Source organism: Rhizobium sp. AN80A, from assembly GCF_030053015.1.
Classification (GTDB): Bacteria; Pseudomonadota; Alphaproteobacteria; order Rhizobiales; family Rhizobiaceae; genus Rhizobium; species Rhizobium metallidurans.
Map to the genome: position 1 here is coordinate 171,447 of NZ_JASJPX010000002.1, position 56,535 is coordinate 227,981.

A 56,535-nucleotide genomic window follows, 5' to 3' on the forward strand; every position below is an offset into this window, starting at 1 on the left:
CATCGAGGTCATGCTGAACCCCGACGGCAAGCTATTCATCGAGCGTCAGGACGGGTCGATCAATACACTCGGCGACATGGTGGTTTCGGCGGCCGAAACGGTGATTGGCTGCGTGGCGCATGTCCTCGGCGTGGAGATCGGTACGAGTAGGCCAATCATCTCCGGCGAATTGCCAATCGGAGGCCATCGTTTCGAGGGATTGCTGCCTCCCGTCGTTACGGCACCGATTTTCTCGATCCGAAGACGAGCATCGCGTCTGGTTACCCTCGATGAGTACGTAAGATCGCGCAACATCACCCCGTGGCAAGCGGATATTATCCGCGAGGCGGTCGCGCGGAGAGCGAACATCGTCGTCGCGGGCGGTACCGGATCGGGAAAGACAACGCTTGCAAACGCCATACTCGCCGAGACGGTCGCCTGCTCACCCAAAGATCGCCTGATCATTCTCGAAGACACCGCCGAGATCCGCTGCGCGGGCGACAACGTCGTTAGCCTGCATACCAGTGAGACCGTGGACATGTCGCGGCTCCTGAAGAGCACGATGCGGCTTCGTCCCGACCGCATCATCGTTGGCGAAGTGCGCGATGGCGCGGCGCTGACCCTTCTGAAAGCCTGGAACACCGGCCATCCAGGCGGCATCGCCACCGTGCACGCAAACTCGGCCCGCATGGCGCTGCGGCGCCTTGAGCAACTGGCCGCGGAAGCAAGCCCGCAACCGATGCAGGCGGTCATCGGTGACGCGGTTGATCTCATCATCGCCATCCAGCGAACACCGACAGGGCGACGGGTCAGCGAAATTCTGAGCGTCGCCGGTTTCAGCGATGGGCACTATCACATCGAGGCTCGCGAAAATGAGACCCGTCATGCTGCTTAGATCAAGGCTTTGTATCCTCGCGGCAGTTTTGTTTGTGGCATCGCCCGCTTTCGCAAGCTCAGGCGGGTCGCTTCCTTGGGAAGGGCCGCTGGAGCAAATCCAACAGTCCATCACCGGACCAGTCGCCGGCTATATCGCGCTCGCCGCGGTCGCGATCGCCGGCGGTATGCTGATCTTCGGCGGAGAGCTCAACGATTTCGCGCGGCGATTGGTGTATGTGGTGCTGGTCGCGGGGATCCTGCTTGGCGCGACGACGATCGTCGGTCTCTTCGGCTCGACCGGTGCTTCGATCGGCGGCTCTTTCGTCGCCGACCAGACCGCGGTCCCAAGCACAAATCGCGTCGGGGGAGGGGAGGGGCGTCATGGCTGACACTGGCGCCGGGCTTCATCGTAACCGGATCCATCGCGCCTTGTCCCGGCCGAACCTCTTGATGGGAGCGGACCGAGAGCTTGTGCTTCTGACCGGGCTCGCGGCGGTCATCCTCATCTTCGTTGTTCTGACCCTCTATTCGGCCATGTTCGGCGTCGCGATCTGGATCGTGGTGGTTGGCGCGCTCCGCATAATGGCGAAATCCGATCCCATGATGCGTAAAGTTTACGCCCGCCACATGCGCTATCGGGCGCATTACCTTCCGACCTCGGCGCTCTGGCGCCGTTACTGAGGACCTCGCGATGGTCGCTTTACGTACATTTCGATCGACAGGTCCATCATTCGCGGACCTCGTTCCCTATGCGGGTCTTGTCGATAACGGCATCCTTCTGCTGAAGGACGGCAGTCTGATGGCCGGTTGGTATTTCGCTGGTCCTGACAGCGAAAGCGCGACCGACACAGAGCGCAACGAGCTTTCCCGTCAGATCAACGCGATCCTCTCGCGGCTCGGTACAGGCTGGATGATCCAGGTCGAGGCCGTGCGCGTGCCGACGACGGAGTACCCGTCCGCTCAACGAAGCTACTTTCCGGACGCTGTCACGCGGCTGATTGATGACGAGCGCCGACGGCATTTTGGACAGGAACGCGGGCATTTCGAAAGCCGGCACGCGCTTGTCTTGACCTATCGGCCGCCGGAGCGGCGCCGATCGGGCCTGACCCGCTACATTTACTCGGACAACGAAAGCCGCTCAGCAAAATATGCCGATACTGTCCTTGATACTTTCCGCCGCTCGATCCGGGAGATTGAGCAATATCTCGGCAATGTTCTCTCGGTGCAGCGCATGCAGACCCGAGAGGTTCCCGAACAGGATGGTGCTCGCGTCGCGCGCTACGACGAGCTCTTCCAGTTCATTCGGTTTGCCATCACCGGCGAGAACCATCCCGTCAGGCTGCCAGAAATTCCCATGTATCTAGACTGGTTGGCGACGGCAGAGCTGGAACATGGACTGACGCCGCGGGTCGAGGGCCGGTTTCTTGGCGTGATCGCGATCGATGGTCTTCCGGCCGAGAGTTGGCCGGGGATCTTGAACAGCTTGAACCTGATGCCGCTGACGTATCGCTGGTCGTCGCGTTTCATCTTCCTCGATGCGGAGGAGGCAAAGCAGCGCCTGGAGCGTACCCGTAAGAAGTGGCAGCAGAAGGTCAGGCCATTTTTCGATCAACTATTCCAGACGCAATCCCGATCGATTGATCAGGATGCGATGGCCATGGTTGCCGAGACGGAGGATGCGATCGCCGAAGCCTCGTCGCAGTTGGTGGCTTACGGCTACTACACTCCCGTCATCATCCTCTTCGACGAAAGCCGGTCGGCGCTGCAAGAGAAGGCGGAGGCGGTTCGTCGCCTCATCCAGGCGGAAGGTTTCGGAGCGCGCATCGAGACGTTGAATGCGACCGACGCCTTTCTCGGCAGCCTGCCCGGCAACTGGTACTGCAACATCCGCGAACCTCTTATCAACACGCGCAATCTGGCGGATCTCGTTCCGCTGAACTCTGTCTGGTCAGGTCAGCCGTCCGCGCCATGCCCGTTCTACCCACCCGATGCGCCATCGCTCATGCAGGTCGCATCGGGCTCCACCCCGTTCCGATTGAACCTGCATGTCGACGATGTCGGGCACACGTTGATTTTCGGCCCAACCGGGTCCGGCAAATCGACCCTTCTCGCGCTGATCGCCGCGCAATTCCGCAGGTACGAGAGGGCGCAAGTCTTCGCCTTCGACAAGGGAAATTCGATGCTGCCGCTGACGCTCGGCGTTGGCGGCGACCACTATGAGATCGGTGGCGAAAGCGGGGAGGGGGCCAGTCTTGCCTTCTGCCCATTGTCGGACCTTGAGACCGAGGGCGATCGGGCCTGGGCCTCAGAGTGGATCGAGACCCTTGTTTCGCTTCAAGGCGTGACGATCGCGCCTGACCATCGAAACGCGATTTCGCGGCAGATTGGATTGATGGCATCGGCGCCTGGCCGCTCGATCTCTGACTTCGTTAGTGGCGTCCAGATGCGCGAGATCAAGGATGCCCTCCATCATTACACCGTCGACGGCCCGATGGGTCAGCTCCTCGATGCGGAAGAGGATGGCCTGACGCTCGGGCGCTTCCAGTGCTTCGAGATCGAGCAGCTGATGAATATGGGCGAGCGCAATCTCGTTCCCGTCCTGACCTATCTGTTTCGACGGATCGAGAGGCGGCTCGACGGCTCGCCGAGCCTCATCGTTCTGGACGAGGCGTGGCTGATGCTCGGCCATCCTGTGTTCCGCGACAAGATCCGGGAGTGGCTGAAGGTGCTGCGCAAGGCGAACTGCGCCGTCATCCTCGCAACGCAATCAATCTCCGATGCTGAGCGCTCGGGCATCATCGACGTGCTGAAGGAATCTTGCCCGACCAAGATCTGCCTTCCGAATGGCGCCGCCCGGGAAACCGGTACCCGCGAATTCTACGAGCGGATCGGCTTCAACGAGCGGCAGATTGAGATCGTCGCGAACGCCATCCCGAAACGCGAATACTACGTGACGTCGCCCGACGGCCGCAGGCTTTTCGATATGGCGCTTGGCCCAGTCACGCTTTCCTTTGTCGGCGCCTCCGGGAAGGCCGATCTAGCCCGCATCCGGACGCTCTTTTCGACCCATGGCCACGAGTGGCCGGGTCAGTGGCTCATCGAAAGGGGTATCAACCGCTATGAGTGAAGCAATTCAGTTCTTGAAACTCGGCAAATCGTTGGTGACCGGGTTGGTCGCCGCCGGTCTGTCGGCCACGCCCACCCTCTCCTACGCAGGAGGCGCGGTCACCGGCGCGACCGAGATGACGCAGATGCTCAACAATGGTGAACTCATCCATCTTGTCGGTCAGTCGACTGAGCAGATCAACAATCAGATTAAGCAGATTACCCAGCTTGCCGAGCAGATCCAGAACCAGCTCAATATCTACCAGAACATGCTGCAAAACACTGCCCGGCTTCCGAACCACATCTGGGGCCAGGTCGAAGGCGATCTGAAGCAGCTGCGCGATGTTGTCAATCAGGGTCAGGGCATCGCCTTCTCCATGGGCAATGCGGATGATCTCCTAAAGCAGCGCTTCAAGAGCTATTCGGACCTGAGGATGAACCTGCTTAACGCCGAGAGCTTTTCGTCGACCTATAAGACATGGTCGAACACGAACCGCGACACGATTTCCAGCACGCTCAAGGCCGCGAGCCTCACCGCCGATCAGTTTGATAGCGAAGAGGATACGATGAGCCAGCTACGATCGATGTCGGAATCTGCAGATGGCCAGATGAAAGCGTTGCAGGTCGGCCACCAGATCGCGGCTCAGCAGGTGGCACAGATGCAGAAGCTCCGCGGCATCGTCTCCCAGCAGACGACGATGATGGGGACCTGGCTACAGAGCGAGCAGACGGACAAGGACCTCGCACAGGCGCGTCGGGAGAAGTTCTTCAATGCCGACATCCAATCCATTCCTTCCGGACAGAAAATGGAGCCCCGCTGGTGACCCGCCCCGTATTGATCCCCTTCGTATTCAACGCGATCGCGGTAATTGCCGCGATCACCACAGTCGTTTTGATGCGGGGAGAGTGCGCCGCAAGTCCGCCGGTGAGTGACGAACGGCAAGCGCCCCATGAGACGTCATTCGCCTTGGGAGGAGACGCCGTCACCAATCGAAAAGGGTCGGGAAATTTGACCGAGATGGTGAAGCGCGGTGGCGGAAGCACAATCCTGGCTACCGGTATCGCCTTCATCGCTCTGGCGGCGCCGGCCTTCGCTCAACACGGTCAAGTCCTGACGGAGTTGGAAAACCAGGTCTCGACGGCCGCCAAGGGGTGGGAAACCACCGTCATGGATGCGGCGAAATCGCTGTTCTGGATCCTCGCGGGCATCGAGGTCGGGATTGCAGCCGTGTGGCTTGCGATCCAAGCAGCATCGCTGGACAGTTGGTTTGCCGAGCTCGTCCGGCGCATCATGTTTATCGGTTTCTTTGCCTTCGTGCTTACGCAGGGTCCGACATTCGCGAAAGCGGTCGTCGATAGTCTGTTTCAGATCGGTTCCGGCGGAGGCTCAGCGTCGCCAGCAGACATTTTCGACGCCGGTATTCGCGTTGCGTCCCAGATGTCGCAACAGGCGAAGTTTGGTGTTTTTGAAGACAATGCCCTGGCTATCGCCGCGACGTTGGCGATGGGCATCGTTGTCGTCTGTTTCTCACTCGTTGCGGCAATCTTCGTTTCGGTTATGGTCGAGATGTATGTCGGTCTGCTGGCCGGCATGATCATGCTGGGGCTCGGCGGCTCGTCCTTCACCAAGGATTTCGCGGTGCGATACCTCGTCTACGCCTTTGGTGTCGGGATGAAGCTGATGGCTTTGGTCATGATCGCCAAGATCGGATCGAACGTCTTGCTTGGCCTTGCACAGGCGCCGACAGCCGAAAGCGACCAGTTCATAACGACGCTTGCGATCGCGGGTATTTCCGTCGTCGTCTTCATCATCGCGATGTATGTCCCGAACATCATTCAGGGCGTCGTGCAGGGAGCTTCCGTCTCCGGCGGCATGGAGTCAATCCGCCATGGCGGACAGGCGGCCTCGTTCGCAGCGGGTGGCGCGTTTCTTGGCGCCGGAGCGGTTGGCGCTGGTTTTGCCGCCGCGCAGGCAGCGCGTGCCGGTGGCTCATCGGCTGCAGGTTCGGTGCTTCGAGGCATGGGCGCGAGTTTCAGCTCCGGTGCCATGGCTGCCGGATCCGCTGCCAAGGAAAAGGCGATCGGGTCGCCCGGTGCCTATGCCGGCTCTCTTCTTGGTTTGGCCAACGCGAAACTTGATCAGGCAAGGGGCAGTCCTTCAGCTCCGCTACCTCCTCCGGAAAGACCGGACAAACCATAGTTCACGGACAGGATCACACACATGGCAGGGCAATCAGCACCTGAGAACCCGTATCTTGCCGCAAGGCAGGAATGGTCTGAACGTTATGGCTCCTACGTCAAGGCGGCCTCCGCCTGGCGGGCCGTTGGCATCTCGAGCCTGGGATTGGCCGTTATCGGCGTCAGCTACGCGCTTTATCTCAGCACTCAGGTCAAGCTCGTTCCTTATATCGTCGAGGTCGACAAACTTGGGAACACGGTTTCTGGCGGCTTCCCGCAGCAGATCGAATATGCCGACACCAGGGTCGTCCGAGCAACGCTCGGCAATTTCGTGACCAGCTTCCGTTCGATCACGCCGGATGCGGTTGTCCAGAAGCAATATATCGACCGCACCTATGCGCTGCTGAGGACGAGTGACGCTTCGACGCAAAAGGTCAACGCCTGGTTTCGCGGCAACTCGCCGTTCGAAAAGGCGGTCAACGCGACAGTGGCGATCGAAGTGAACAACATCGTCGCCCTTTCGAACCAGACCTATCAGATCGACTGGACCGAGTACGAACGCGATCGGAAAGGTAAGGAGGTCGCGACCCGGCGCTTCCGAGGGATCGCCACCGTCTCTATCACCTCACCACAAGACGAAGCAACAATCCGGCTCAATCCGATCGGCGTCTATGTGACCGATTTCGACTGGACCGCGCAACTTTGAGGGCAGGATCAGCAATGAGGAAAAAACGTAAACGCGTGGCGCTTGTCTGCATGCTGGTGCTCGCCGTATCGGCCGAAGTCTCATCCACCGCGATCGCGCAAAGCTTGACGGGCAACGAGGCAAAGGGGACGAACCTCTCCGGCAAATGGCGAGGGCAGGCCGGGCTGGTGACACGAGGGCCTGATGGTAAGGTGATTTTCCTCTTCGGTGAGACGCAGCCGTCTGTCGTCTGCTCACCCCTTCAGGTCTGCGATATTGAGCTGCAGGGCGGCGAAATCGTCCGCGACGTGCTGGTCGGCGATACCGTTCGGTGGAAAGTCGAACCGGCAACGTCTGGCGCCGCCGGTGGTCAGGCCATCCACCTGATTGTCAAGCCTGCAGAGCCGGGGCTTGTCACGTCCATGGTGGTGACCACTTCGCGCCGAACCTACCATATCCAGCTGAAGTCACATCCCATGCAATACATGGCCCGTGTCGGGTTCGAATATCCCGAGGATGCCGCCACGAAACTATCCGACATCAACGCCCGCCTCCAGGCCATGACTGGACCGGAGGGCGGTGTCGCCCCCGAACAGCTGGCCTTCTCCTATGCCCTGAGCGGAAGCGCTCCATGGCGCCCCAAGCGGGTCTATTCCGATGGGCAGAAGACCTACATTCAGTTTCCCCGCGCAATCTCAGGTCAGGACGCCCCGGTGCTGTTCGTCGTCTCGGGTGGCCAGAACCGTATCGTCAATTACCGGATGAAGAACGACATGATGATCGTCGACTACAATATCGACAAGGCGATCCTGATATCAGGGGTCGGCTGGAAACAGCAGAAGATCACGATCCGGCGGGGAGGGTGAACCATGCAGCTCCATCGCCTCATTCCGCTTGTCCTCGCGCTCGGCCTAACTGGATGCCAGACGGCAACCAACGGGCTCTCCACAAATGCTGCACCCCCTGACGTCAGCGGGCCCGCAGCAGGCGCTATCGCCGGCGACATGGCGGGTCGGTTCGCCGAGCAAGCCGGATCGACGACCACTCCCATCAAACTGCACAAGGACACGTCTGAATACTCCGTCGCGCTCGAGGCTGCTTTGGAGGGTTGGGGCTTTGCCATCGTCACCGATGACAAAAATTCAAGCGCGAAAGATGCAACCAAGCCGGTAGAGCTTGCCTACTCGATTGCTTCGGTAGACGGGCAGGTGCTCGCGCGTCTGTCGACGGACACCATGTCGCTCGGCCGGGCCTATTCAGTCAGTAATGGTGTTGCGACGCCGGCAAGCCCCCTTTCCCTCATGAAGCGAAACTGACAGGCGGAGACGATCATGGTCCAATCGCTGCAACTGGGAACGTCAAATCAATCGGCTGGCGACAAAGGGATGAAGCGCCTCAACCGCGTGCCCGTGTTCATTGGCATCGCGATCCTGGTTCTGTTCCTAGCCGTTCTCGTTTACGGCCTTTCCTCGCGTGGGCTGAGGTTTGGTCAGCGCGATCCAAACGATGGCGGATCCGGCACGCCGGCTTCGACCTTCGCCGATCAGCTTAAGCGGGGTGTCAAAGATGGCATTATCGGTGACCGGGAGGAACAGCAGCCAGTGTTTCAGCCAACCCCTGTTCCGCAGCAGCAGGAAGCCGCTCATCCAGTAGAGGTCGAACCGAAGGCCGAGCCGCGGCAGCCCGGTAGGTCCCGCATGGAATCGGACGAGGAGTGGAATGCAAGGATGCTTCGCGAACAGCGGGAACAGATCTTCCGCGAACAGCAGCGTCAGCGCATGGCAAGCCTGCAGGCGAGGGGGGCGGCCCTCGACTCGCCGCTGAAGGTCGACATCTCAGATGTCTCGGCACAATCGCCGGTCGCTCAATCTGCTGGAGCACGTCAATCGAACACCGCGTCGAGCGGCGCGCAAGATCTCTATGCCGCAGCGTTGAGAGCGGGCGCGGCGGGTCAGGTCGATCAGAACGGACAAACGTCCAAGGAAGATTTCTTCAACGCTGATATCAAGGATCTCGGCTATTTGCCCAATCAGGTCGTACCACAGCAATCACCCTACGAGCTCAAACGTGGATCGGTGATACCTGCCACGCTAATCACGGGCATCAATTCCGACTTGCCAGGCCGCATTACAGCCCAGATCAGCCAGAACGTTTATGACAGCGCGACTGGCCACTACACACTCGTGCCTCAAGGCACGAAGCTTCTTGGCCGATACGACAGCAAGGTGTCATTCGGGCAGAACCGCGTTCTCGTCGTCTGGACCGACATCATCTTCCCGAATGGTTCGACGCTTCAGATCGGCGGCATGGCCGGGACCGACGCTGAAGGCTATGGCGGTTTCAACGACAAGGTCGATAACCACTATGTCAGGACCTTCGGTTCGGCCGCGCTGGTCGCGCTGATCGGGACGGGGATCGACATGTCGATCCCCGAGAGCTCGACCCTTTCCACGCGGGACACGGCCTCGGACGCGGCGCGTCGGAACTTTGCCGAAACGTTTGGACTTGTCGCCGAGCAGACAATCTCGAAAAATCTGAACGTCCAGCCGACCATCAAGATCAGGCCCGGTTACCGGTTCAATGTGCTCGTCGATCAGGACATTATTTTCCCAGGCAATTATCGGGGTTAGGGGCGACACCGGTGGAGCGCATGGCACCAACGGCTGATGGTCGAAAGCCCGAGCGAAAGACTTTTGACGTTCGCGAAAGTGAGTCAAAACTCGTTGGTTGGCATTCCCATCCACCCTGCGGCAATCTCCATTCCGTCACTGCGTCGGCAGTGAGCGCGGTCGCGGAAGGCCTTCGCTGACGTCCGCAGCGCGGTGCGCCGTCAATCAAGCTTGGCGCGATCGCAAGCGACTCAAGCATCGCCGCAGGGCAATAAGCACAGGAGACGACGTTCGGCACTCCACGACATGGCGATCGCACGGGTGATGTCGTCAATACCAACGAAATCGTCCTGCGTCCGACCGCTGAGGAATTCTGATCGATCAGATCGGCGCTCTCGCGCCTCTCAAAGTGCGCTGGTGACCGCGTGCCGCGTACCTACGACGACACCCCCGGACCTAAGTCCGACATGCGGAACAAATACCGCGCGATCGCCTTTTCCATGCACCAAATGAGAGAAGGAGAATGGAAATGAAACGCATTATTCTTGCGGCAGCAATGAGCTGCGTCGCTGCTTCGGCCTACGCCGATGGCGCGGTCACCGGAGCCGTTGGCGGCGCCGCCACGGGTGCCATCGTTGGTGGTCCCGTTGGGGCCGGTGTCGGCGCGATCGTCGGTGGCGTTGCTGGAGCCGCGATTGATCCTCCGCCGGCCGAAGTCGTTACCTACGTACAGCAGGCGCCGGTGCCGGAACAGCCGGTGGTGGTTCAGGAGCGGGTCAAGGTCGGCGTGGCGCTGCCCTCTGATGTTGTCGTGACGCCGGTTCCCGAAAATCCGAAGTATGGTTACGTCATCATGGGTCAGGAGCGCGTCATCGTCGAACCGCGGACCCGCAAAGTAGTCCAGGTCATTCAGTAGTGGCATTCGGCGCGGAGGCATTGCCTCTAGCCGAATGATCGCGGGCGCCGGCTCACCCCGGCGCCTGTTGCCTTTTGAAGGACCACCGTCCAATGCCTCTGCATTCCGGTGTGCTTGTTGTTGATTGCTCTCATTGGGGAGAGATTGGCCGCCAGGCGTAGGAGCACCCCTCACGGTCGCCGGCAGCGCTTGGGCGACGACTATCTTTTCCTTGACCCGAGCGGGCGGTCGATGCTCGGGCTCAACATAAGTGATGACCTTGCTCGGCGCCGGATCATCGCCGGTCCAGCGACCGACACCACCAACGGCCCCATGATGGCCGCCGCTCACCGTGGGACCTGAGCCTGGGTAACGTCCGATTTTAGAGCCGATTGCCTGGCCGTTAACCGTATCTCCGTCGGAAAGCGGTCGGACCAAGGTCCGGGATCGGGAACAGCGGGCCTTTCGTGTCCGTTTCATCCATAGCCAACGACAAGGAGTTTCGCCATGAGCAAGAGCCCAGGGACGTCCACCATTCCCTTCACGGTGAATGTATCGGTCATTGCCCTCGTCGTATTCCTCTGCGGTGTTCTCTATTTTTTCGGCCAAGCGATGTCGGGCGGCACTCCAGAGATCAGTAAAAGCGTCGCGGGCGCCCAGGTCATCGACTCCAGGGACGTTGCAAACTGATGGTGGGCGATTGACGTGTCAGTTGTCGCGGGTTCCTGAGTTTTCGCGAGTAATTCCAATTTTCGTCGATGTCCGTCCGCCGACTAGCACCTACATCTGGTTTCCTATCGGGACAGCCGCTCTCGCGGAAACCGAGAGAGGGTCGACCCACAGATGTGCGACTGGAAGCGAGTATCGAAGGCCATCACTCTGTCCCTGTTCAACAAGGGAGAGTGACGACATGGAAGTCATAGATATTCGCGTGCCGCGGACATCCGCCGAAGAGGCACTGCTTGACGAAATGCACCGGTTGCGGGCGAAGGTTTTCCAAGGGCGACTTGGCTGGGATGTCGAGTGTCAGCATGGCCGCGAGTTCGATCAGTTCGACGACTGCGGGCCGACCTATATCCTTGTCCTTGATGACCGGGCAGGGGTGGTTGGATCGGTTCGCCTGCTTCCGACGAGTGGTCCGAACATGTTGATGGGGGTGTTTCGGCAATTGCTGGAGGACGGGCACCTCGCCACCAGTCCGACGACGATCGAAAGCTCGCGCTTCTGCGTGGACACGACCACGCAATCTAGCCAGCGTGGAGCAACGCACGAGGCCACATTTTGCCTGCTTGCCGGGATTATCGAGTGGTGTCTCCAAAACGGTTGGACAGACCTTGTGACGGCCACCGATCTTCGCATGGAGCGTCTGCTGAGGCAGCGCGGTTGGCCGATCACAAGACTGGGAAAACCCCGCTTGATAAACGAGACAAATAGCATAGCCGGTCGCCTTGTGATCAATACCGATACGTTCGACCTGTTGCGACCGGTGTCTTATCGTTCACGGCTTTCACCAACCAGCCGCCAAGCCGCCTAGCCTAGACCGATGGTTCGCCCACGTTGCGGCGAACCATCAAGACGTGCGAGAACACTGCGTATGATCAGATCAGACGCATTGCTATTGCGACGCAGAGTGCCTCCTGCAGGTTCCTGACTCCCAGTTTTGCCCTGACGTTATCGAGGTCAAACCTGACAGTGTGGAATGAGTACCCAGTTATCGCGGAGATTTCATGCATTGGCATTCCAGTCGACGCCCATCGCGCACAAAGTGCTTCGCGATCCGTAAGGCCGGGTTTGCGCATCATTGTTGGGTTCGAGGAATTCCTAAAGCGCTGGTGCAGGAAGGCCACCGCCGTCGCGGCCAGGGCAATGTCGGAGGCCACGACATCATGTGGCGGTCCTTTCGACGACGTCGCGAATGTCAGCATGGCGACCTGGCCGTATCCCGTTGTGATCGGGATTGTCAGACCGTTTCGGATCCCAAAGTCGGATGCCTGGTCCCAAAAACCCCGCTGATCGGCGTTGGCGAGTTTGCGCTCGGCGTCGACAGACCATCTAAAAATCCGCATCAAGCGCTTTCCCATCGTGATGATGGGATCAACGATCATGTAGGAGCGATCGAAATAGAGCGACTGCCACTCGGCCGCGTAGTTCGAGATCGCGAAATTTTGCGCGGTCGCCGCGCGCAGGCTGAGATAGGCAAAACTGTCATACCCATTGCGCTTGGCGACACGCCCAATGGCCTTTTGAAGCGCGGGTTCGGACCCGATCGAGAAGGCACAGTCGATGACACCTGCAAGTAAGGCCCTTGAACTCATCCATCTCTCCCAAGTTAGGACGCTGTGACCGGACACCGTCGAGCGAGCTGGAAAAATATCGCCAGCCGGCACGTTCGACCGTGCCATTGATAGCTTCTCCGGCTAAATGTATCCATTTTGATATGAATATCGTCGGCTAGCTTGAGCTTCAACACGTGCGCGAAGCCGCAACAAAACTTAACAAATCCAGGGCGAGGCGTTGCGTTAGTCCGATGTGACGTCGACGACCAGTATGTATCCTCCAAGTCGGACCGTCTTGAGCAGTGTCGGACTGTTACTTCGCGGTTCGAGCTTTTGCCTCAGCCGGCTGACATGCACGTCGATCGTGCGTGTGACCGGCCCCGCGAGCCCGGTGTGTGTGAGCGAAAGCAGCTCCTCCCGCGTCATGACGCGTCCAGGGTTTCGACAGAAGGTCAACATCAGCTCGAACTCCGTCGAGGTGAGATCGATGGTTGTTCCCTTCAGGTCCCTCAGGACCCGCTCTCGAGGATGAAGGATGAACTCGCCAAAACGAATGACCGTGGGGTCGGCTCGATGACCGAGAGCATAGGCGGCGCGCCGCAAAAGCGCCCTGATCCGCGCCTGACATTGCGACATGGCGAGAGAGGCGGAAAAACAGTCGTCGACCCCGATATCGAATGCCATCTCGATCATATCTTCCCGGTTTCCCGGAAGAATGATGATCAATGGAATGTCGCTCGTCGCGCGAACTTGCCCGCACAGTCGGATACCAGCCTCGGCGTCGCCTGACGCAACGATGATCACCAGATCAACGCGAGTCGAGATCAGCAGGCGTCTGAGCTTGAGGATCGAGGACACGTGAAAAGCATCGAGCGACATGGCTCGAATGGCTGAGACCAGATTGTCATCTGGTGCTGAGTGTTCCAAGGATAGCATGGCGACACCGGCCCGCGGGCCGGCGCTTGAGGAGGCGTCATCCAATGTGGCTTCCAGTCGGTGCATACGCCGGTCCCGGCGACCGGCGCTGTACCTATAGTTGCACTCGCGGCGGCTGGCGCCAACTCTCAGATTTGATGGTAATGGTGCGGTACTCCCGGGTTATCCGTGACGCGCGCCGCCCTCGCGTTCCTCGAGCGCCAGTATCTTGGCCTGCCGGCTCCCAGGGCAGCCTAACCTCGACAGGCGGCATTCGGCACATGAAGAGGGTTTGGACCTTCCTTTCCCGGTGCCCGGGACATCGTGCGGGAAGAGGCGTTCGGTCGGGTCTGGGCTTTTGCACATCGTTGATCTCTCCGTGATCTGGTCCGCGAACGATCGTGCACTGAGCAATGTTCAAACACCAATCAAGATAGGCGTGTATTCATCCAGGCGCGCTATCAGTCTGACGGCCACTCATTCGAGTTGCCAAGGATGAAAAGAGAGGGGATCAGACGCGCCCCACCGCTCATTACCTGGGCACCGCCTTCCACCACGCCTGGACGCGGTTGGTCCGACAACGACGGACAAGTTAATCGCGGAACCTTCTTGATTGTCGCTGGTTGGCGAATGGACGCCTGTGCTATCTGGAGGTCCAGCCGACAACCGGCGTCGGGGAAAAGCTTCCTTACCTCCCACGGAGGCTTTTTAGCGCGAGCCCAGCCGATGAGAAAAGCAGGCGATTAGATCCCGGATCCCGGATCCCGACCAATGCACCGCATTCAAGAGTGGGGCAACACGCGGGAAAGAGCCTCTTCGATCCGACCCCCTTTCGTGACACCGATACATTTCTTAATCCCCCGGTTGCAAAGAGCGATTGAACCACGTTCGACCTCGTGAGATCTTTGGTCATCAGTTCAACATTTGAGCAAATACCACCATGCGACCGATAATAGTTATCGGATCGCGGGAGCCTGGCGTATTTTCAGCAGTCGTCCAGGTCCTTGAGCGATCGGGTTTGAACACGGTCTTTCGTCGAACCGCGCGAGAAACCGTGGCCGCCGTGAGGCGGCTTGATGTCGACGGCGTGCTGATTGACGCCCGCCTACCTGCCTCGCTTACGGCCTGCCGGGAAATTCGTGACAGCCGGACCTCAAGTCGCCTTCAGTTGGTTGTCGTGGTTGCTCGGCTGGGTGGTAGCCAGCGTCGAACCTATCGAAACGCCGGTGCCAACCGCGTGTTCACCGCGTCCAGCGCCGCACGCCAGATCGCGTTTGCCTTGGCGCCGCAACGAAGACAGGTGCGACTTTCACATGGCGGAATCTCGCTCGATCCAGCTCTTTGGCGGGTTTGGCATGACGGCGCGGTGGTTGAGCTTCCTCGCATCGAGTTCATGATCCTGGACCTCTTCCTGCGTCATCCGGGGCGCGTGTTCTCTAGGCGCGAAATCATTGCCAGATGCTGGCCAAGCAATGTCTTCGTGGACCCACGAACCGTCAATGTTCACATCGCCACGTTGCGCAGGCTGCTCGGACCGGGGTTTCATGGCAATCCGATCCGCTTGGTGCGTGGTCTCGGTTACGGGCTGGCCGGTATCCCAGATGGAGGTGAAGCATCATGATCAAGCAAGGGCTGGACACGATGATCGTCAACGGACGTATCGTCACGGGCGACGGTGTAACCGAGATTGAGACTGGAAACGTTCTGATCGCCGGCCAAGCGATCGTGGACGTTATCGCGGGCGTCATCGATTATCCCACGAGCGCGCGGGTCATCGACGCCACTGGTTGCACGATCCTGCCGGGTATCATCAACGGCCATGCTCATGGATGCACGTTGGGACCCACCATGCCTAGTGGATCGAGCCCTTTCGCGCCAAGTGATATCGAATACCATCTCAACCGACATCTCCTCTCGGGCACGACCACGCTTCTCAATGTGTGCGGGCTTCCACTGACCGATGAGATCGCGACGGCGCCATTTGATCATCCCCTGGAGGTGGCGGTCTCGACAGCTCATACGCCCGCCAATCTCGCGGCCGCGATCGCCATCGATGGCGCGGGCCTGGGTGAACGCCACCACAAGATGACGATTGAAGCCATGATCAAGGCCGGTGCGAAGGCCTTGGGCGAGGCGGGCGGTGGCCAGACGCTCGGCGGTGGCGCCCAGGATTACCGGTTCATTCCCGACGCTATTCACGAAGCGACGGCCATACGCATTCATCCAAATCTTGCACGCGCGCTAAAAGAGGCGGTGGTTGGCCGTAAACTCGACCAAACCGTCACCGATCTCAAGGCCTTGGACGATCTATTGCTTGGTTCGATGCTTCACCCCGTGATCGATGCTTCAGCGCTCGCTGAACTCATCCGCGCCACGGTCATGCCGCCTGTCTCGGCTTCCTTGCGGGGTCTCGCGGAGATCGCCGAAGCCTCCGGTCGCCTCGGGTTCCCGGCGATATTCCACAATGCGACGCCGACGGCGGAAACGCTGATAGGCCTAGCTGTCGCTCATCCCAAGGCGCGAATGATCGCGGCTCACAGCAATCATCCGTCATTCGAGCCCGACGAATGTGTCTCCACGGTGAGACGTCTTCGCTCAACTGGGGTAACCATCGATGTGTCGACGCTCGATTGCGTCTCCACGCGCTGGCGCAATCAGCCGACGAATCTCGATCGTCTCGTCTCGGAAGGACTTGTCGATACCTTGTCGACGGATTTTGCCGGTGGCGACTGGGATCCTATCCTTGATGCGGTGAATCGAATGGTCCGGCTCGGCCATTCGAGCGTTGCGCGTGCCGTCGCCCTGGCCACCGGGAACGTTTCCCGCGCCCTTCCAGAACTTGCCTCCGATAGAGGATTGATTGTGCCTGGACGGCTCGCCGATATCGCGATCGTTGAAGGGCACAATCTCTCAAGGGTAAGACATGTGATCAAGAAAGGCAGAATTGTCGTTCGCAACGGCGTCATCCTCGGCCGCCATGAACGGCGACAGCAGCCTCAATCGATCTGAACATGCGATGGTAGGCTAGCCTGAAACTTCCGTCGAGCATTCCGTCAACGATCTGAGCCGACTTCCATCTTCGATGGTTCTCTTCCTCGAGTTACCGTCAGGATACCGCGCCCTCCGTGGATCCGCTTGGGAGGGCGCGCACCCTTGAGCCTGACTTAGTCCCTTATGGGCTCGCCCAGCGTATGCATCAGTCTATTCGCCCAGCCGAAGATCGCCGACGACAGGACCAGGTCCAGGGATTCAAGCTCGGACAGGCCGACGTCGGCCAGATCCTGCGCATCGGCTTGCGTCGCCTTTGGCGGCGTCGTCGACAGATGCGCCGAGAAGTCGAAGATCGCCTGCAGGTGCTCGTCGAGTTCGGCGTCGAGTTCGTCGGCGAAGATGGTGTCGATGACGTCGGTGCGCTTGGTGTAATTTATGAAGCGCGACGCGTGGACGGCGGCGCAGTAGACGCAGCGGTTGACGACGGATGCGGCGGTGGCGCCCAGTTCGCGCTCGCCGAGCGAAAGCCCGTCCTTGCCGTACATGATCAGATTGAACAAGGGCGAGCGAACGGCAAGCGATTCAGGATCGTGCGCGAGCGTCAACACATAGGTCGATATGCCCTTGTTCGAAGGCGTGACCTGCATGGCCTCGCGCTGCTCCTCGGTCGCGGTCTCAAGATCAACAGGAACGACGTAGGGCTGCCAGCGAGGAATCGTTGTGGTGAAGCTGTGGACCGTCTCGCTCATTTTCTTGCTCCAATCAGTGTCAGGCCCGCGATGACGCGCACTTGATAATTCACGAAGGCGGCAAGCTCCGACAGGCGGACGATGTCGGCGTCGGTAATGCCCGCGCTTCGCAATGCTTCGATATGGCCGCGCGTGGCCTCGCGCGGTGCCACGGTCAGGCGGTCGGCGTGGCGGACGATCTCGGCGGTACGGGGATCGCCGACATTGGTGCCGGGCTGCGCGAGCAATACGGTTTCGTTTTCCGCGGCGCGTTTCACCAGTTCATCATAGTGGTCGGCAAGCGCTTCGTTGCCGTTGTGCCGCGCCATGCGCGCGGCAAGTGCCGCACGCAAGCCATGCGACAGTCCGCCGGGATCACGTGGCAGAAGGACGGCATCGTGCGCGGCCTCGCTGAGACGCAGGATCTCCGCGCGCTTCTCCATTGCCTCGGCGAGCGCCGAGCCAGGTTTTACGTCGGCAAGCGTTTCTATGAGTGTCAAAAGAGGCTCCTTTGCAATCCGCTGGAGAGCGCCAGTTAGATCGGGCTGCCAGTCATGTCAAATTAGCATGAGCCCCTTGAAGTCATGCAAAATAATTATCTATTCTCGGGTGCATTTATAGAAAACTCATGCTTTTAATGCATGACAGATAGTGGTTGATGTTAAGTATGCATAGCAACTCAATTGACATTCGCCAGCTTGAAGCCTTTGCGGCCGTGATGTCCGCAGGCTCCGTGACCGGAGCGGCGCGTCTGCTCGGGCGGTCGCAGCCAGCCGTCAGCCGGCTGATCCAGGATCTGGAGGCCGAGCTCGGCTACGCGCTGCTGCATCGAAGCAGCGGGCGCATCCAGCCGACGGCGCGCGGCCTGCGCTTTCACGCCGAGGTCGAACGTCATCTTGCCAGCCTCATCCATATACGCGAGCGCGCCGAGGCTATCGGCCGTGACGAGCCGGCGACGCTGACCGTGGCGGCAACGCCGTCGCTTGCGGCAGGCATCCTTCCACAGGCGCTGGCCGCCCTGCCCGCCGACCTCATCCCCCGTCATTTGCACGTCCAGTCGCTCGCGGCCGAAAATGTGGTTCAGGCCGTGATCGCTCGCTCGGCCGATCTCGGCATATCGAGCCTTCCGCTCGAGCATCCCGGCCTCGAGATACACTGGATCGCTGAAGCGCCCTGTGTCGTTGCCATCGGCGCCGACGATCCGCTTGCGAGCGGCGACATCGTTCGCCTGTCTGATATCGCCGATCGTCGGCTGATCACGCTTGCCAACCCATACCGCCTGCGCCACCGCGTCGACGAAGCGCTTGAGCGCGCCGGCGTCGCGCCCGAGCGGATCATCGACGTCAATGCGTCGCTGACGGCGCTGTCGCTTGTGCGCGCCGGATTGGGCGTCGCGATCGTGGAGCCGGCAACTGTCTGCGGCATGCCGCTGGATGGCGTCGTCATGCGCCGGCTCGATCAGCACATTCCGTTCCTGTTCGGTGCGATCTCCGCCGCGGCGCTGCCGCTGACGCCGACGGTCTCCGCCGTCATCGATGCGGCGCGGGTGCAGTCGCTTGCAATGCCCGGCTGCCGTCTTTTGGAGGCGAACGGCACCGACGCGCTGGCCGACAGTGTCTACGGCCAAACTATTATTTCAGAGGGAACGCCCGTATGAGCGACCTTTCCGCACATCCCGACAATATCACAGCTTTAGAGGAGCGCCTGCGTCAGGATCTCTCATGGCTCGAATTGCCGGCGAAATCCTGGGTTCCCACGCGCGACGTCAATGGTCGGCCAGTCGTCGATGTCGTCGTCATCGGCGGCGGGATGGCAGGGCTTGTCGCCTCCGGCATGTTGAAGCGCCTCGGTGTCGCCAATCACGTCGTGCTCGACAAGGCGGCGGCGGGGCAGGAAGGGCCGTGGGTCACCTTTGCACGCATGCGAACCCTGCGTTCGCCAAAGCAGCTTACCGGGCCGGCGATGGGCCTGCCGGCGCTCACATTTCGGGCCTATTACGAAGCGCGCTTCGGCCGCGAGGCATGGGTCGCGCTCGATCGCGCGCCGCGCGAGATCTGGATGGACTATCTGATCTGGTACAGGAAAGTGCTCGAGCTTCCGGTGCGCAACGGCGTCTCTGTCGACAGCATCCTCCCGCGTGAAGACGGTATGCTCGATATCACGTGCCTTGAGGGCAGCGCCAAGGAGACGATCGTTGCCCGCCATGTCGTGCTGGCAACGGGGCGCGATGGGCTCGGCGGTCCGTTCGTGCCGGACATCGCCAAGAGTATCGATCGCAAGTTTTGGGCGCATACGGCTGACGAAGTCGACTTCGGCGCACTGCGCGGCAAGCGCGTGGGCGTGATCGGGGCCGGTGCCTCGGCCATGGACAACGCGGCAAGCGCGCTGGAGGCGGGGGCCGCCCGTCTCGACATGTTCGTGCGCCGCAGCAAGCTTCCCGCCATCAACAAGTTCACCGGTATCGGCAGCCAGGGCGTGGTTCATGGCTTTGCCGGGCTGCCGGACGAATGGAAGTGGCGTTTCCTGAACTATGCCATGAGCGAGCAGACGCCGCCGCCTCGCCCGAGCGTGCTGCGCGTCAGCGCCTTCGAGCAGGCGCATCTTCATCTCGAAAGCCCGATCAGCGCCCTGCGTCAGGAAGGTGACCATATCGTCGTCACGACGCCGCGCGGCAGCTATCCCATCGATTTCCTGATCTTCGGAACCGGTTTCAAGATCGACCTGACCAACCGGCCGGAACTGGCAAGCTTCGAACCGCATATCCGGCTGTGGCGCGATCGCTTCCCGACGCCGGCGGGCATGGCGAATGGTGAGCTCCAGGGCTCGCCGGATCTCGGTGGCGCGTTCGAGTTTCTCGAAAAACGGCCGGGTTCCTGCCCGACGCTGTCTAAAATCCACTGCTTCAATTTCCCGGCGACGCTAAGCCACGGCAAGGTTACCGGCGACATTCCGGCGATCAGCGAAGGTGCCGACCGTCTGGCGCGCGGCATCGTTCGGTCGCTCTTCGTCGAGGACCGCGAAGCGCATTTCGCCAACCTGCAAGCCTTCGACACGCCGGAACTCCTCGGCGACGAATGGGCCGACGACGGTGCCGAAGCGCATTCCGAACCATCTTTCCAGAGGAACTGAGACCCGCAATGCTCGAGATCAAGAACCTGAAGCTGTCCTACGGGACCACCCAGATCCTGAACGGCGTCGATCTCTCCGTGAAAAGAGGCGACGTGGTGTCGATTATCGGCCCAAGCGGCACCGGCAAGACGACGCTGCTGAAGTGCATCAATCACCTGGCGAAGCCGGCATCCGGAACCATCGCCTTCGATGACATCAAGATGGATTTCGCGCGTCCCGACAAGGCCGCCGTCCAGGCGATCCGCCTGCGCACGGCGATGGTGTTCCAGCAGTTCAACGTTTTCAAGAACATGACTGTTATCCAGAACGTCATGGATCCGCTGGTCGTCGTCCAGGGCAAGTCGAAGGACGAGGCCCGTGCGATCGCGCTGCAGGAGCTTGAGCGGGTCGGGCTGTCGAACAAGCTCGACAACTATCCGTCCCAGCTTTCCGGCGGCCAGTTGCAGAGAACGGGCATTGCCAGAGCACTCGCGGTCAAGCCCGATGTCATGCTGTTCGACGAGCCGACCTCCTCGCTCGATCCCGAACTCGTCAACGAGGTCCTGAAGGTGATCAAGGACGTCACATCGTCCGGCATCACCTCGCTGCTCGTCACCCACGAGATGCATTTCGCCAAGAACATCTCGAACCGCATCGTTTTCATGGACGGGGGTGTCGTCGCGGCCGATGGTAGCCCCTCCGAAATCTTCGATACGCCTTCCAACCCGCGCCTCGCACAGTTCCTCAATTCCGAACGTACGATCCAGTAAAGAAAGGATGCCTGAAATGACTTCCATGAGTTCAATCTCTCGCCGTGGTCTCGGTCTCGCCGTCGCAGGCGTCGCGATCGCATTCGCAACCGCTTCGTTCGCCGAAGACGTCCGCACCATCAAGATCGCCACATCGGCCGAATCCAAGCCGCTGTCCTGGGGCGCTATCGGCGTCGAGCCGCAGGGCTACGAGCCCGACGTGCTGAAGGCGATCAACGCCAAGCTGCCGCAGTACAAGTTCGTGATGGAAGGCGCTGCCGACATCGCCCAGGAAACCGGCCTTGCGACCGGCAAGTACGACATCGCCACGGGCGGCTACTACCGCGCTCCGGCGCGCGAAAAGCAGTTCCTCATTCCGGAAGCGCCGATCGGCGCCAGCCTGATCAAAATCTACAGCCGCAAGGACAGCGGCATCAAGGAAATGAAGGATCTCGTCGGCAAGAAGATCGTGCCGGTGACCGCCGGCGGCGGCATCTACAAGTTCGCGACCGCATGGCAGGAAAAGAACCCCGACTACAAGATCGAGGTCACCGCTTCGAGCGCCGGCATTCCCTACCCCGACCGCCTGAAGGAAGTCGAGAACGGCAAGTATGACGCGCTCGTTCTGCCGTCGAACCTCGGCGAGCAGACCGTCATCGACGAGCAGAAGCTCAAAGTGCAGGCGAGCGAGCCTGTCGCGATCAACCAGACCTTCGTGCTCATCCACCGCTCCGAGGAAAACAAGGCGCTGTCCGATGGCATCGACAAGGCCTTGAAGGAACTCAAGGCTGACGGCACGCTGGCCAAGCTCTCGCGGAAGTGGTTCGGCGAAGACATCACCACGTACATGAAGTAACGCCGGGCTTTTGAAGCCGGCGACCGGGCCCCAGACTGAAAGAAGGAGTGTTCCGAAGTGGACCTTTCCATAATGATCCCCGAGCTGCTCTCGGCATTGCCGCTGACGCTTGCGATCACGTTCACGGCCATGGTCGCCGGCTTCGTGCTGGCTTTGATCACAACAGCGTTACGGGTGCGCAGGATTCCGGTGATCAGCCAGCTGGCGGATCTTTACGTATCCTACGCCCGCAGCGTTCCCGTTGTTCTTCAGCTGTTCGTCGCCTTCTATGGCCTTCCGGTGCTTGTTGGTGTCTTTGGCATCGAAGACTTCGTCTCGCCGACGATTGCGGCCATGCTCGGCCTCAGCCTCTATCACGGCGGTTACCTCTCGGAGGTCATGCGTCCCGCCTATCTCGCGGTCGAGCGCGGACAGCACGATGCGGCCGACAGCCTCGGCTATACGCTCCGGCGGAAGCTGCTACGCGTCGTCGCGCCCCAGGCCCTCCATATCGCCCTTCCCGGCTATGGAAACGCGATCATCTACCTGATCCATAACGTGGCGCTGGTCATGTATATCGGCGCGGCGGACGTGATGGCGACGGCCCATCTGGTGATGGAACGCGACTACAACCAATACCAGTTCGAGACCTATCTCGTGCTCGCGGTGCTCTATTCGGTGCTGTGCCTCGTTGCGTGGGCGATCGTGCGCTTCTTCGAGCGCCGCTCGGGGAAATATGCTTCGAACGACAAGACCGTCAGCGCGCCGCTGATGGCCACCGTCTGATCAGGGAAGGAAACTATCATGTTCGACAGCGAAGTTCTTCTTCCCGATCTCCACGAAATCCTGGGCGCGGTGCCGCTCACGCTGGCGATGGCGCTCGCAATCTTCGTGCTTTCGACGATCGTTGGCAGCCTGTTTGCCATGGTTGAGTACCGGAAGATCCCGGTGCTTCGCCAGCTCGTCGTTGCCTATAAGGTCGCCTTCAAGGGCGTGCCGATGGTGATCGTCATCTTCCTCGCCTATTACGGCCTTCCATCGACCCTGCACGCCCTCGCCGCACTTGCGGGCATCGACTACAACGGCCACTCGACGCCGAACTGGGTAACGCTGATCGTGGCGCTGACGGCGTGCGTCGCGGCCTTCCAGGCGGAGGTCGTCAAGGGGGCGTTGAACTCGTTCGATACCGGCCAGGCGGACGCCGCCTATTCGCTGGGCTACAAGAGGAGCCAGCTCTTCCGTCGTGTGATGCTGCCGCAGGTCATCGTCGCGGCGATCCCCGATCTCGCCAATTCCTTCATGGTGATCATGAAGGCACTGTCGCTCGGCTTCGCCATTGAGGTCGTCGATATCTTCGCTCAGTCGCAGCTAACCGCCGCTTTGAACTTCTACTACCTCGAAGCCTTCCTGGTCGCCGTCGTGATCTACATGGTGATCGCCTACGCCGTTACACAGATCGCCGACAGAACTGAGCGGGCATTGAGGGTACGTACGTAGTGGTAGGAAAGCTTTCGAGCCATCGATTGACGGTCGGTCTCGGCTGGCGGTGCCCTCCGCGATCAGCCAGTCGATGACATCTCGCGAGCCTTCTACGACCCCCTATCTTCGTCAAAAGAAAGTTAGCCCGATCGTCGAGTGATCGGCTGCGACGAAGGCATGGCAATCCCGGCCACGTGGACAAAAAACAGGTTATCTCGCCGAAGAACGAGAGCGCTGGTGTCAGGCTTAGTTCCGATCCAACATGTCTCGCAATAAAGCGTTGTCTCGCAATAGCTTCTGGCGGAGTAGCAATTTGAGCTCATGATTTTCGGCCAGCAGCCGGTCAACATCAGTCTGATCGACAGGGACAACAGCGGGCACAGATTCGACCGTTCGAGCCGGACGTCGCCGAGGCTTGATTTTGCGGGGCCGTGCCGCCTGCTGGGTCGCCTCTTCGCCGGCGTCGACGACCTGCACGGGCAGAGCGACGTCGATCTGGTTGGCAACCCCTGCACTTGAAACTTCAGGTCCAACCTCGTTTTGTTCGTGATTGTCATCGACGGGGAGAGGAGGCGCCACCGTCTCTTCCAGGGCTACCTCTACCGGGGGATCCACTGGCGTTGGGACCGGGCTCCTATCAAGTGCGATTTCAGCCTCGGCCTCACGGACCAGCGCCTTCAGGTCAATGTCACCCCATATTGAGGTTGGTTTGAGGGACGATCGACGATTTGACGACCTGACCTCGACGGTGAACTGGCGTGTTGGTCTTCTCAACGCAGGATGCTCCGTTTCAGCAATCGATTGGTGCGGATGCCGCATTCCCTCCAGCTCGATGAACGCCAAAGCCCATCACCGCGATTATGGATCGCTGACATGAAAGTCGCGGCGACGATGAAGTTTATTCACGACACTTGGAAAGAGTGCCTTACCGCATCCTGTCTGGCGCTTCAATCCCGAGCGACGGCTGTCCGCTGGAAGTGAAGTCCCGCACCTCAATCGTGATGTAGGTTATCGGATAAGAACCCTTATTGAAGACGTTGCTGATGTCTATGAAAAGGATTGTCGATTGGATCGAGGCCCTGGGTCCAAGGGGTATGAATGAGCAACGGGCTTCGATGGTTGATTTTCTGGAACTTTTAATCGGAAGGAGTGTTCACGATCTGTCAAATGGAGAACGTAATGAATTTGAAGAAATCCCTGATAGCGGCCCTGTCGATTGCAACGGTCATCAGCTCCATCGCTCCCGCCTCCGCGATGCCCATTCAGGCGCCGACGACGGCAAGGCAGGTCACAGCCAATGTCGACCAAATTCAGTATCGTCGCTGGGATCACCGCGAGGGCTGGTATCACGGCCACCGCGGTTATCGCGACCATCGCCGGGGCTACCGCCGTCATTCCGATGGCTGGTGGTACCCGCTCGCGGCTTTTGGCGCCGGGGCTCTGATCAGTGGCGCCGTCAATAATGCCAACCGCCCCGCGCGGGTCAGTTCTCGTCACTACGAATGGTGCGCGTCGCGCTATAAGACTTATCGAGCCAGCGACAACACGTATGTCCCTCGCGCGGGCGTCCGCGCGGTTTGCCAATCCCCATACTCGTGACTCAACGGGGCAACCCGGCGCCGGAGTGGCGCTGGGTCGCCCCACCTCGCAATAAGGCAAGTTGTGCCTTGGCGGGATCGGCGAGTTCATTCCCGAGTAGACTCCGATTCGCTCACGGCGGACGGAATTTCGGCGCGATCGTCGTAAACCGCGGCGGGTATTTCGTCACAAATGTTGTTGAGCGTCCGCGTCGAGAGAGATCGACTTTAGCGCACTGAGCAGCGGTGAGATTTCTCCTGATGCAAGCGCAAGCACGGCGTCGATGATTTCTCCTTGTTGTTGGGCGGCAAGAACGTCTCGCGTTAGGACACGAAGTTTCCTTTCGACATCTGGCCAAAGCATGGGACAGCGCGGATCGCCAAAAGGAGTTCCAAGTGCGGATGTCACGCGAGTTGTGCTGGTCACGACACTGACGATTGCCAATGTTTCAGACGGGAAGAGGGCGTCGATATCGTCACGTACGAATATTTTCACTCTCTTCGCGACAGCTTCGATGTCGGGGCGACCGAGACAATCAGTACGGGGAGGGAGCAGCGCCTTGGGCCCATCGACGATAGCCACCGCAAGGCAATAGGGAAGGCTGTACTGCACCTCGATCAGATTGTCAGGATTGGTTCGATTACCAAGTTTTGTTGCCCAGGCGAAGGTCGCGACTTCAATAGAGCGAACGTCATCAACGAGGATATTGTTCTGCTCGATCAGGTCGCAAAGCCTGTCGAGTGCTGGATGAATGTAGCGACAACAGGCATACGGTTTCAAATACAGGCCGTTCACTTCCCATCGACTTCCCAGATCGAACAGGATCCTCTCACCGTCGTAGAAGCTCGGATGATCGAGGAAATCCTCAGGGCCAGTATGCCCGTTAGAGGCCAGTTCCAGCGCCATCAATCCCGTGACACTGCTCCATGCTATGCCTTCCTTTACATCGTTTCCAGTAAGCGACGAGTAGCCGGAGCTACCATTGGCCTGCTGATTGGGTGCGAGCACGCCCGCGATCGACAGAGCCCGCGCAATCACTTCTGGCCGATGTCCCAAGAATGCAGCCGCCGTTGCAGCGGACGCGAGACTCGCCCATCGGCCTGATTGTCGCGTGGTAATCCCGATGGGGTTTTGTGCCGCCGCAATTCTTACGCCGACGTCGTAGCCTGCGACGATCGCAGCCAAGAACCGATCGGCTGGGCGATCATGCAACTGTGCAAGCGCGAGAGCTGTCGCGACGACCGCCGCGCCCGGATGACCGCGCGCGGCTCGGTGGCCATCATCGACATCAAGCGCACAACACGCGGCGACATTACAGTGTACGGCTCCCGACACGCTCGAGCCCGTGCCGCAAAACCAGATTGGCGCGTCGCCCAATCCAAAGATTGGTAAAACGGAACGGCGCGCGGCACGGGGCCCGGCGCAGATCGCGCCGGCCGCTCCTGCCCCCACGGCGTCGAGCACGAGACGAAGTACGGTGTCGCTTGTGCCTGACGGTGGTCCTCGCCGGGCGACGTCCGCTATGTGTTTGCCAAGCAATTGGGATATGAACATCGCTGGCTACCTTCGATCCGATGCTGTGAGCCGGCGATATTTCTCGTAGGTAGCCTGTGCCGCGTAGAGATCCAGCATTGGTAGTCCGACACATGTGACACAAATAGGTCCCTCGTGCCGAGCGGCTGTCGCTCCTGTTGTCGTCAGGTCTTGAAGCCCCAGGAGCGGCCCCACTTCCGCCAGTGAGAGACCACGCCGGGAAAAATGCAGTGCAATGCTTTGCGAGTTCCGATGCGATACAGTACGAAGGTCGTCGCAGACGACCAAGCCCGTCCGCAACACCCGCCGCAGGTAGCTCTCGGGAACCTCGTCCCCGCCAAGATGCAGGCTGACGGCGTCACGGGCCAACTCGTCCCTATCAAAAATCGGGGCACGAGCGTTTGTCGCGGTGATAATGAAATCACTTTCAGCCAGTGATTTTTTCTCGGCTGGCTGAAGGCTCAGGCTATTTGGAAAATCGATCGCATCGATAAACTGCGATGCCCGGTCAATCGATCGGCCCTGAATTGAGAATTTGCCGATGCGGTCGGCATATCGGAAGCTGAGACATTCCACCACGGCGCGGGCCGTGGGGCCTGTTCCGAAAAGCAGAACCGACAACGGTTTGTCTCGGCGGCAAAAAGCATCCAGCACCATGGTGGCATAGGTGCCCGTGCGGCGAGCAGAGATACCGGTTCCATCCATCACCGTAAGCACCCGTAACGTCTTCTTTTCCAAGAGAACGATCGTCGAGGTGGAGCGCGGTAGGCCCAGCTGCCGGTTGAAAGCATTGGCGCCAATAATTTTCACTCCTCCATAGCGCTCGTTGACACTGTAGAGGCATGAAAGCTTCCAACCCAGTCTTTCATCCGTAAGCGCGATTTTCAATGCGCATTGACGGCAGTTGACGGACACTTGCGCTTAGCTGGGTAGCAGTACCCAGCTTTATCAGGCCGCCGTGGTCTTGGAGTAATTGAAGGGCAGCAGGTCGCCGATGTCGTCGGCTTCGTCAAGCTGGGGCAGCTCAGTGAGGACGTGGCGCAGCCAAGAGAGCGGATCGACGCCACAGGCGCGGCAGGTCAGCATCAGACTGTAAATCACAGCGCTGGCCCTGGCTCCGTCAGCGGTATCGCTGAACAGCCACGATTTTCTTCCGGTGGCAAAAACTCTGATCTCGCGTTCCAGAATGTTGTTATCGATCGGCATCCTGCCATCGCTGGTGTAGCGCGTCAGATAATCCCATTGGTTTAGGGTGTAGGACACAGCATCGCCGAGCTTGGTATCCGGTACGACCTTCGGCGCGATGTTATCGAGCCACGTCTTTAGGGCGTTCAGGACAGGCAGGCTGTGCTGCTGGCGGAAACGGCGAATGCAATCGGCCTTTGTCTCCCCTGGATCTGGGGTCTTGTCTCTTGCCTGCTTTTCGATCCGATAGAGCTGCTCGAAGAACCGGAGCGCCTGCTCCGGCGGTCCGCCTCCATTCTTCCTGGTTTTGAGGGCCTCGACAAAGCGCCGCCGTGAATGCGCCATGCATCCGACATGGGTTGCGCCATGCAATGTGCGCCAGGCTGTGTAGCCGTCGGTCACCAATATGCCGTCGTAGTCACCGAGAAAGGTCTGTGGGTGGATTTGACCGCGGCCGGGCTGGTAGTCGAGAAGCACGATTGGTTCGTCACTGTCCTCGCTGCTGCGATAGGCCCACATGTACGACGTGCTGGTCGCTTCCTTGTCTTTTTCCTTCAACACCTGAACCGTCGTCTCATCGCCATGGATGAGAGAATGCGATCGTAGTCGCAGCTTCAAAGCATCATAGATGCGGTATAGATGCTTCTCGCTCGAGCCGATGACCCAATGCGCAAGAGCGCCACGGCTGATCGGAACGCCAGCACGCTCGAATGTTTGCGCCACGCGGTAGAGCGGCGTGCCGTCGACGTATTTATGCACGAGCGCGAAGGCCAGCGTCGAAGCAGTAGCGATGCTGCCCGGCAAGGGTTGCGGTGGCATCGGTGCGATTACCACAGGCGTGTTGATCCCGGTACGATCGCAGTGGCGGCAAGCGTACTTGAACCGCACATTTTGCAGGACCTTTGCCTTGACCTCGATATGGAGCTGCTCGCTAACGGCTTCGCCCATGCGATGCATTGGGCTTTTGCAGCACGGGCAAGCCTTCTGATCGTCAGCAAGGTCGTATTCGACACGCTCGCGCGGCAGGTCTGCCGGCAGAGGCCTGCGTCCCCGCTTTTTGCCCGTAACGCCCTCGGCCGCAGGCAAGCCAGTATCCGGAAGCTCGACAACATCGTCTTCCTCGCGACCACCTTCGACCGCAGCCTCTTCGGCCTCGTTGAAGAGACGATCAATGTGCTTCTCACTGCGGGGTGCAAAGCGATGGAGCTTTGCCAGTGCCAGTTCTTCTTCCAGCTTGACGACCCGCTGCGAGAGCGCTTCCTTCTCGGCTTTGAGCGCAGCGATTTCGGCAGCGTTGGCTGCTAATTGCGCCATCAGTTCTGCAATGCTCGGTTCGCCGGTGCGCGTCATCAGATTCTTGAATCTGAACCGCCCCTGCGCGTCAATCTCAATTCGCCATCCTCAGCCAGCAATCTGATACTGCCGCACGGGATGGCGGATCATCGCATCGATATCGATGCCATCGAGGATCCAGTGGAGTTGCTCTGTCGTCAGCGTCACCACTGCGGTTTCCCGGCGGGGCCACCTGAACCGGTCTTCCGTTAGTTTCTTCAGGACCATAACAAACCCGGACCGATCAAAGAACAAGAGCTTCACCCGGTCACGCCTGCGATTGCAGAAGGCAAACACTGATGGAGCAAACGGGTCTAGCTCCATCACCTCTTGCACAAGGACCGCTAGGCTGTTGATGCCCGCGCGGAAGTCGATGGGTTCCCGATGGAGGTAGACCTTCAGATCAGCGCCCAGTCTGAACATGGCTCAACGCTCCTATGATTGCCGCCAGACCATCGACATCGCTGCATTCCAGCGTCAGGCTGACCCCGTTCGGCAGCACCGCGCTCAGCTTGGATGCATGAGATCGCTTGCCCACCGGCTCCACCTTCGTCAGTGGACCGCTGGCAGAAGACGAGTGCATATCCGTAGCTATCTGAACCGGAACGAACCTAGATACCGCAGGCAATGCACTATCTTCTTTAGCTCTCTTCACCCACTTGCGAACGAGATTGGCGTTGACGCCGTACTCCAGAGCTAGACGCGAAACCGAAACGCCGGGCTCTAAACACGCTGCGACAAGCTGATCTCGGGAGGAAGGGTCATATCGACGGCGACCGTCGCGGCCAACAAGCCGCACCTGCAGTTTAGGAGCATCGTCCATGATTTGGTGTCCACCTGTTTTTGGTGGACACTTCATGCATCAGAGCACTCCGCTTCAAAAGGCGCATAGAAATTCGCGCTTACTTTCATCCGCGAACTCCTCCTTGCGGTGTGCAACGGCGCCATCGCGCCAGAAGTCTTCCTCCGGGAGGGACAAAACCGCCTTTGATCCGAACGCTTTGCCGGAGCGAATATCCGCCCAAGCATTGTCCATCGCCGCGAGCATCTCACCGGTCTCCAACTCGGCGCCAGCATCACGCAGTGCGGCCGCGGAGAGGAATTGTGAGTGCGTGTTTGGAGCATGGGTTTCTTGCATCTCCAGTACCTCCTTGGTTGTACAAGAAGGTTAGGAGGAGCCGGGATAAGGGAGGAGTAAATCTTGATGAAGTTTTCCGGCGAACGGAAAGTATTGTCAGCTGGAGTGCCGAACCTGCATCCGCGGCGTGTTCATGTCGACCCGATGGCTTGCCATGGGAATTAGCTCCTTCACATCTTCAAGTCGCTTTCGGTCAAGCTTGACATGAAGGACGCATGGCTTTTGGCCCGCATTTGCAATGACCTCGCCCCAAGGGTCAACAACCAGCGATGTGCCAAATGTTTCTCGAGGTTCGCCATTCAAGGCGGGGTAACTGCCACATTGACCGCATGCGACAAAGAAGGCCTGATACTCGATCGCCCTCGCGCGGCACAAGACCTCCCAATGGGCTTCCCCCGTCTGTCGTGTGAACGCGGCGGGGAGAATGAAGATGTCGACGGCCTCTTGCGCTAGCCGGTCGAAGAGGCGTGAGAAGCGCAAATCGTAGCAGATCGCGCACCCGATCTTCCACCCCTTCAGCTCATAGACAAGGAGATCATCTCCCGCCGTGACGACCGTGGATTCGGCATACCGCGCTCCATTTGGTGTGGTGATATCGAAGAGATGGATCTTGCGATACGCTCCGACACGGCTTCCTTTAGCATCGAAAATGACAGTCGTGTTAAATACCTTGCCGCTTTGCGAGCATCGCTCCATGAGGCTGCCAGCATGAACAAAGACGCGGTGTCGTCGCGCGAAATCTCGGACGCATTCGTACGCCTGACCTCCCGGCACGAAATCGACGCGGCGCGCTTATCGTCGGAAGATCCTCCCATCCAATCAAAATGCTCGGGAAGAACGATGAGATCGGGACTGCCGGCGACCGCTTCAGTCATCATGCGTTCGACCTCAGCCAGGTTGCGGCGAAGATCAGGCTGAGAGCTCATCTGAATCAATGCGATTTTCACGTGCAGGTTCCTTGAAATCAAATATTGAATGACCAGCGGCCAGATGGTCGCGGATCAGCGTTGAGCGTTTCTGGCGAGCGAGTGCGTTCTCGGCAATCGATCGCATGGCCTGACGCTCAGTTGCGAAGACACCGCAGCAGTCGGCGAGGATGGCGTAACCTGGTAGGATCGCGCTTCGGCCACAAGCTATCGGGACGTTGAGCGATCCGCCGATGTTGAACCGCCGGTTGGTGGTTTTGGAAGACGTGCCTCTGCACCATACCGGCAGACCAGTAGCAATGATCTCCTGCGGGTCGGTGCACGGCCCATCTATTATGATTCCCGCCGCTCCCTTGGCCTTGACTGCAGTGGCCACACCTCCACCAACGCATGCGATATCGTCGCCGTCGACGCGGGAAATAACCAATACATCGCCTGGCAAAAGTTGGTCGACGGCGCGATAGATGATGGCACCGTCGCGGCCAGGCGCCGCGACGGTCACCGCCACCCCGGCGACACGAGCCGAGAATAGCGGAACGATACCGGCTCCAACGAACCCGAGATGTTCGGTGTGGCCGATCGTGGCCGTCTCGACCAGAGACAAGAGCTCAACTAACTCTGATGACAGGGGTGGATGGCGCTCAAAGATCCGATAAAGTCCAGCCATGGCCGAGAACCTCTCTTGTCCGCCTTAGATCGGGCGTTCGCCGGATGTCGTCGTGCGGTGCATGACACGGACGAAAGAGGGATCGAATGAATCGCGTCGGTGCATGGTGCAGCGGTTGTCCCACATCATGATGTCTCCTTCGTCCCAGCTCTGAACGAAAACGTGGCTACCGTTCGTTGTGTGATCCCACAGCTCCGCGAGTATGGCATTGCTTTCATGAATGCTCATACCGACAATCCATGCGCCATCCGATGTGCCACCGAGGTAAAGGGCTTTTCGTCCCGTTTCGCCGTGTGTTCGTACCAGAGGGTGGACAATACCGCTCCATTCTCGAAAGTCCCGGCTGCTTGGCTCCTCTTTCCCGAGTCTGATCTTCCCGGTCTTGTCATAAACGTTCTGGAAGAAGATCTGCCGGCCATCGATGGCTGCCTTTAGCGCGGCCGGTAGCGTCTCATAGGCAATGTAGGTGGAAAGAAAGTAGGTATCTCCGCCCGAAGGCGGAATTTTTATGGCGCGCAAAATGGCGCCTGCTGGCGGCTTCTCATAGAACCAGGTATCCGTGTGCCAGGTCGCTTCGCTGTTGCCCATCGCGCCGCTTGGTTTTCCGTCCTTCATTGCGTTGCTGATCACCAGAATTTCTGGGTGGGACGGGTGACCACCCTCCTGCAGCTGCTTTGGATGAATAACAAATTCACCGAAGTGTCGCGAGAACCTCACCTGCTGGTCGTCTGTAATGCGTGTATGCTTGAAACGAATGACCCCATACTGGAGCCAGTATTTGCGGATCTCGTTGATATCGCGCTCATCATAGCGAGCGAAGTCGAAACCCACGATGTCCGCGCAGACATTGCTGTCATGCTGGACCGCGGTTATCTTTTCTCTTGTCAACATTCTCGTATCTCCTGCGGATGAGCCTCCTTTTGAGGCTGTCCTGATCTTATTTGGGAGCTTGACGCGTGCTCCAATAAAGAAGCAGTTGCATTGATAAGCGATGGTTATCGACCGATTGCTACTCCTTCAGGAGCGTGACAGCCGAGGGATCGATCCCAAGCCTTATCGGCTTGCCTGTTGCCGGCAGAAAGCCTGCTTCCGCCGATCGGACCGCGGCGCAAAGAGAAAGGCCCGAGCCGATCTGAATTGACAACTCCAGGGACGCCCCGAGATTCTGTCACGCGATCAAGTCGACCTTCCAGAACGTTAAGGTGTTCTTGGGCCACGAATGGCGTGTCCCCCAACACGAGCACATCCTCAAGGCGGATGACGCCATAGTGCGGTGTTGCATGAGAGGGCGCAACAGCCACCCTCAGTGTAATCTCGCTGCCGGTGACCGCCACCTCGCAACCTCCCGGTCGCTTCACCATCCGTTCCACACCGATGATGTTCGATCGGCCGATAAAGTCCGCCACGAAGGTTGAAACTGGATGTCGATAGAGTGCATCCGGCTTCCCCTGCTGGGCGATGACCCCGTTCGACATGACCACGATGCGGTCTGACATCGCCATCGCTTCTTCCTGATCATGGGTAACATATACAAAAGTCATGTTGAGCTCACGTTGTATGTCCTTCAGCTCGCCACGCATGGATTCCCGCAGTTTCAGGTCGAGGTTTGACAGTGGTTCGTCCAGGAGAAGAACGGATGGCCTGGGTGCCAAGGCGCGGGCGAGGGCGACACGCTGCTGTTGTCCACCGGAAAGTTCCTTCGGGTAACGATCAGCCAGTTTTTCGAGATGTACGCCCCGCAGGCTCTTTTCCACGATTGAAGCGATCTCGATCTTGGGGGTTCGCTTCATCTTGAGGCCGAATGCGACATTCTCAGCCACGGTCATATGAGGAAAGAGCGCGTAGTTCTGGAAGACAAGCCCGATATTTCGCGCCTCTGGTGGCACATTTACCTGACTTCGACCTCGTATTTTGATGTCTCCGCGGCTTGGCCGGTTGAAGCCGGCAATCATGTTGAGCGTCGTGGTCTTGCCACAACCGGACGGTCCGAGAACGCTCACGAACTCGCCTTTCGGGATCTGCAGGTCGATGTCCTTGACGACCGAAATCGCGCCAAACGCCTTGCTTACGCAAACCAGTTCGATATCAAGTTCGCTCATTTGCTACCTCCATGAAGCTGGGCGGAGAAGCCGCCAAATTTTTCGAATGCGAGGATGACGACGAGGATGAATATCATCGACGCCACATTGACCGCCGCCAGGACCGGATCGAGGCTGTATTCGAGATAATTGATCACGGTTATGGGGAGCGTCGTGTCTCCGGGACGTACGAGAAACACGGACAATGGAATGTTGTTGAAGGAAATAACGAACGCGAACGTCATGCCGGACAGAACGCCCGGCTTAATCGCCGGAAGCAGAATATGCCAGACCCGCTGCCAACGACTAGCACCTAGGACTTGACCCGCCCGATCAAGGTTGCCGTCGAAATTCGCGATCGCGGTGGCGGCCATTCTAATCACGAAAGGAAGCGCGAGCACGCAATGGGCGGCGATCAATGAGGGCGTTCCAAGCAGGGGCTGCAGGCCAAGGATAGAGAGAAACAGAACGATCGCGACCCCTTTGACAATTTGTGGAACTGAAAGCGGGGACAAAAGCGCGGCCATGACCGCGCTGCCGCCTGGGATACGTTCGAAAGCCACGATGTAAGCGGCGAGCGTACCAATGATGCCGCTTATCAGCGACACCGCTATCGCGATTTTCACGCTGAGCGCGAACGGCGCCAGCCATCGCTGCGAGACGAGGTCCTGATACCAGCGAAGCGTCCACGCCGATGGACTGAAGGTGACGTCGGCCGTTGGGCTTAGCGATGCGGCCACGACCACCAGCAGGGGAAGCGTGATAAATGTCAGAACGATCACGAGGGCAGACCAAAAGAGAATGGAAATCAGTCGGTTCACTTCAACCTCCGTGTCTTTCACCGCGCTTGTCGCGCAGACGTGTCTCAACGTTCAAGCCAGCGTAGGAGACAACGAGCATGAGAACGAGCAGTGCATTCGCCATGACCGCCGCGAATGACCAATCCACGTAGAAGAGCACTTGTTCGGATATCATGGTCGCGAGGACCTTGAAGCCGGCTCCTCCGAGAAGCGCGGGGGTCGCATAGGCGCTCGCCGCCATCGTGAACGACAACAGGAGCGCGCTGACAATCCCGGGCACTGACAATGGCACGAGGATCATTGTGATGACCGAGAGCCGGTTTGCGCCGAGCATCTGAGCTGCTCGTTCGAGATTTTGATCTATGCCTTGAATGCTTGTCGTGAGCGACAGAATCGCAAAAGGAAGGACCACATGCGTGAGGCCCACCACCACCGCGAAAAGGTTCTTCGATAAGCGCAACGGCTGATCGATAAGACCCCAGTGGAGAAGGATGTCATTGATGAAGCCGCGATCTTCCAGAATAATGAGCCATCCATAGGTTCGCAGCACGACCCCTGCGAGTTCCGGAGCAAGCGCGAGCGCTAGAACAACGATGCGAAATCTGCTTTTCGTACGTGCGAGATAATAGGCTAGTGGAAATGCCAGCGCGGTCGCGGCCACCGCCACGAGACATGACATTATCGCGGTTCGCCAAAAACCCTTCAGCGTCAAGCCGTCATTTAGGAACCGTTCATAAGCTTGGAGGCCCAGGGTGCCCGAGGACGGATCGTGGAAGCTTGTCCCGATCATCATCCCCATGGGCATTGCAAAGAAGAAGACGAGCATGAGGCCGGCGGGCGACAGCCCGAAAGCCGGTAAGAAACTGTGGCGTGAGCCGCGTCGCCGGTCGGGGAGATCAAGTGCGAGTATGGTCATGTTCCTTCCTCACTCCTGATGCGCGACAACGTCGCGCTCCCATTGCTCTCCCCACTCTCGCAGGCGTGCGGCAACAACGGAGAGATCCGGCAAGAGCAGACTTTCAAGGTCCGCTTCCGTCGTGATCTGTCGGGCTCTCACTTCGTCTGGAACGTTGATATCTGTCCGTGCGCTGCCAACCTTGTAAGCGCGCACCCACGCTTCCTGACTGGTCTTGTCCAGAAAGAAATCGATGAACTTCCTCGCAGATGCCTTGTGTTCCGCCGAGATCGGAATGTTGAGCGTCGCGATTAGTGGAATGGTCCCTTCAAGCGGTCGGACGTAGTCGACCGGGAAGCCACTCTCCACCAACAGTTGGGCGCGACCGTTCCAGAACGGCATGGCCCAGACCGTTCCGTCCTTGATATAGCTTTCCAAGATTGCCGAGCTCTGCTCAAATCCGATAGACTGCCTTGCAACGTCAGACATCGCCTTGAAGCCTGGGTTAAGATTCCCCGTCAAATCGCCGCCGTTCATGGTCGCGAAAATCTCGACCAGATACAGCGCCATGATATTCTGGAATGTCGGCAGCACGATCCTGCCTTTTAGTTCTGGCGATGCAAGCGCGGACCACGACCTGGGCGGTGACGCCATCTTATCGGTCCGGTACAGGAGCGACATGTACTGAAGCTCGTGGACAGCGCCGCAAGGGCCCGCCGAGCCGGCAAGTTTGGGTGCCACGTGGCGAAGGTTAGGGATGGCTACAGGATCAAGTCGTTCCAGCACGCCATCGTGACAGCCTTGCAACGATTGAGAGGCGGTCATCACAACGACATCAAAACCCGGGCGGCCCCTGGTTGCCTTGATCTTGGCATAGTCCTGCGACGCCGCGCCGACAGCGTCGTAGACGACATCTATGCCCGTTTGCCGCTCGAATGGTTCAATTATCTCGCGCCGGATGATGTCTTCGTATGGGCCCCCATAGCTGTTGACGACAAGGGTCTCGGCGCGAAGTGCCGGAGCCAGGCAGAGGCTCGATACCGCGACCAACATGGCGGCATGAATCTTTCTCATGGTTGTTCTCGCTATTGACGTTGTTCCCGGAGGAAAGGTCGTCATCTGCGTGGCGCCGGTCCAATAGCGTATTACGACGATTCATTCGCTGGCCCTATAAGTGCAGGCCAAGTCAACGAGCGCCGCCTTTAGTGGAGGCGGATCTTCGCGGACACGGCAAGGGGCAATCATGTTGTTACTTGTCTTGAGGGCGTCCGCGAATAGTAGCGCGGCGCGCCGCTGCTCGTGACGCCAAGAACATGTTTCGCCAAACGTGTTTAGGCTGGGCGCGCACCTGATCCGCGCCGAGCCAATGTCACCAGCGCGCATCATGCTTCACGCTTCTCCCCTACTCGCAGATCTGCGACTTGCCGCGCCGTACTCCCTTGCGCCTTATATCGGCGGGCTAGTTTCTGATGGCCCTTTTCAACAGCTGCCGGCGCGAAGTCCGGAGCACCAAGAATTGAAAGGAACGAAGAATGGCAACGATTGGGACTTTTGCCGCTACCGAGAGCGGCTACACCGGCTCTATTCGTACGCTGGCAATGAACATCAAGGCACGCATTGACCGAGTTGAAAGCCCCTCCGAGAAAGGACCTCAGTACAGGATTTACTCAGGCGCCGTTGAGTTTGGAGCCGCATGGAAAAAGACCTCCGACCAAGGCCGTGACTACCTGTCGATCAAGCTCGACGATCCTAGTTTCGCCGCTCCAATCTACGCAACGCTCGCCGACGTAGAGGGAGAGGACGATCTCAAGCTTATCTGGTCCCGTCCGAACCGAGATTGAGATAGCATAACGGCCAGCTTCCCCGGGGCGTTGCGATCCGCGCTTCGGGGTCGACGTATTTCAAGGAGACGCCGTGTGGGAGACATCGGAAGGAGCCAATGTGCGATACCCGCGAAGATGCTTGTGTCTGAGCAGATCGAGAGAAAGCCGCACGGCATCCGTGTTCAAACTGATGGTTCATGGCCTGTCCTCCACGCAGCTAACTTGACGGGGCAATTGAAACGTTCTCGATTTGATGGATTTTCCCGCCCACCTTCGTGCTCTTCGTTCGCCAAGACCTTCGCGGGGCGGACGACAATGTTGACACTCTGCTTTGTACGGTACAAACAAGGCTGTTAATTATCTAGGAGACGTTCATGGCCGACGAAATTTCCGAAAATCCGACAAGCGCAGAGCCGGCGGTGTCGCAGGAACAACCTAAGAAAACGCGTGCGCGCCGTCGAAGCAAGGAAGAGATGGCCGCCGCACTCGCCGAGAAGAATTCCAAACGTGCATCGAAAACCAAGTCGGTGTCCCTGGGGTCCTCCGTGAGCGTCGTGGCGAAACCGACACAAAAGGGTGCAACCAAGGCAGCTTCGCTCAAGGTCACGAAAGGCGAGAAAAACCTCGAACCTTCCACTCCTGTCGGAGCCGCCGGTCTCGCTGATCTGATTGCGCTCGAATCTGAAAATCAGAGGCTTCGCAAGTCGTTGGCGGAGAAGCTCCGTGCCGAAAACGCAGACCTTCGTAAGAAGCTCGGCCTGGATTAGAACTAGGCTTCCTTTACTGGGCGGCTCGGTCCTTGATCCGGCGCCGACTGTTGAACGTGACCGGGCCAGCGTCATCCGCTTGCGACGAAAGCTCCATACCGGCCAATCATTGAGCCGACCGAAGCGTTCTAACTGGAGATAGCCAAGCGCCACTTATCGGGAGGCGGTTGGCCATGCCTTCACCGAGGTTTGTTCCGAGGATTAGCTTGTTATCGAATGGGTGTAGTCACGCGCGATATCGACCTTGCAAGCCGTCGGTCGCGCAACGTCCGGGCGGCACTGCTCCTTGCACTCTCGCGACGGGCTCCCGTGCCAATGGCGATTGGCGTGCGAGTAGACGGCACACGTGAATCAGCTTAGGTCTTGGGGGTGATTGGGACGTTCGCTTCTAGGGGAATTCGGGAGGTGACATGTTTGGTTTCTTTAAGCGGAAGAAGCACGCTTCGTTTTCACCTGAGGTTCAACTTCTTTGGGCCGAAATCGAGAAATTTCGCGTCCGGTATCGAGGAAATGGGAGGCCCAATGAGAGGGCTTTCGATGACGCCGCCGAGGAAATTTTTGCAACCCTGATTGCTCAAGACAGTCTTGCAGCGGTTTTAGTCATCAAGCGGGGATGGTCCGTGGCGGATGCCGCGCATATGATGATCGCAGAACATGTGTCTGCCGAGATCCTGTCTGGGAAACTGCACAATTCCCGAGGCATACTTGGCGAGAAAGGCAACGCATATCTGAAGCTCTTCAAAGTATGTACGGAAAGAATGATCGGCACGGGTCGTATACCCGCCCAGGAAGGCTATGCCGGGATGCGCGAGTTCGAGCAGGAGATTGCGACCATCGGCTAGTTTCTCTCGGCCGTCGATACTATTCGACATTTCCAAAGAAATCGCGTTGCACTTCAAATGGCTTAATCTGACAAGCGAGCAGATGAGCGGACTCTTACGCGTGGCGGGTGACAGTCTCGCGTTGCAAAGAAGCTTGAAAGTGCTTCCCACGTTAAAATCAAGAATATGCGTGCTATCTTGGGAGCGCCATGATCCGCCATCAAACCTCGCAAAGCAGAACGAGTAGCAAGCCACCGGTCAAACTTAAGATCGGCTTTTTGCTGGCTAGAAACTTTACGTTGAATGCCTTTTCCCTTTTCGTTGACACTTTACGTCTCGGAAGTGACCAAGGAGACAATTCCGGGCGGATTGCATGTGATTGGTCCGTGATGAGTTCGACGAGCCATTTCATTGCCTCAAGCTCTGGCGTTCAGGTCGTTCCAACGTCGCTTTTGAAGCCAGCTAATGATTTCACCTATCTGGTGGTCGTGGGAGGCCGTCTCAACGAAGAAGAGGTGTTGGATCCTGAAACCCTTCGATATCTAAAAAAGGCATCCGAAGACAACGTGCCTATTATTGGCCTGTGCACCGGCAGCTTTGTTCTGGCTTCGGCGGGTTTGTTGAAGGGCAAGCGGGCATGTGTCAGCTGGCTGCATCACAAGGAATTTCGCGACAGGTTCCCTGAAATCTCGGTCTCATCACACGAACTGTTCGTGGAGGACGGAGACATAATTACCTGCGCGGGGGAAGCAGCGCGGCGGATCTCGCCGCGTTCCTGTTGAACAGGCATATTGGTGAATATGCGGAAAGAAATGCATTGGAGATACTTCAGATCAGCAGACGTCGAGATGCCAGGGAGATGCAAACTCGCAACCCGCTTGGACAGGCCGCCGATGACAAGCGGGTCGAATTGGCGCTCTTGATCATGGAGCAGCATGTGGAGGATCTGCTTGAGATCGAGGACATTGCCACGCATGTCGGTTTGTCCCGACGGCAGCTTGAACGCACATTCAGAGCAAGATTGGGAGTTTCTCCCTCCGCGGCTTATCTAACGATGCGCCTCGATAGTGCCAATCGGCTCGTTCGTACCACCGCCGTGAGCTTAGCGGAAATTGCCCTGATGACAGGTTTCGAGAATTCCTCGCACTTCATCCGCAGATTTCGAGAACGTTTCGGCGATCCTCCAGCGACGGTCAGAAAGATGCTCAAACTCGAAGTTCAAGCTATCCAGCAGCCGCTGACCACGTTGGCCAATTTGGAAGGTGATAATTCATAGCCATACCGCGATCGCATCTAGCGAGTCAGCCCGATCGGCATCATATCGGGTGGCCGATAGGTCAAGGTAAGTGCGCGCCTGCTTTCGAAATGCCGAAGCCCATCTGCAACACGGCACTATCGGGATGGCCGTTGCGTTCCGCGACGGATACTACGTCGTCGGCAATGTCTAAGACAAATCACATCAATCCACGTCTGATGGCCAAAGCCACCAGCTGCGTGTTATTGCAAAGGTCGTATCGGGCTCTCAACGCCTCCAATGTCTTTCGGACGGTGTTGTATTTTAGGTTTTCGACGTCGGCTACGTCTTGCACTGTTTTGCCGAGTTCAAGCCAACGTGCGAAGATCACCTCCTTCGGAGTGAGATGAAAGGGCTCCTCGACCGATGGTGTCACTTGCAGCGCCTGAATGCGAGCATGGACCTGCGCGACAGTGGAAGCCGCCATCACTGCATCGATCTCTCCATCGATGGCCGGCCGCGGCTTACTAGAAGCCAAGGTCAGCATGGCTGTCCCGCGGTTTGGCAGAGCAACTGGAACGGTAATTCCCGATCGGATGTTAAAGTCCGCGGCATTGGCGAAGAACTCCTTCTGCCGCTTGGACATCGATGCCGTATCTGTTTCTGCTGACCATGAGAAAACGCGTCGAAGCTTCTTTGCCCGCTGAATAACGGGGTCAAGTAGCTTAAAATTGTTATGGAAATAGTGGTGTTGCCAATCGGGATGGTAATTGGATATCGCGAGGGTATGACCGAAACGAAGATCGATATAGGCATATCCGGAGAATTGAAAGCGTTCTGCTAGATCGGAAAGCGCGGATTTTAGCGTGTTCTGATCGCGCGCTATGGCGGTAATATCGAGTAAGGTGTCAAGCCAATGAGCCAAGGTAATATCCCCGTGTTGACCGCCTGCATCGCGCGAGAATAAATTGAAACATATATCCACATTTCTAGCAAGGCGAGCATTTCTGCGAGGAGGTCGAGCACCGAATTTCGGCGTCATCACTGCATGCCTTGCGAACCGAAGCCTCCCGCTTCATCAAAGTCTCGCCGAAATGAACGTTTGCAGCGACTTAGCGTTAGGAACCTTAATACGGCGCAGCGCCTGGTTGGCGTTTGCGCTTTCGCCGGAGTCCCTGCATTAAAGTTTAGGAAACTAGCTCAGGAGGGCCTTAACGATGACAGACATCCAGCTGGAGGCGCTCATAGCGCTCATGGAAAAGCGGGCGGAAGACGCCGCCAAGTCTCCAGATGACGCGCGCCGTCATCTGATGGACGCCGGCATTGTGTCTGCCGATGGCAAGCTCGCTCCGGAGTACGCGCGCGACGACGACGCTGAGGAAGCGGCCGCCGCTTGAGTTTCAATTATCCAGCATACGCTGGGCTACCACGGCTGCGACAAGGCTGTCGGTATGGCTGCGCTAACTGGCGCATCACCCGTTCTCCCGAGTGAAAAGGCTTATGACTGGCTCGGATCCGGCATCTATTTTTGGGAAAACGATCCTGAGCGGGCGCTTGAATGGGCGACGCAAAAAGCTGAATCTGGCGCCTACGAAGAGCCTTTCGTGATCGGGGCAATTATCGATCTTGGCAATTGCCTCGACCTCATTACTCGCAAGTACGTCCCTGTCATCCAGACCAGCTATCGTATGCTGAGGAGCCAGATCGAGGCGACTGGCGGAAAAATGCCTGTGAATCCCGATGCCAGAGGCGACAGGAATTCCGACAAACTGGTGCGGAAGCTGGATTGCGCCGTTATCAACTATGTCCACGAGATCGCCAAGGAAGCCACCCTTCCGGCATTTGACACGGTTCGAGGGCTATTCCCCGAAAGGTAATGAAATCTACTATGGCGCTCGCTTTCATGAGCGTACCCATACGCAGATCGCTGTTCGCAATGATGCCTGCATCAAGAGGTTCTTCCTTCCGCCGGGAGAAGCGTCAGCACTGACTTTCCCGGCGTCGCCCTAACGCTCATTCATTGGAAACGCTCGCTATCTCTGACCGCCAATCCTCGACAGATCGATCCTGATACTTGCCCCATCGATATCGCTTGTGTTTGGCGGTTCGGACTCACTTACTGCCGGCGCGGGCTCGGCAGGCTCTTCCTCCACGCCCTTCGCCTTGCTGTCCACCTCGGGAACTGCGCCCCCCGGATCCTCGCCTTGAAACACGCCTTGGCCCTCGAACTGACCTGTGTTCCAGGCGTAGACCGCATCGTCGAAAATTTGCGGAAAGACCTCTGCGCTCGTGGGGTTGCCATACCATTTTCTTACGATCCGAAGGATCTTGGCGAACATCGCAGATCCCTTTCGGAGATTCTCACAAGGCTCGACCAGATCGGACGCGATCTCGGAGCTATCTTTCACGCCCACACCGGCCGGAAGCTGCGTCACGCCGACACGGACCACCGCCTGGCCGACATACTGCCGGACTATACCCATCGCCTCGTCGGGGGTTTTGGGCTTGGGAATGAGGATGAGGCGGCCACCCGATTTGACGGTGACGGCGAGTGGGTCGCCGGAGCCGACCGCAGACACGAACTGCTCAACGATAGCTGGCTTGAGCGTCGGATCGGCGCACTCCTTGATAAAGGCCGGGTCCATGATTTGGGCTCCAGGATCAGATGTTGAAGGACATGACGAGAGGTTTATCGAACAGCCGTGCCCAGGCTTCTGTGCTGGCGCGCTGAATGGCAGTGATGGAGGTTCCTTTGGTCCACCAGTCGTTTCCAAAGGCTATGACGAGATCCGGGTCATGAAGCATGGACTGTAAGACGGGCCAAATAATCAACTGCTCATAGCAGATGAGCGGAGCGACGCGCTTGCCGCTGACGGACACGACGGGATTTGCAAAAAAGTGTGCCCTTGCTCCGCCGGGTCTTCCGATCACTGGCAACCAAGGTTGCCACATCGAGCCCGGCACGGGCATGCGTTCCCGATAAAGGATCTCGCTTTCGGTGGCCGACACGCGAACAAGCACGTTGTCATATCCTTCAGCATCGACGACGGCCGCGCCGGCGATAAGGTTCAGATCTGTGCCGGTAAGCTGCTGCTGCCAAAGGTTTTCGACCGACGGCGTCCAGAACCCGAGAGCGCTTTCAGGCAAGAGCATGGTGGCGACGTCCGGCCGACGCATTAAGCGCAACGTTGCAACCAGGTCACTATGCCGAGCAAGACTGGTATCGCGACCGAGACTATTTCCGAGCTGCAGGTCGACGCCTTGCCAGCTCCACCGTATGTCGGGAGCGGTCCAAGATGCGGCGGACCAGAACCAGAAACCTACGAGGGTCACGGCTGCAGCCGGTCTATATCGCGTCGTCATGAACGCAAGACCGGCTGTGACTGCCGCAAGCCCCGCCCAACCCCATCCTGGAAAAAGAATGCCTGCCGAGGTGATCGGTTGAGCCCATCCGACAATCCCGAAGGGCGGTATGGCCATGAGCACCATCGCGATCGCATATCGCAAGGCTCTTTTGCAGCCGGATTGGCGTAACCACAGCGCCGCGTGCACGAAGACGAAGCCGATCGATGCGACAAGCCACAAGATCAACCCCGGCCAGATATCCGATTGATAGAAGGCAGCCACACCTTGCGGCAAGCCGCGCGAGGCTGCCAGAAAATAGGCTGCCGATAGGACGCCTGCAGCGCAGCGACTGCGTGCCATCGACCACAACGCCGGAAATGCTACAGCTGCGGGAAGCGCCAACACATGTCCGCTCCAAGCTATACAACCGATCGCGGCAGACGCCAGAACGAGGGCAAGTGGTTGGAGCCAATCAGGGCGCATAGGTAAGCACCTCCTTTGCGAGCCCGAGGACACCGGAGGCTGGAACCGGGCCGAAATACCGCGAATCCCAGGACCCTGGGAATGGCGAATGCAGAAAGACGAAACCGGACGGAACCGTCCCGCCTTCATATGGATGCAACGGTCGCCCTGGGCCGTCACGAGACACAAGGTTCGAGTTGGCAATCGGCCGTCCATCGATCGTGATGGCGCCCGCGATCTCGATGCGCTGCCCGCCTAGTGCAGTCACCGTTTTGATCAAAGGGCCAAAGCCGCCCGGGCACAGGCCCGAGCGAAGGTAGCCTCGCTCGAATCCTTCCAAGATGGTGTCGGTCTCTGGGGGGCAGACGAATACCATGTCGCCGACCTGAACCGGGCGATCGAGGGGTGCGACACGCCAAAGGCCGAGCGGCTCGCTGGGCGTGGTATTGATCCGAAGGCCACCAATGACGCCGCCGATAGTTACTGCGAGCGTAAGGCTGCATGAAACCGCGAGGAGAGCGATGGCCGGGCGCCTTTGGCGTCCGGCTGCCGAGGCAGGGGTCGGGTGAGACATCATTTCAGCGACAACCCTTTCGTCTGGGTTTGGCGCATGATTTCCGCCTGCTTGAGCGCCACCGCTGTGCGTTCATGCGCGGCCAGTTGCTGGACGGTACGGATCGTGTCCCAGGCGGAACGTAGTTCATTCTTCTGGGCCGGCTGCATTCCCGCCGACGCCGCCTCGAACGCCTTCCCGTCCGCCGTCGTTGCCGCGAGTGGCAGGAAGGTTCGTTCTCCGAAGCGCTCCGACACCGACTGGGCAAACCCCTCGAGTTCGGCCTTCACTTGTCTGTCCGCCAGGGCAAATTCAAGACCGGCGGGTATATCGTTTCGATCGATGGCGTCGCGCACGCGCTCGAGCACTTGCCTTGCGGACGCGGAGAGGGCAGGGATATCGAGCGAGAGCTTGGTGCGCACCGCGCGCTCCTCCTCCTCATAGCGGCTGGCAACGTCTGCCCGTTGCGCGATGAAGCCCCGCAGATCGCGGGCAAGGGCTGGCGCGTTGACGAGTGCTGTATCGCGCGCCTGCTTCTCGGTGCTGCCGGCAAACAGGCCGGTCTTGCCCTTCAGCACGCCAAAGCTTTCCGGCCGTTCGGCAATCCGCATAAGCGTCGTTGCCGCCAATGTCCCGTTCGTCAGCATGGCATCGACATTGACCGCCTTGAAAGCGGCCCGAGGATCCGCAAAGACGTAATGGAAGCGAGCAGATACCGCCGACCAGCTGTCCTTCAGGACGGGGTGGGCCGAGAGCCTGTCTTCGACCGCCTGAGCGATCGATCTGGGGAAGGTCGTCGTACCTGAGACCATGGGTTCTACCTCCTTGATTGCGGACGACGTCGATGCTCTCGACTTGGCTCCGCCAAGGCCAAGCTCCACTGCCGCGGCGGCAAGGCGTGCGCCAAGCTCGGCGAGCCTCGACGATTGACGGACGGTCCATTGCAGCCGGTCGTGCGCGATCGTGCGGGCGACATTCATGAGATGGAGGCCACGTGCCTCGGCAAATCGCAGTGCCGCGCGATAGTGCGAACCGTCCTGATAATCGAGCGTCGTTTCCTTCGATCCGGCCCGCGAGAGCCGTTCATGGAGTCGTGCCATCGCCAGCTCCTCGATCGGCACGACCTTCCAGGAATTCCGGTCGACCTCCTTGCCATTTGGAAGCGTGACGCGCTGCGATCCGACGTGCTTGAGGCCGATGCGATCACCGATCTCGGCTTTCGCTTCATTCATCGCCCGCGCGAGATCGACACCCCAGATGGTGCGCTCCTGGTCATCGGCATGGCCGAGCGTCACATAGTAGCTGTCCCGGTTGCCCGGCTTGTGTTCGTAGGGCGCCATGCCATGACCGATCAGCACGCCGCCGCGCCGTTGCGCGAAGTCTTCCAGGCCGACATAGAGTTCGGCCGTCTCGCGGTGGCGGGTCATGGCGACATAGGAGAGATGTCGGTCCAGCGTGCTCGACGCCAGCACCTTGACGCGATCGACGGTGGCGCCCTGGCTCTTGTGGACCGTGGTGGCGTAACCATGATCGACATTGGTGTAGAAACGCTGCTCGACCACGACCTGGCGCCGGTCTCCGCCAATGCCGACCTCAGCGACAATACGCCCTGGCTGGGCCTCGACCACACGCGCCAACATGCCGTTCTTGACGCCCAGCGATCCTTCATTCTTCAGGAAGACAATCTGATCGCCGGCCGCGAAGTGCCTCGTGCCGTCTTGCGTCCTGAACGCATCACCGGCCTCGATCACGCCTCGCTCGACCAGCTTGCCGCGAGCCATCTCGTTCAACAGCCGCACATCGACGCGGCGATGGGCGAGGATCAGGGTCGCCTTGGCCGGATCGTGTTCGCGGTCCCAGTCAGCGATCAGGGAAGCGATAGCCTCGCCCCTGGTCCAGGCGGTCCGAACCATATCGCGATCCGCATAAGCGTCGAGCGCGGCCGAGACGTTTCCGCGCGCCAGATCGAGCGAGGCATCGCGCATCCATTGTTCGCGCTGACGGTAGATTGTCTCGAGTTCCGCATAGCCGATCCGCTCGGCAATGGCGCGGAAGGCGGCCCCGGCCTCGATCGGCTGAAGCTGCTCGGGATCGCCGACCAGGACGAGCTTCGCACCTGATGTCGTCACCGCTTCGACGAAGCGCGCCATCTGTCGGGAGGAGACCATGCCGGCCTCGTCGAGGACGAAGATGGTCTTGTCATCAAGCCGGTCTCGCTGCTGATCCCATCGCAGCTCCCAAGCCGAAAGCGTGCGCGAGACCATCCCCGCTTCTTTCTCCAAACCTTCGGCCGCCTTACCCGCAAGCGCCCCGCCGACCACCCGATATCCGGCAGCCTCCCAGGCTTCGCGCGCCGCCTTCATCATCGTCGTCTTGCCGGCGCCGGCGCGGCCGATCACGGCGGCGATCCGCTCGGGACCAGTGACATGTTCGATTGCCGTCTTCTGCTCATCCGATAGGCGGTCATGCCGGGAAAAGACACCGTTAAGGACCGCTGGCTTGACGGCGTGAGAGGATCGCCGCGACAGCCAGATCGACTGATTGACCATCTGGGATTCAACGCGGATCAGCTCCCGTGTCGTGTACTTCGCCGCTGCCCTGACACCGGTGACAAGATCCATATGCTCACGTTCGAGCCGGAGCGTCCGTGGGCTCTGGAGGGTCCGCGCCATCAGGTTCTGGAAGAGGGCAGCATCGTCGATATAGCGATAGAGGATCTTCGCGACATCGCGTTCCTCGAAGACACTCTTCTCGCGGGTGATGAGGTCGAGCACGATCTCCGGATCGCGCTGGATCCGCCGGGCGTTCTCCTTTCGGCGTTCTTCCTGCAGTTCCAGCCGCTCGAGCGCGACCTTCTCCTCGGCTCCCTCAGCTTTCCTCTCGATCGCCTTGGTCCCGACGCCGAGATGGATGGTCGGTGTCAGCTCGATCCCTTGCCTTTCGAAGGAGCGCCCATCGATGCGGATATCGAGACCGGCGAGCGCCAAATGCTGGTTCTGGAGCGCGAACCATCCGTCGCGAAAGGCGTTGAAGTCGTCGGCGCCACCGGCCCAAAGCTCATAGACGATCTTGCCGGCATCGTTGCGAACAGGATTGCCCTCAGCTCCCAAGACCGCGACCTTCTTGGCGCCGAACCCGTCCTCGGTCAGCGGCCGCAAAGTGGTCATGAGATGGATGTGCGGATTGCCGGGAGCATCGTGAAACACCCAGTCGGCGACCATGCCCCTGGCGGTAATATGCCGTTCGACGAAGTCGCGGACCAGCGCGATGTTCTGATTGGCGTTGAGTTCCATCGGCAGGGCGATGGTCACATCCTTGGCAAGCTGCGCATCGCCGCGCTTCTCGAAGGCCTCGACCTTGTTCCAGAAGGTCTCCGAGGCACCTGAGACCGAACGATCGGCGATCATCTCCCGCAGCCATTGCGGCGCGTCCTCGGGAACGACGAACTCCTCATGCAGCAGCCCTTGCTTGCGGGAATAGTCGATCGTCCTGGCTTCCCGGTCGAATTCCATCTTGGCGCAATGTCGGTAGGCCGCCGACAGCACGGCGCTGCGGCCGGAGCCGCGGGCAACGATGCTGACTGAGAAATGCGGGACCGCCACGACGAGAACGAGCTCCTAGGTCGAACGAAATCAAACCGTTCGTCGGGAGCGGAGGGCCCGCCAAGGCCCAAAAGCAAGGCGTCGCGTCAGCGACGTATAATTGCGCCCTTGGATCCGCTCCTTCGGAACGGCGGGATCATTCGCCGAAAGCTGGCGCTTTGGCGAGGTGCAACATTGCACCTTTCCAGCGAGGGAAAATTCGGGGCAAGCTTCAGTTTCATCGGACTGAAAGCCACGAGGAACCGGCGCCCATGAAGAAGCCAACCGCCAAAATCCGGGAAGAGATTGCTCGCCTACAGGAGCAACTCAAGCAGGCCGAAACACGCGACGCCGAGCGCGTCGGTCGGATCGCGCTACGTGCGGGGATCGGAGAGATCGAGGTAGAAGAGGCTGATCTTCTGTCGGCTTTTGAAGAGGTCGCCGGCCGGTTTCGCGGAGAGACGAAACTCGCCCAGGGAGGCAAGCCTGCGACCACGCCGCCGAACGGCGTTGGCGAGGTTTCGGGCCAATCTGCGGAGACTTGAACGGATGCAAAAGATGACAGCGAGCGAAGCCCGCAAGAAGGACGCGCGGGAGAAGATCGAGCTTGGGGGCCTAATCGTCAAGGCGGGCTTGCGGTACGAGAAACGGGCGCTGCTGCTCGGGCTTCTGATCGATGCAGGCGCGCGGATCAAAACGGACGAGGCGGAACGAACCCGCCTGAGTGAACTCGGCGCGAAGGCATTTGCCGATGACGCCTAGGCGGATCCTCGTCGCCGCCATTCCAGCCGTGGCAATGCTGGCAATTGTGCTGTTCCTTCTCGGCATCGAACGCTGGCTCGCCGCGTTCGGAACAACGGACCAGGCAAAGCTAATGCTCGGGCGGATCGGACTGGCATTGCCCTATGCGCTCGCTGGCGCCTGCGGCCTCCTGTTCCTCTTCGGAACCAGGGGATCGATCAACGTCAAGACGGCCGGTTGGAGTGTCGCCGTGGGCGGCCTTGGCGTGATGGTCGTCGCGGCGATCAGGGAGGGATTGCGCCTGCTGGCATTCGCCGGCCAGGTGCCCGCGGGAAAGACGCTTCTGTCCTATGTCGATCCTTCGACCATCACAGGAGCGGGCGCGGCACTGCTTATCACGTTCTTCGCCCTGCGCGTCGCTAGGATGGGCAATGCGGCCTTTTCGCGAAGTGAGCCGCGCCGCATTCGGGGCAAGCGCGCCCTGCACGGCGAGGCGGACTGGATGACGATGCAGGAGGCGGAGAAGCTTTTCGCGGAAGCGGGGGGCATCGTCATCGGCGAGCGTTATCGTGTCGACCGAGACGATCCAGCGGCGACATCGTTTCGAGCTAGCGAACCGACGACCTGGGGCAAGGGTGGCTCCGCGCCGCTCTTGTGTTTTGACGGCTCGTTCGGCTCATCGCATGGGATCGTCTTCGCCGGTTCGGGAGGTTTCAAGACGACGTCTGTCACAGTGCCAACGGCGCTCAAATGGGGCGGCTCGCTTGTCGTGCTCGACCCATCCAGCGAGGTGGCGCCGATGGTCATGGAGCACCGGCGCAAGGCGGGCCGGCGCGTCATCGTACTCGACCCGAAGAACGCTGGTTCTGGCTTCAACGCGCTCGATTGGATCGGTCGGCACGGCAGCACCAAGGAAGAGGATATCGCGGCCGTCGCATCGTGGATCATGAGCGACAGCGGTCGCGCGACTGGCGTCCGCGACGACTTCTTCCGCTCATCCGGACTACAGCTACTGACCGCGATGATATCAGACGTTTGTCTATCCGGCCATACAGACGCGAAGCACCAAACTTTGCGGCAGGTTCGTACCAATCTGTCGGAGCCAGAGCCAAAGCTTCGCGCACGCCTGCAGGAGATCTACGACAATTCAGCGTCGGCTTTCGTCAAGGAGAATGTCGCCGCATTCGTCAACATGACGCCGGAGACATTCTCCGGCGTTTACGCCAATGCGATCAAGGAGACGCATTGGCTGAGCTATGCGAACTACGGCGCGCTGGTGTCGGGCTCGAGCTTCTACACCGAGGCGCTGGCCGATGGCGAGACCGACGTCTTCATCAATATCGACCTCAAGACGTTGGAAACGCATTCCGGCCTCGCGCGCGTCATCATCGGCTCCTTCCTCAACGCGATCTACAATCGGGATGGAGCGATCAAAGGCCGTGCATTGTTTCTGCTCGATGAGGTCGCGAGGCTTGGTTATATGCGCGTGCTGGAGACGGCACGCGATGCAGGTCGGAAGTACGGGATCACGCTGACGATGATCTATCAGTCGATCGGCCAGCTGCGGGAGACCTATGGCGGTCGGGATGCATCCAGCAAGTGGTTCGAGAGCGCCAGCTGGATCTCCTTCGCCGCGATCAACGATCCGGAGACCGCGGAATACATATCGCGCAGGTGTGGTACGACCACGGTCGAAATTGACCAGGTCAGTCGCAGTTTCCAATCGCGCGGGTCGTCACGAACACGCTCGAAACAGCTCGCCTCCAGGCAGTTGATCCAGCCGCACGAAGTCCTGCGGATGCGCGCGGACGAGCAGATTGTGTTCACAGCCGGCAAAGCACCATTACGATGCGGTCGCGCGATCTGGTTTCGTCGTCCGGACATGAAGTCGTGCGTTGGGGAGGAAAGGTTTCAGCAGCGAGAGGCGAGCGCCGATGATCCGGTTTCGCCTGAACCCATCTGACCACGGGAGGATCAGGTAATGCGATATTGGGAAGCTTGCGAGGCGCAAGTTACGGCTGAAGATGCGATCAAGGAATGCCGCATCCACAAAGTGGCGGCCGCGGTCCGGGAAGATGACAACGCGTTGCGATGATAGGTCCTGAGATGATCGCTAAGAGTATCTTGAGCGGACCGCTACCTCTCACTTCAGGTCGGTCGTCATACGGTGCATCGACAACATGATCGTCGAATGAAGAAATACACAGATCGCCAGGCCGGATCCCCTGGTCCTCCACCTATTCAGACTGATGAAAGCCGGTAACTAGCTGAAGTTCAATCAGCACTCGGTTGGGCGAGCCCTGAGCTTTGCAAGACAAATTCATACCGAGATGGTTTTCGCAGGCCCCATCCCCGTCGATGCTTTATCATTGACGCACTTCGGGAATTCCGAGGCAACAGGATTGTATTGCGGACATTGAACTTTTGGGGCCGCTAGCGTGCCAACTCGACCAGCAGGGATCGAAACATTGCGATATTTCCAGTTTCTATCCACGGCCGGCGCAATGGCAGTCGAGAGCCCGACATGTCACCGTGGCTCCTTTGCTCTGGGAACCAAGCGAAGCGGTAGACGTTCACACCTTGCAATCATATCAAGGAGAAGCAGCATGATCTCTGCAGAACAAGTTCGCGAGCATATGGAAGTCATAGGCGCGGATGGTGCTCATGTCGGTACGGTAGACCATATGGATGGCACGTCGCGCATCAAGCTAACGAAGTCCGACTCTGGTGATGGCCGCCATCACCTCATTCCCCTGGATTGGGTCGATCATGTCGACGAGCACGTCCATCTGACGAAGAACGCTGAGGATGTCCGCAGTCAGTGGTCTTCAGCCAACTAATTGTTTCAGGAGCCGTTTTCGAGCGGCTCCTTGATTGACTTCTCCGGCCCCCTTCATTCGAGACCGTCCACCCACATGCCAAGAGTTGCCATCATCGGGTCTGGACCCACCGGGATCTACACGCTCGCTGGGTTGATCACCAGCGCCACGCCTTTGTCGATCACGATTTTTGAGGAAACACCCGATCCGGGTAAAGGCACGCCGTATCATCCGGCGGTCAACGACCGCGCGATGCTGGCAAATATCGCCAGCATTGAGATTCCTCGCATTGAGCAGACCCTCGTTGAGTGGCTGTCGTCGCGCGGTGATCCCGAGCTTCAAGAGCTCGGCATCGAGAGGTCGGGGATCGGCGAACGCGAGTTTTACCCTCGGATCGTTCTCGGCGAGTTCCTGGCCGCGCAGTTTTGGGCACTGGTGAACCGGGGGCTCTCGCGTGGCCACTCCATCGATGTGAAAGCCAGCCACCGTATTCTCGATATCAAACTCGGCACGAATGACATATCGCTCGTATTCAAAAGACACGGCGGGCAGGATGCAACGATGTCTTTCGACCACGTCGTCATGGCCACAGGTCACGATTGGCCCGAGAACACGGAAACGTCGCCTGGGTATTTTGTGTCGCCATGGCCCGCTGCCGCGATCAAGAGGATTGGTGCTGTAAAGGTCGGTGTATTGGGTACGTCGCTTAGCGGTATAGACGCCGTGGTCTCCGTCGCCACCGCCCATGGCATATTCCTTCGGGACGACTCCGGAACCTTGCGATACGAACCAGATCCCATGAGCACAGGGTTCCATATCACCATGATGTCTCGCAAGGGTTTGTTGCCAGAGGCGGACTTCTATTGTCCGATCCCATACGAGCCTCTCAGGTTTTGCACTGAAATTGCCATACGACTGCTGATGGAGCAAAAGCGGGAGCGTCTCCTCGATGAGGTCTTCGAGTTGTTTCGGCGAGAGCTTGCAGCGGCCGATCCCAACTACGCTGCCAGTATTGGATTGGCCTTGGCCTCCGTGGAAGATATTGCCGACCGCTATTTTCGACCGCGACAGGCTGCGGACCCTTTCGTCTGGGCAGCGCAGAATCTGTCTGAAGCGAAGAAAAACAAAGAGGAGCGGAAGACCGTTCAGTGGCGGTACGCTATCCTCAACATGCATGAGGTGATCGCGCTTGCCATCCCTCGTCTCAATGATCGAGATCTGAAGCGCTTCCACAAGCATTTCAAGACGGTGTTTGTGGATGATTACGCGACGGTTCCGCACGAATCCGTCGAACGGCTCCTTGCCCTGCATCAGGCAGGCAAGCTGTCAGTGAAGGCGTTAGGCGACGACTACGACATTCGGCAGGATCGTGAAAAACCCGGCGCTGTCGTGGTTGTTGATGGAAATGACATCAGTTACGACGCCTTCATCGATGCCACCGGACAGCACGCTCTTTCCGCTTCCGACCTCCCGTTTCCGAGCCTTCGTCAACCCGGCGCGATCAAAAAGGCAGAGACCCACACGGCCGGAGCAAGCGCGAACGACGAAACCCGTCGGACAGGTGGAATTGAGATTGACGACAGTTTCCGACCCCGCTTGGAAGCTGGGCTGTCGAACAACCTCTACTGTGTCTCGGTCCCGTTCCTGCTGCACAAAATGCCGTTCATTCAAGGTATTACCAGCGCTCACGAAATGGGGAGCAAGGTTTCAGCGACGATTATCGATGCCGTGGCAAACTCAGAACTCCTCGTCCACTCGGCCTAACGCTCATCGAAGGAAATCGTGTCTCCAACGGAAATCACGCCCTCGGAATCGATATCTGCATACACACCGAAACAACGCTGACGCCTCTGGACAATCGTTCGCAGGATTTCGGGATCCTCGCACAGGTTAGTCTGCGCGATCATTGTCATTCCACAGCGTTTGGTTTTTTCGGTGACGGTGCCACGGCAGGCGCCCATTGCGATCTGGCGGCCAACCCAGTCGTTCTCGTCCGCACGAGTGTCCACGACGATGTTCGGGCGGAACCTGCGAACGTCTACGATCGCCTCGGGCAGGAGTTCAGATAGCTCCGAAAGGGATCTCAATGACAGCAAATGAACAGGGCTTGCCAGGTAGCGAGGAGACAATTTGATTTCGCCCACGTTTGTAAGAAGGCTACTCCCAGCGCGCCGGATCGCACACCGGAAACCGAACTGATCTGCCAAAGCGCTGTCTAACTCGGCATCATCAATCGTCATGGCCCAATCTTTCGAGGAGATCAGGACTCCCCTGCTCGTCACGCGGGCATCAAGCTCCAACGCGGGACGCCAACGGGCGATTTTTTCCGGCGCGGCTATCTCTCCCGAAACGAGGTCGACGAGAAGATAATCGCGATCGCCCCGAACGCCGTCGGATGCGAGCGCCAAGGTGTCAACCCGTTCCCCCCGCAGCGAACTGACAGGGTATCGCCACAGCGCCTGGATTGTTGCCGCGAGCTCTATGGGGTGGCTCCTAAGATCCAGGCCGCGGGCGCGAAGGTGCCAGGTGGGGCGAGCGGCCGTTCGCGGACTATATCGTCAACGCCCTGGCGGACTGACTTATCTTCAGCCGTCCCAGCCGCCACGTCACCCATCGCGACTTCGGAGACCCGATGTGACATGCGAGAACCGTCTCCGCGGGCACGGCCAATAGGTCCGCGTTCCACAGCGCGACCAAAGGTTGCTGGCACGGGATCGGAAGCACGGGAGGTATCTTCGCGCCATTGTTCGAGAGCATCGCGATCGACAGGTTGCCGCCGGGACTTGTCAGAATAATACCAGCGATCGGCAAACGATTTCATTGGCCCGCCATGTTTCTCTCTGTTTGATCGGAAAACAACCAATCGCGATTTCAGTTCCTCTGAAAGGCACAGGCGGGTCGGTCGAGGCGCACGTGAATGCCTGCGCTGGCTACGCTCGCCCCGCGATCCCGTCAAATGTTTAGCCCGAACAGCGCTATCATAGAAGTGTCGAAAACTTCGGCACTTCTAGCAAATTCTAGAGCACATTTGCATGGTCTCTTTTCCCTTGGCATTGCCCTGTTCTCGAAGAGATCATCGTGGGACGTGTCGGAATGGCCCTGAAGCTCGGTGGCGTGCTCCCCGGTCTTGCGCAAGACTGGTGGAGACTTGGTGTCCCCTATTGCCTCACAGCTGGATATCGGAGGCGATGGCTTGGAATGACGGCTTCCGGCGCTTTGCCTCCATCAAAAGATCGAGCTCCACGGATGATGGTCCAAAACGTCTGAATAGGTCTTCCGCGACCTTGCGATCCAGGACGTATTTTGACCGAAACTCTTCCAGGCTATAGGGTTTTCCCCGAAGGGCACGTTCACGCTCGAATAATTCGTCTTTCATCTTCTGCCTCCCTCAGTTGGCGACGAAATGTCTTTGGAGACGATTTGTTCCAAAAGGTCGCGGATCGAGATTAACGTCACCGCGTGCAGGTCCGGAAGAGAGAGATATCGAGGTATCCGCTGATGTAGCAGCGGCGCCTCCTGGATGCCGAGATATGTCGTACTCCCATTGATCGCCAACCAAAGCAGCTGTTCCCCAAGCCATTTTGCGGCGCCGCTCAAACAAAATCTTTCTGAACCCAGACGCTGACACTACCTGCATTCGTCGGGAAAATCGCGAGACCTTGGTCGTCGGTCGTCACCTCACCCGATAGGTGACCCAAGAAATCCACGAAGACGGATTTCGATAGGTTCGGGCCTAGGTCCATGGAGATCTCCCCTGCATCGCCGTTGGACATGACAACAACGCAACCCGGCTCTGTTTCGGTTCCCCGCCGAAGAAAGCCAATCACATGTGGGCTATCGAATTTATCAATCTGCGAGCCGTTGGCGAACCGCTGACGTGCCTCTAATAGCCTGGCCAAGCAGCCAATGACGGGCATTTCCACCATCTGTTCGCGACCATCTTCGGTGACGTCACTGTATGCCGCACCATACAAATCAGGATAAAAGACACACGGCGTGCCTTGCTCGCGCAGAAGGATCAAGGCGTAGGCGAGGGGCTTGAACCAAGGCTCGACGGTTGCCTCTAGTGACTGCAGGGGCTGCGTGTCGTGATTGTCCACGAGGGTAACGGCGTGGTCGGGGATGGACGATACGAGCGACCCATCGAAGATAGTCCGCATGTCAAAGTCCGCGCCCGCCTTGGAGGCGTCATGGAAACGGTGGTGAAGCGCGACGTCAAACAGCAGCAGCTGCTTGTCGACCCGCTCCAGATAGTTGGAGAGCGTGGTTATATCGGGGTGCCAATACTCCGCAACAACGAATAGGTCGGCGCCAATAGTGTCGCGCATGTGACCGACCCAATCCTTGAAAAACCAAGCGGGAATATGTTTCGCCGCATCCAAACGGAAACCCGCGACTGGAACCTGCTCGGAAAACCACCGCCCCCAATATTTCAGCTCCTCGTAGACCGCCCTGTTACGAAACTCGACGTCGGCTCCCATCAAGTAGTCGAAGTTGCCGAGTTCATCGTCGACCTCGTCGTTCCACTGCCCCTCGCCATACTCATTCACTAGCCGAAATACGCCGGTTTCATGAGGTTTCTCAATCAAATCCACGCCGCTGAAGCACTGCTTGTCCCAGACGAACCGGGAGTATTTTCCGTCTCTGCCAGGGAAGGTAAAACGCGTGTGGGCAAGCGCGCTAATTGACTCCTCCTCGATATTCGTACGGTCGTGTGGGTCGACGCGACGAACAATAACGCTTTCCTTTTCGTCCGCCCCCATCTTATGGTTCATCACGACGTCATGGATCGGCCGGATCCCGTGCTCGAGAAGAGCCTTGCAACCTGCTTCAAGGGCGGCCCGGTCTC

Annotated in this window: 56 protein-coding genes and 3 pseudogenes (2 of these 59 running past the window's edge); 33 read left to right on the forward strand and 26 right to left on the reverse strand. The window is 58.9% G+C overall.

The genetic code is table 11. From position 1 onward, the window contains the following. The 13 genes from trbB to P3R82_RS07190 form a co-directional block, all read left to right on the forward strand. Nucleotides 1-874: the 3' portion of a P-type conjugative transfer ATPase TrbB gene (trbB, locus tag P3R82_RS07130; protein ID WP_111564287.1), read on the forward strand. Its footprint begins 98 nt before the window's first position; 874 of the gene's 972 nt are visible here — the last part of the coding sequence; the start codon falls outside the window, past its left edge; it ends in the stop codon at nt 872-874. Next, nucleotides 864-1,244: a TrbC/VirB2 family protein gene (locus P3R82_RS07135; RefSeq protein WP_283193594.1), complete on the forward strand. Its 381-nt coding sequence runs from the start codon at nt 864-866 to the stop codon at nt 1,242-1,244. The genes trbB and P3R82_RS07135 overlap by 11 nt, the downstream gene beginning before the upstream one ends. Further along, the gene (locus P3R82_RS07140) at nt 1,237-1,536 is read left to right on the forward strand and encodes a conjugal transfer protein TrbD (RefSeq protein WP_283193595.1); all 300 of its coding nucleotides are present in this window, start codon (nt 1,237-1,239) and stop codon (nt 1,534-1,536) included. Before P3R82_RS07135 ends, P3R82_RS07140 begins: the two co-directional genes overlap by 8 nt. A 10-nt stretch (nt 1,537-1,546) precedes the next feature. Further along, on the forward strand, nt 1,547-3,982 hold the full coding sequence (locus P3R82_RS07145; protein WP_283193596.1) for a conjugal transfer protein TrbE: 2,436 nt from the start codon (nt 1,547-1,549) through the stop codon (nt 3,980-3,982). Further along, complete coding sequence (gene trbJ, locus P3R82_RS07150) at nt 3,975-4,784, forward strand: P-type conjugative transfer protein TrbJ (RefSeq protein WP_283193907.1); 810 nt, start codon at nt 3,975-3,977, stop codon at nt 4,782-4,784. Before P3R82_RS07145 ends, trbJ begins: the two co-directional genes overlap by 8 nt. A gap of 194 nt (nt 4,785-4,978) precedes the next feature. Next, a complete protein-coding gene (gene trbL, locus P3R82_RS07155; protein ID WP_283193597.1) occupies nt 4,979-6,160 on the forward strand; it encodes a P-type conjugative transfer protein TrbL in 1,182 nt (393 codons plus the stop codon). A gap of 21 nt (nt 6,161-6,181) precedes the next feature. After that, nucleotides 6,182-6,844, forward strand: coding sequence for a conjugal transfer protein TrbF (locus P3R82_RS07160; protein WP_112435709.1), 663 nt, complete (start codon nt 6,182-6,184; stop codon nt 6,842-6,844). A 14-nt stretch (nt 6,845-6,858) separates the two neighbouring features. Beyond that, nucleotides 6,859-7,689, forward strand: coding sequence for a P-type conjugative transfer protein TrbG (gene trbG, locus P3R82_RS07165; RefSeq protein ID WP_283193598.1), 831 nt, complete (start codon nt 6,859-6,861; stop codon nt 7,687-7,689). Nucleotides 7,690-7,692: 3 nt separating this feature from the next. Beyond that, nucleotides 7,693-8,139 (forward strand): conjugal transfer protein TrbH, encoded by a 447-nt coding sequence (trbH, locus tag P3R82_RS07170; protein WP_283193599.1) that lies wholly within the window; start codon nt 7,693-7,695, stop codon nt 8,137-8,139. 15 nt (nt 8,140-8,154) lie between these two features. Next, the gene (gene trbI / locus P3R82_RS07175) at nt 8,155-9,453 is read left to right on the forward strand and encodes an IncP-type conjugal transfer protein TrbI (protein WP_112949659.1); all 1,299 of its coding nucleotides are present in this window, start codon (nt 8,155-8,157) and stop codon (nt 9,451-9,453) included. 508 nt (nt 9,454-9,961) lie between these two features. Beyond that, nucleotides 9,962-10,348 (forward strand): DUF1236 domain-containing protein, encoded by a 387-nt coding sequence (locus P3R82_RS07180; RefSeq protein ID WP_112435707.1) that lies wholly within the window; start codon nt 9,962-9,964, stop codon nt 10,346-10,348. A 486-nt stretch (nt 10,349-10,834) separates the two neighbouring features. Then, on the forward strand, nt 10,835-11,017 hold the full coding sequence (locus P3R82_RS07185; protein WP_112949661.1) for a hypothetical protein: 183 nt from the start codon (nt 10,835-10,837) through the stop codon (nt 11,015-11,017). A 220-nt stretch (nt 11,018-11,237) separates the two neighbouring features. Beyond that, entirely contained in the window at nt 11,238-11,861 is a 624-nt protein-coding gene (locus tag P3R82_RS07190; RefSeq protein WP_112949662.1) for an acyl-homoserine-lactone synthase, read from the forward strand. A gap of 64 nt (nt 11,862-11,925) precedes the next feature. On the opposite strand, the gene P3R82_RS07195 is transcribed toward P3R82_RS07190, so the two are convergent. Both P3R82_RS07195 and P3R82_RS07200 read right to left on the reverse strand, forming a co-directional pair. Beyond that, the gene (locus tag P3R82_RS07195) at nt 11,926-12,729 is read right to left on the reverse strand and encodes an autoinducer binding domain-containing protein (protein WP_283193600.1); all 804 of its coding nucleotides are present in this window, start codon (nt 12,727-12,729) and stop codon (nt 11,926-11,928) included. A gap of 117 nt (nt 12,730-12,846) precedes the next feature. Next, nucleotides 12,847-13,482 (reverse strand): response regulator transcription factor, encoded by a 636-nt coding sequence (locus tag P3R82_RS07200; RefSeq protein ID WP_112949673.1) that lies wholly within the window; start codon nt 13,480-13,482, stop codon nt 12,847-12,849. 1,054 nt (nt 13,483-14,536) lie between these two features. On the opposite strand from P3R82_RS07200, the gene P3R82_RS07205 reads away from it, so the two are divergent. Together P3R82_RS07205 and P3R82_RS07210 are read left to right on the forward strand one after the other, a co-directional pair. Further along, entirely contained in the window at nt 14,537-15,139 is a 603-nt protein-coding gene (locus tag P3R82_RS07205; protein WP_283193601.1) for a winged-helix domain-containing protein, read from the forward strand. Beyond that, nucleotides 15,136-16,527, forward strand: a complete 1,392-nt coding sequence (locus P3R82_RS07210) for an amidohydrolase family protein (protein ID WP_283193602.1) — start codon at nt 15,136-15,138, stop codon at nt 16,525-16,527. Before P3R82_RS07205 ends, P3R82_RS07210 begins: the two co-directional genes overlap by 4 nt. A 155-nt stretch (nt 16,528-16,682) precedes the next feature. Here the strand turns inward: P3R82_RS07210 and P3R82_RS07215 are convergent, their stop codons facing one another. Both P3R82_RS07215 and P3R82_RS07220 read right to left on the reverse strand, forming a co-directional pair. Next, nucleotides 16,683-17,258: a peroxidase-related enzyme gene (locus tag P3R82_RS07215; protein WP_111564270.1), complete on the reverse strand. Its 576-nt coding sequence runs from the start codon at nt 17,256-17,258 to the stop codon at nt 16,683-16,685. Then, a complete protein-coding gene (locus tag P3R82_RS07220; protein WP_111564269.1) occupies nt 17,255-17,737 on the reverse strand; it encodes a hypothetical protein in 483 nt (160 codons plus the stop codon). The genes P3R82_RS07215 and P3R82_RS07220 overlap by 4 nt, the downstream gene beginning before the upstream one ends. 167 nt (nt 17,738-17,904) lie before the next feature. On the opposite strand from P3R82_RS07220, the gene P3R82_RS07225 reads away from it, so the two are divergent. The 6 genes from P3R82_RS07225 to P3R82_RS07250 are packed head-to-tail and all read left to right on the forward strand — an operon-like array spanning nt 17,905 to nt 23,426. Next, nucleotides 17,905-18,894, forward strand: a complete 990-nt coding sequence (locus tag P3R82_RS07225; RefSeq protein ID WP_111564268.1) for a LysR family transcriptional regulator — start codon at nt 17,905-17,907, stop codon at nt 18,892-18,894. Then, entirely contained in the window at nt 18,891-20,366 is a 1,476-nt protein-coding gene (locus tag P3R82_RS07230; RefSeq protein WP_283193603.1) for an NAD(P)/FAD-dependent oxidoreductase, read from the forward strand. Before P3R82_RS07225 ends, P3R82_RS07230 begins: the two co-directional genes overlap by 4 nt. Nucleotides 20,367-20,374: 8 nt before the next feature. Next, nucleotides 20,375-21,115 carry an amino acid ABC transporter ATP-binding protein gene (locus P3R82_RS07235; RefSeq protein ID WP_111564266.1) on the forward strand — a complete coding sequence of 247 codons (741 nt, stop codon included), beginning with the start codon at nt 20,375-20,377 and terminating at the stop codon, nt 21,113-21,115. 16 nt (nt 21,116-21,131) lie between these two features. Further along, nucleotides 21,132-21,950 carry an amino acid ABC transporter substrate-binding protein gene (locus P3R82_RS07240; protein WP_111564265.1) on the forward strand — a complete coding sequence of 273 codons (819 nt, stop codon included), beginning with the start codon at nt 21,132-21,134 and terminating at the stop codon, nt 21,948-21,950. Nucleotides 21,951-22,007: 57 nt separating this feature from the next. Then, a complete protein-coding gene (locus P3R82_RS07245) occupies nt 22,008-22,715 on the forward strand; it encodes an amino acid ABC transporter permease (RefSeq protein WP_283193604.1) in 708 nt (235 codons plus the stop codon). 18 nt (nt 22,716-22,733) lie between these two features. Continuing rightward, nucleotides 22,734-23,426, forward strand: coding sequence for an amino acid ABC transporter permease (locus P3R82_RS07250; protein ID WP_111564263.1), 693 nt, complete (start codon nt 22,734-22,736; stop codon nt 23,424-23,426). A gap of 228 nt (nt 23,427-23,654) precedes the next feature. Here the strand turns inward: P3R82_RS07250 and P3R82_RS07255 are convergent, their stop codons facing one another. After that, entirely contained in the window at nt 23,655-24,251 is a 597-nt protein-coding gene (locus tag P3R82_RS07255; protein ID WP_112991241.1) for a hypothetical protein, read from the reverse strand. A gap of 336 nt (nt 24,252-24,587) precedes the next feature. On the opposite strand from P3R82_RS07255, the gene P3R82_RS07260 reads away from it, so the two are divergent. Next, nucleotides 24,588-25,007: a BA14K family protein gene (locus P3R82_RS07260; RefSeq protein ID WP_112435703.1), complete on the forward strand. Its 420-nt coding sequence runs from the start codon at nt 24,588-24,590 to the stop codon at nt 25,005-25,007. Between the two features lie 165 nt (nt 25,008-25,172). Here the strand turns inward: P3R82_RS07260 and P3R82_RS07265 are convergent, their stop codons facing one another. From P3R82_RS07265 to P3R82_RS07325, 13 genes and pseudogenes are all read right to left on the reverse strand, one after another. Then, complete coding sequence (locus P3R82_RS07265) at nt 25,173-26,540, reverse strand: MmgE/PrpD family protein (RefSeq protein ID WP_112435702.1); 1,368 nt, start codon at nt 26,538-26,540, stop codon at nt 25,173-25,175. Nucleotides 26,541-26,546: 6 nt separating this feature from the next. After that, entirely contained in the window at nt 26,547-27,407 is an 861-nt protein-coding gene (locus P3R82_RS07270) for an ornithine cyclodeaminase (protein ID WP_283193605.1), read from the reverse strand. A 60-nt stretch (nt 27,408-27,467) separates the two neighbouring features. Further along, nucleotides 27,468-29,054, reverse strand: a complete 1,587-nt coding sequence (locus P3R82_RS07275; protein WP_283193606.1) for an IS66 family transposase — start codon at nt 29,052-29,054, stop codon at nt 27,468-27,470. Between the two features lie 51 nt (nt 29,055-29,105). Next, on the reverse strand, nt 29,106-29,459 hold the full coding sequence (gene tnpB / locus P3R82_RS07280) for an IS66 family insertion sequence element accessory protein TnpB (protein WP_076846215.1): 354 nt from the start codon (nt 29,457-29,459) through the stop codon (nt 29,106-29,108). After that, nucleotides 29,440-29,862: a transposase gene (locus P3R82_RS07285; RefSeq protein ID WP_283193908.1), complete on the reverse strand. Its 423-nt coding sequence runs from the start codon at nt 29,860-29,862 to the stop codon at nt 29,440-29,442. Before P3R82_RS07285 ends, tnpB begins: the two co-directional genes overlap by 20 nt. A 51-nt stretch (nt 29,863-29,913) precedes the next feature. Next, nucleotides 29,914-30,174 carry a hypothetical protein gene (locus P3R82_RS07290; RefSeq protein ID WP_283193607.1) on the reverse strand — a complete coding sequence of 87 codons (261 nt, stop codon included), beginning with the start codon at nt 30,172-30,174 and terminating at the stop codon, nt 29,914-29,916. Nucleotides 30,175-30,270: 96 nt separating this feature from the next. Next, nucleotides 30,271-31,100: pseudogene (locus P3R82_RS07295) on the reverse strand (carbon-nitrogen hydrolase family protein). Continuing rightward, complete coding sequence (locus P3R82_RS07300) at nt 31,084-31,767, reverse strand: RraA family protein (protein WP_112435701.1); 684 nt, start codon at nt 31,765-31,767, stop codon at nt 31,084-31,086. The pseudogene P3R82_RS07295 and the gene P3R82_RS07300 overlap by 17 nt, the downstream one beginning before the upstream one ends. A 24-nt stretch (nt 31,768-31,791) precedes the next feature. After that, entirely contained in the window at nt 31,792-32,658 is an 867-nt protein-coding gene (locus P3R82_RS07305; RefSeq protein ID WP_111564257.1) for a TauD/TfdA family dioxygenase, read from the reverse strand. Nucleotides 32,659-32,776: 118 nt separating this feature from the next. Next, nucleotides 32,777-33,866, reverse strand: a pseudogene (locus P3R82_RS07310) (ABC transporter ATP-binding protein). Beyond that, nucleotides 33,863-34,666 carry an ABC transporter permease gene (locus P3R82_RS07315; RefSeq protein WP_111564255.1) on the reverse strand — a complete coding sequence of 268 codons (804 nt, stop codon included), beginning with the start codon at nt 34,664-34,666 and terminating at the stop codon, nt 33,863-33,865. The pseudogene P3R82_RS07310 and the gene P3R82_RS07315 overlap by 4 nt, the downstream one beginning before the upstream one ends. A 1-nt stretch (nt 34,667) precedes the next feature. Further along, nucleotides 34,668-35,471, reverse strand: a complete 804-nt coding sequence (locus P3R82_RS07320) for an ABC transporter permease (RefSeq protein WP_112435719.1) — start codon at nt 35,469-35,471, stop codon at nt 34,668-34,670. A 99-nt stretch (nt 35,472-35,570) separates the two neighbouring features. Then, on the reverse strand, nt 35,571-36,614 hold the full coding sequence (locus P3R82_RS07325; RefSeq protein WP_283193608.1) for an ABC transporter substrate-binding protein: 1,044 nt from the start codon (nt 36,612-36,614) through the stop codon (nt 35,571-35,573). 458 nt (nt 36,615-37,072) lie between these two features. Here P3R82_RS07325 and P3R82_RS07330 point away from each other — a divergent pair, with 458 nt between their 5' ends. The 4 genes and pseudogenes from P3R82_RS07330 (at nt 37,073) to P3R82_RS07345 (ending at nt 40,227) form a co-directional block, all read left to right on the forward strand. Continuing rightward, a complete protein-coding gene (locus tag P3R82_RS07330; protein WP_111564253.1) occupies nt 37,073-37,381 on the forward strand; it encodes a DUF736 domain-containing protein in 309 nt (102 codons plus the stop codon). Between the two features lie 356 nt (nt 37,382-37,737). Further along, nucleotides 37,738-38,130: a hypothetical protein gene (locus P3R82_RS07335; RefSeq protein ID WP_283193609.1), complete on the forward strand. Its 393-nt coding sequence runs from the start codon at nt 37,738-37,740 to the stop codon at nt 38,128-38,130. Between the two features lie 410 nt (nt 38,131-38,540). Then, a complete protein-coding gene (locus tag P3R82_RS07340; protein WP_111564252.1) occupies nt 38,541-38,972 on the forward strand; it encodes a hypothetical protein in 432 nt (143 codons plus the stop codon). 188 nt (nt 38,973-39,160) lie between these two features. Next, nucleotides 39,161-40,227: pseudogene (locus P3R82_RS07345) on the forward strand (GlxA family transcriptional regulator). Between the two features lie 178 nt (nt 40,228-40,405). On the opposite strand, the gene traR reads toward P3R82_RS07345, so the two are convergent. Further along, nucleotides 40,406-41,227 carry a transcriptional regulator TraR gene (gene traR / locus P3R82_RS07350; RefSeq protein ID WP_349294042.1) on the reverse strand — a complete coding sequence of 274 codons (822 nt, stop codon included), beginning with the start codon at nt 41,225-41,227 and terminating at the stop codon, nt 40,406-40,408. A 175-nt stretch (nt 41,228-41,402) separates the two neighbouring features. Between traR and P3R82_RS07355 the strand changes: the two genes are divergently transcribed. Then, nucleotides 41,403-41,582, forward strand: a complete 180-nt coding sequence (locus P3R82_RS07355; protein ID WP_018010295.1) for a hypothetical protein — start codon at nt 41,403-41,405, stop codon at nt 41,580-41,582. Between the two features lie 54 nt (nt 41,583-41,636). Further along, nucleotides 41,637-42,062, forward strand: coding sequence for a hypothetical protein (locus P3R82_RS07360; protein ID WP_283193610.1), 426 nt, complete (start codon nt 41,637-41,639; stop codon nt 42,060-42,062). Between the two features lie 156 nt (nt 42,063-42,218). On the opposite strand, the gene P3R82_RS07365 is transcribed toward P3R82_RS07360, so the two are convergent. The 4 genes from P3R82_RS07365 to traA are packed head-to-tail and all read right to left on the reverse strand — an operon-like array spanning nt 42,219 to nt 48,147. Next, the gene (locus tag P3R82_RS07365) at nt 42,219-42,833 is read right to left on the reverse strand and encodes a TraH family protein (RefSeq protein WP_111564339.1); all 615 of its coding nucleotides are present in this window, start codon (nt 42,831-42,833) and stop codon (nt 42,219-42,221) included. Between the two features lie 13 nt (nt 42,834-42,846). Further along, nucleotides 42,847-44,013: a conjugal transfer protein TraB gene (locus tag P3R82_RS07370; protein WP_283193611.1), complete on the reverse strand. Its 1,167-nt coding sequence runs from the start codon at nt 44,011-44,013 to the stop codon at nt 42,847-42,849. Continuing rightward, complete coding sequence (gene traF / locus P3R82_RS07375) at nt 44,003-44,569, reverse strand: conjugative transfer signal peptidase TraF (protein ID WP_283193612.1); 567 nt, start codon at nt 44,567-44,569, stop codon at nt 44,003-44,005. Before traF ends, P3R82_RS07370 begins: the two co-directional genes overlap by 11 nt. Next, on the reverse strand, nt 44,566-48,147 hold the full coding sequence (gene traA / locus P3R82_RS07380; protein ID WP_283193613.1) for a Ti-type conjugative transfer relaxase TraA: 3,582 nt from the start codon (nt 48,145-48,147) through the stop codon (nt 44,566-44,568). The genes traF and traA overlap by 4 nt, the downstream gene beginning before the upstream one ends. 251 nt (nt 48,148-48,398) lie before the next feature. On the opposite strand from traA, the gene traC reads away from it, so the two are divergent. The 5 genes from traC (at nt 48,399) to P3R82_RS07405 (ending at nt 53,450) form a co-directional block, all read left to right on the forward strand. Beyond that, nucleotides 48,399-48,671, forward strand: a complete 273-nt coding sequence (gene traC / locus P3R82_RS07385) for a conjugal transfer protein TraC (protein ID WP_112437022.1) — start codon at nt 48,399-48,401, stop codon at nt 48,669-48,671. A 4-nt stretch (nt 48,672-48,675) separates the two neighbouring features. Next, nucleotides 48,676-48,888 carry a conjugal transfer protein TraD gene (gene traD / locus P3R82_RS07390; protein ID WP_111564244.1) on the forward strand — a complete coding sequence of 71 codons (213 nt, stop codon included), beginning with the start codon at nt 48,676-48,678 and terminating at the stop codon, nt 48,886-48,888. Next, nucleotides 48,878-50,830 carry a Ti-type conjugative transfer system protein TraG gene (gene traG, locus P3R82_RS07395; RefSeq protein ID WP_283193614.1) on the forward strand — a complete coding sequence of 651 codons (1,953 nt, stop codon included), beginning with the start codon at nt 48,878-48,880 and terminating at the stop codon, nt 50,828-50,830. The genes traD and traG overlap by 11 nt, the downstream gene beginning before the upstream one ends. Nucleotides 50,831-51,473: 643 nt before the next feature. Next, nucleotides 51,474-51,707, forward strand: coding sequence for a DUF2171 domain-containing protein (locus P3R82_RS07400; RefSeq protein WP_111564242.1), 234 nt, complete (start codon nt 51,474-51,476; stop codon nt 51,705-51,707). 30 nt (nt 51,708-51,737) lie between these two features. After that, entirely contained in the window at nt 51,738-53,450 is a 1,713-nt protein-coding gene (locus P3R82_RS07405) for an FAD/NAD(P)-binding protein (protein ID WP_283193615.1), read from the forward strand. Here P3R82_RS07405 and P3R82_RS07410 read toward each other — a convergent pair. The 3 genes from P3R82_RS07410 to amyA form a co-directional block, all read right to left on the reverse strand. Continuing rightward, entirely contained in the window at nt 53,447-54,190 is a 744-nt protein-coding gene (locus tag P3R82_RS07410; RefSeq protein WP_349294063.1) for an MOSC domain-containing protein, read from the reverse strand. The genes P3R82_RS07405 and P3R82_RS07410 overlap by 4 nt on opposite strands. A 662-nt stretch (nt 54,191-54,852) precedes the next feature. Continuing rightward, nucleotides 54,853-55,062 carry a hypothetical protein gene (locus tag P3R82_RS07415; RefSeq protein ID WP_111564239.1) on the reverse strand — a complete coding sequence of 70 codons (210 nt, stop codon included), beginning with the start codon at nt 55,060-55,062 and terminating at the stop codon, nt 54,853-54,855. Nucleotides 55,063-55,279: 217 nt separating this feature from the next. Further along, on the reverse strand, nt 55,280-56,535 hold the 3' portion of the coding sequence (gene amyA, locus P3R82_RS07420) for an alpha-amylase (RefSeq protein WP_113177616.1). 232 nt of this gene lie beyond the right edge of the window; the window shows 1,256 of its 1,488 coding nt (coding positions 233-1,488); the start codon falls outside the window, past its right edge; the stop codon is at nt 55,280-55,282.

Excerpts from the sequence above, each read along its gene's own strand:
- P3R82_RS07330 (WP_111564253.1), top strand. The coding sequence starts at position 37,073 with ATGGCAACGATTGGGACTTTTGCCGCTACCGAGAGCGGCTACACCGGC.
- P3R82_RS07275 (WP_283193606.1), bottom strand. The coding sequence starts at position 29,054 with ATGACGCGCACCGGCGAACCGAGCATTGCAGAACTGATGGCGCAATTA.
- P3R82_RS07230 (WP_283193603.1), top strand. The coding sequence starts at position 18,891 with ATGAGCGACCTTTCCGCACATCCCGACAATATCACAGCTTTAGAGGAG.
- P3R82_RS07265 (WP_112435702.1), bottom strand. The coding sequence starts at position 26,540 with ATGTTCATATCCCAATTGCTTGGCAAACACATAGCGGACGTCGCCCGG.
- P3R82_RS07400 (WP_111564242.1), top strand. The coding sequence starts at position 51,474 with ATGATCTCTGCAGAACAAGTTCGCGAGCATATGGAAGTCATAGGCGCG.
- P3R82_RS07415 (WP_111564239.1), bottom strand. The coding sequence starts at position 55,062 with ATGAAAGACGAATTATTCGAGCGTGAACGTGCCCTTCGGGGAAAACCC.
- P3R82_RS07135 (WP_283193594.1), top strand. The coding sequence starts at position 864 with ATGCTGCTTAGATCAAGGCTTTGTATCCTCGCGGCAGTTTTGTTTGTG.
- traG (WP_283193614.1), top strand. The coding sequence starts at position 48,878 with ATGACGCCTAGGCGGATCCTCGTCGCCGCCATTCCAGCCGTGGCAATG.
- P3R82_RS07320 (WP_112435719.1), bottom strand. The coding sequence starts at position 35,471 with ATGCTCGTCTTCTTCTTTGCAATGCCCATGGGGATGATGATCGGGACA.
- P3R82_RS07195 (WP_283193600.1), bottom strand. The coding sequence starts at position 12,729 with ATGGCACGGTCGAACGTGCCGGCTGGCGATATTTTTCCAGCTCGCTCG.
- traF (WP_283193612.1), bottom strand. The coding sequence starts at position 44,569 with ATGATGTCTCACCCGACCCCTGCCTCGGCAGCCGGACGCCAAAGGCGC.
- P3R82_RS07260 (WP_112435703.1), top strand. The coding sequence starts at position 24,588 with ATGAATTTGAAGAAATCCCTGATAGCGGCCCTGTCGATTGCAACGGTC.
- P3R82_RS07200 (WP_112949673.1), bottom strand. The coding sequence starts at position 13,482 with ATGTCGCTCGATGCTTTTCACGTGTCCTCGATCCTCAAGCTCAGACGC.
- P3R82_RS07225 (WP_111564268.1), top strand. The coding sequence starts at position 17,905 with ATGCATAGCAACTCAATTGACATTCGCCAGCTTGAAGCCTTTGCGGCC.
- P3R82_RS07190 (WP_112949662.1), top strand. The coding sequence starts at position 11,238 with ATGGAAGTCATAGATATTCGCGTGCCGCGGACATCCGCCGAAGAGGCA.
- P3R82_RS07325 (WP_283193608.1), bottom strand. The coding sequence starts at position 36,614 with ATGAGAAAGATTCATGCCGCCATGTTGGTCGCGGTATCGAGCCTCTGC.
- traC (WP_112437022.1), top strand. The coding sequence starts at position 48,399 with ATGAAGAAGCCAACCGCCAAAATCCGGGAAGAGATTGCTCGCCTACAG.
- P3R82_RS07240 (WP_111564265.1), top strand. The coding sequence starts at position 21,132 with ATGACTTCCATGAGTTCAATCTCTCGCCGTGGTCTCGGTCTCGCCGTC.
- trbJ (WP_283193907.1), top strand. The coding sequence starts at position 3,975 with ATGAGTGAAGCAATTCAGTTCTTGAAACTCGGCAAATCGTTGGTGACC.
- P3R82_RS07340 (WP_111564252.1), top strand. The coding sequence starts at position 38,541 with ATGTTTGGTTTCTTTAAGCGGAAGAAGCACGCTTCGTTTTCACCTGAG.
- P3R82_RS07215 (WP_111564270.1), bottom strand. The coding sequence starts at position 17,258 with ATGAGCGAGACGGTCCACAGCTTCACCACAACGATTCCTCGCTGGCAG.
- traD (WP_111564244.1), top strand. The coding sequence starts at position 48,676 with ATGCAAAAGATGACAGCGAGCGAAGCCCGCAAGAAGGACGCGCGGGAG.
- trbL (WP_283193597.1), top strand. The coding sequence starts at position 4,979 with ATGGTGAAGCGCGGTGGCGGAAGCACAATCCTGGCTACCGGTATCGCC.
- P3R82_RS07370 (WP_283193611.1), bottom strand. The coding sequence starts at position 44,013 with ATGCGCCCTGATTGGCTCCAACCACTTGCCCTCGTTCTGGCGTCTGCC.
- trbI (WP_112949659.1), top strand. The coding sequence starts at position 8,155 with ATGGTCCAATCGCTGCAACTGGGAACGTCAAATCAATCGGCTGGCGAC.
- tnpB (WP_076846215.1), bottom strand. The coding sequence starts at position 29,459 with ATGTTCAGACTGGGCGCTGATCTGAAGGTCTACCTCCATCGGGAACCC.
- trbG (WP_283193598.1), top strand. The coding sequence starts at position 6,859 with ATGAGGAAAAAACGTAAACGCGTGGCGCTTGTCTGCATGCTGGTGCTC.
- P3R82_RS07290 (WP_283193607.1), bottom strand. The coding sequence starts at position 30,174 with ATGCAAGAAACCCATGCTCCAAACACGCACTCACAATTCCTCTCCGCG.
- P3R82_RS07335 (WP_283193609.1), top strand. The coding sequence starts at position 37,738 with ATGGCCGACGAAATTTCCGAAAATCCGACAAGCGCAGAGCCGGCGGTG.
- P3R82_RS07145 (WP_283193596.1), top strand. The coding sequence starts at position 1,547 with ATGGTCGCTTTACGTACATTTCGATCGACAGGTCCATCATTCGCGGAC.
- P3R82_RS07160 (WP_112435709.1), top strand. The coding sequence starts at position 6,182 with ATGGCAGGGCAATCAGCACCTGAGAACCCGTATCTTGCCGCAAGGCAG.
- P3R82_RS07250 (WP_111564263.1), top strand. The coding sequence starts at position 22,734 with ATGTTCGACAGCGAAGTTCTTCTTCCCGATCTCCACGAAATCCTGGGC.
- traR (WP_349294042.1), bottom strand. The coding sequence starts at position 41,227 with ATGACGCCGAAATTCGGTGCTCGACCTCCTCGCAGAAATGCTCGCCTT.
- P3R82_RS07355 (WP_018010295.1), top strand. The coding sequence starts at position 41,403 with ATGACAGACATCCAGCTGGAGGCGCTCATAGCGCTCATGGAAAAGCGG.
- P3R82_RS07300 (WP_112435701.1), bottom strand. The coding sequence starts at position 31,767 with ATGGCTGGACTTTATCGGATCTTTGAGCGCCATCCACCCCTGTCATCA.
- P3R82_RS07185 (WP_112949661.1), top strand. The coding sequence starts at position 10,835 with ATGAGCAAGAGCCCAGGGACGTCCACCATTCCCTTCACGGTGAATGTA.
- P3R82_RS07360 (WP_283193610.1), top strand. The coding sequence starts at position 41,637 with ATGGCTGCGCTAACTGGCGCATCACCCGTTCTCCCGAGTGAAAAGGCT.
- trbH (WP_283193599.1), top strand. The coding sequence starts at position 7,693 with ATGCAGCTCCATCGCCTCATTCCGCTTGTCCTCGCGCTCGGCCTAACT.
- P3R82_RS07235 (WP_111564266.1), top strand. The coding sequence starts at position 20,375 with ATGCTCGAGATCAAGAACCTGAAGCTGTCCTACGGGACCACCCAGATC.
- P3R82_RS07305 (WP_111564257.1), bottom strand. The coding sequence starts at position 32,658 with ATGTTGACAAGAGAAAAGATAACCGCGGTCCAGCATGACAGCAATGTC.
- P3R82_RS07180 (WP_112435707.1), top strand. The coding sequence starts at position 9,962 with ATGAAACGCATTATTCTTGCGGCAGCAATGAGCTGCGTCGCTGCTTCG.
- P3R82_RS07140 (WP_283193595.1), top strand. The coding sequence starts at position 1,237 with ATGGCTGACACTGGCGCCGGGCTTCATCGTAACCGGATCCATCGCGCC.
- P3R82_RS07210 (WP_283193602.1), top strand. The coding sequence starts at position 15,136 with ATGATCAAGCAAGGGCTGGACACGATGATCGTCAACGGACGTATCGTC.